This window comes from Spirosoma litoris (assembly GCF_054776755.1).
Genome location: NZ_BAAHBI010000033.1, coordinates 1 through 54,922 on the forward strand (window position 1 = coordinate 1; position 54,922 = coordinate 54,922).

Genomic DNA, 54,922 nt, shown 5'->3' on the forward strand with positions numbered 1-54,922 from the left:
CAAATCAATCAGATTTGTGGTCACAAACTACAACCTATCATTACAAGTTTAGAACTACCCTGGATAAATGGCATCACGCGAAGATGCTTCCTGCGTCAGCATGACAAAAAATCACAGTCAACTTCCAAATAGATTCGTATCCAGAAACGCATTCCGGAATTTCCCCTGCGGATCGTACTCCTTCATGAGCTGCTTGAACTCTGGCAACTTTTCATAACGCGACTGTAATTGCACAGGTGCCAACGTAAACAATTTCCCCCAGTGTGGGCGAGCTTTAAATGGCGCTAACTCTTTCTCAATCATTGGCAGCACTTTTTTGACCGAAGCCCAGTCCTGTTTCCAGGTAAAGTGAATGGCTAAGCTCGGTTGCTTGTAGCAAGGGCTCATCCAGAAATTATCAGCATCGATAGTGCGCAACTCCGTAATCATGAGGTGCGGACTGATATGGGCGTTTAGCTTCTCAACCGCCATGATGGCCTCAACCGCATTCTTACGCGGAACGAAATACTCCGATTGCAATTCCTTACCACTGCTGGGCGTGAATCCCATTCGGAAGTGCGGTAAGCGTTCGTACCAGGGGCCGGGGACGCCCATTTGCTCCGTACAATTAACGGCCGATAATTCGGCAATAGGGTGTAAGTTCTTTGTAGCCCGTTTGGCGCCGTAAAACTCTGGCTTGGCATCAAATGTCTTCCCTTTCTCAATGCGGCTTTTTATCCAGACTTCGTTAATTCGTTTTTTTTGCCAATCGGTAAACAGGCTCACGCTGTAGCCAGCCGATACAATGGCCTCGAAATGCTGTTGAAGCTGCGCCAGCGGCAAGTTTTCATAAACATCCTGCCGCATCATAAACGTCGGTTGAATGTCGAGCGTGACTTTTGTAACAACGCCCAGAGCACCCAGGTGAACAACAGCTGCGCGGAACGTTTCGCCATCTTTGGCCCGCGATACTGTGCGAACCTCGCCTTTAGCCGTCACGATTTCCATAGCGGCAACGGCCGTCGAGAGGTTACCATTTTTCACGCCCGAACCGTGCGTTGCGGTGGCACAGGCACCTGCAATGGAGATGTGGGGCAATGAAGCCAAGTTATGTAAAGCAAACCCTTTTTTATCGAGATAGGGGGCCAATTGGCCATATTTCATGGTGGCATCGACCGTTACAGTATGCGCTTTAGTATCCAGCGAAATAACGTCGTCCATATCTCCCAGCGAAATAAGGTTATCCTTACTGTCGGCAATACCATTGAAACAGTGGCGCGTGCCGAGTACCTTCAGCTTAGGGTATTTTTTCACCAATTCCTGAACCTGTGGAATCGACTTGGCTTTATATAGTTTATCGGTACTATACTGGTAATTACCTGCCCAGTTTTTGAGTTTATCATCTGCTGCCCAACTCGTTAGTGGAGCCAGTATAGGAGTTGCCATTAATGCGGAGGATAATTTCAGAAAGGTCCTTTTTTTCATTGGTATAGGGTTTTTCGCTAAACTAATTGGATAATTTGACAATATTACGTTCCAAAACGAATATCCCTAAATACCTTATGCCTACCTACGTAGCCGCTATTGACCAGGGAACAACCAGTACCCGCTGTATCGTATTCGACCGACAGGGTCAGATTGTTTCTGTGGCGCAGAAAGAACATAAACAAATTTATCCACAACCGGGCTGGGTTGAGCATGATCCTGAAGAAATATGGCGAAATACGCTTGAGGTCGTTGCCTTGGCCCGCATCAAAGGCAAACTCTCCGTGCAGGACATTGTCGCCATTGGTATCACTAACCAACGCGAAACTACGGTTGTCTGGAATCGAAAAACAGGTAAACCTTACTACAATGCGATTGTCTGGCAAGACATGCGAACAGCTGATTTAGTCGCTCAATTCTCAACGACCGGAGGCCAGGATCGTTTTCGGGCGCAAACGGGCTTGCCACTGGCAACCTATTTTAGTGGACTAAAACTCAAATGGCTGTTAGACAACGTGCCGGGGCTTCGAGCTGATGCCGAACGGGGTGATGCGCTATTTGGCAATATGGACACCTTTGTCGTCTGGAATCTGACCGGGGGGCCACACGGAGGGCTGCATCTAACCGACGTAACGAACGCTAGCCGGACTCAATTAATGAATCTCAAAACCCTCGATTGGGACGATTCACTACTCACTGACTTTACCGTGCCACGCGCCATGCTTCCACAAATTCGGCCTAGTAGTGAGGTATATGGCAATGTGACTTCAGAGGTGTTACCGGGCGTTCCGATTGCGGGTATTCTTGGTGATCAGCAGGCGGCTTTGGTTGGACAAACCTGCTTTGAGCCAGGACAAGCCAAAAATACCTACGGCACCGGTTGCTTCCTCCTCATGAACACGGGCGCCGAACTCCGTGAATCAACTTACGGCTTGCTGACCACCGTGGCCTATCAGTTCCAGAACGAGCCTGTTCGGTATGCGCTTGAAGGCAGTGTTGCCATTACAGGGGCACTGGTGCAGTGGCTTCGGGACAATCTGGGTATTATCAAGAAGAGCACAGATATTGAAACACTAGCACGTTCAGTGGATGATAACGGAGGTGCCTATTTTGTGCCTGCTTTTTCGGGTCTATATGCGCCCCACTGGAAAGCCGATGCTCGTGGTGTTATTGCCGGATTGACGCGCTTCGTCAATAAGGGCCATCTGGCCCGTGCCGTTTTAGAAGCTACTGCTTATCAAACGGTTGATGTAGTCCGGGCGATGGAGCAGGACGCAGGTGTTTCGCTTAAATCGCTTCGTGTGGATGGTGGTATGGTGGTCAACTCGCTCCTGATGCAGTTTCAGTCCGATGTTCTGAATGGTCCCGTCGTTTGTCCGCAAATGACCGAAACCACTGCACTCGGTGCCGCTTATGCCGCTGGACTAGCTGTAGGATACTGGCAAAATCTGGACGACTTACGTCAGAACTGGGGCATCGCCAAAACCTATGAACCCGACATGGACGAAACCCAACGGGCAAAACTCATGCGGGGTTGGCAAAAAGCCATCGAGCGATCGTTTGGTTGGGAAGAAAACAATTAATGTATGAAGTAGGATATAGGATGTATGATGTGGCCGACGCGAAAGCAATATATCATACATCCTATATCATACATCTTTCTTCAGTTCCTCGGCTAATACCAAGCGTGTTTGTGGTAGGCTTTGTGGGTATTCATCCCGAATGAATGCGATTAGCTGTTCGCGCATATGGCAGCGTAGGTCAAAAGCCGATGGTGCATCTGGCGCTGATACTAATATGCGTATCTGAATACAAGTTGGCGTGGTATCGGTCACCTGCACGGCAAACGCATCGCCCGTCCAGAGTGGATCGTTTTCGGCAATCTTTCGAGCTTGTGCCCGAATTCTATCGACAGGAACGTTATAATCCAGATAGAGAAAAACTGATCCAACAATAGACGCGTCGGAACGAGTCCAGTTCTCAAACGGAGTTTCGACAAAATAAGTAATTGGCAAAATCAATCGACGACGGTCCCAAAGTCGGACAATCACGCTCGTCATGTTAATTTCTTCGATACGTCCCCATTCTTTTTCGACAACCACGGCGTCATCTAACCGAATTTGTTGATTAAAGGCAATCTGAATACCGGCCAGCAAATTGGCGAGTGTTTTCTGTGCGGCAAAGCCAATAACGACCGATACAACACCTGCCGATGTCAGTACACTCAGCCCTACTTTTCGGCTTCCCTGAAACGAGATAAGCAGCAGCGAAGTCCCCAGGATGATCACAACAATCGCAATCATCCGGCGAAAGAACCGAACCTGCGTAACAAACTTCCGCTGCGAAAGATTGACATCTTTCGTGGTATCATATTCATTGATCAGCCGCAATTCACCAACCTTCAGAAGCTGAATAACCAGCCAGGTAGTGGCAATCAGAAACAGCATTTCGGCTGTTTTATCGGCAACGGGATGCCGACGCAGAAAACGCTCCGATTGTAGATTGGTTGCCAGTAAAAAAAATAAGGAAGGCACAAATACCCAGAATGCCCAGCGTGCATAAATCTTGAGCAGCCCTAAGGTTCGGAATGGCCGACGACGCACAATAAATCGGATAATTTGCGTCACCACAAGGTCGACTGCTAATCCCAAGACAACGGCGGTTATTAATAAAATCCATCCCGACAAATCACGATTGGGAATGTAGCCAAACCAACGGACCACCGCCCGTATCCATAGATCTAATTGCTGCTGCATAGACAATTCTAAATTACTTATAGTCTAAACGGCTTTAGGCTGTTGAGTGTCTTCATTCTGATTAAGTTTTGTGGTTTACTGCCACACCCAAAGCGGCTTAAAACTATTGTCGGGCGATTCTCCGATCAGGATTCGCCCGCTTTTCTCGACCCACGCGTGAGCTTCAAAAGTATGCTTTTTCTGAACCCCCACAATTAGCTCAATCCCTTTATCTTTCCTTAAGAAATAAGCCAATGCCAACGCCTGAGGCAAACAAACAGCCGACAACGTGCCGCTTACTTTCTGTATAGCCCAAACCCGTTGGTCAATCAATTTATCAGATGTACTGGAAGATTTCTTTACCGCTAGGAGCTTCCCATATAGCGTTCTGAACTGTTGAAACGATAGCAATTTTAGCCCTAGTCGCACTAAAGTCAAAACCATAGCCGTGTGTATGAGCAGTAACTTATCGGTAAGGGTTAAGTTAGAAAACTCTCGCAACCGTTTCCACCAGTTTTTCATACATCAAGCAGACTAGCCATTCCTCAGTAAGCTCTATTGTTATTTCTCCACCACTCTATCTAAGCACGTAGTTTACGACGCCTAAAATTAATGGGGAAGAAGCTATTCTCGTCAAATCTCAACTACATTCACTACAACAGGATCGAAAAGATTTGGTGGTAAAGCCAATGTTCTCTTAGTCCTTTTTGGGCAACATACATCTAAAGGGTGCTCTTATTTGATTGATTAGTTGGCTGTTATATACATTCGAATGTTTAATTTCTTTATAACCTATATAAAAAATTCATATACAATTTTATTATAAATTTTCAATTTAAATTATGTACTTATCAATGAACATAAATAAATAATACAAAAACGTATCGTTTTCCAACATTGTGCTTTTAATTTATAGACTAAATGTTCACCAATACACTTCAAACTTTATCATCTGTCTTTCATTGACCCATTTTTATTATGTTCAGAAAACTACTCTTCGTTCTATCTTTTCTTTTGGTAACGCATGCGTTACGAGCCCAGACACAGACACCTGTATCTTTAACAGGTACGGCCTATACCGAAACATTTGATGGCATTAGCTCAGGACTTCCCTCGGGGTGGGCCACAACTACTGGAGCATCTACAACTGCACTTGGCACGTCGGCCACTCCTGTATCAACAACCACAGCCTGGAACACTCTCACTGGTAACTTCAGGAATGTAGCTTCAGCCGATGGATTAACAGCCACTAGCACTACCGGTAGTCAAGGCAGTTCGACAGACAGAGCTATTGCCGTTCGGCAAACAGGTTCTTTTGGCGACCCAGGCGCGGCTTTCAGCTTAAGATTAACAAACACTACTGGTTTACAAGATTTTAAACTTTCATTAAAGCTTCAATCACTTGACCAATCTTCTCCAAGAACAACAACCTGGGCCATCCAATACGGTTTGGGAAATTCGCCAACCAGTTTCACAACAGTAGCTACGCAGGCAATTGGTGGTTCTACATTTTCCAATAATACGGTAAATTATGAATTCGGTTTCGCGCTCGACAATATTGGGCAGAATGTCTGGATCAGAGTTGTTGCGTTAACGGCTAGTACTGGAAGTGGTAACCGGCCAACTACGGGTCTTGATGACTTTTCATTAACCTATTCAGCGCTGAGTAATAACCCAAGAATTGCGGTTTCGGCTACGTCATTGCCAGCAATGGTCTATACAGTTGGTCAAACACCAACGTCAACTACGTTCACAACGGCAGGCAAAAATCTTAATCCAGCAACGCCAATCGTTGTTACGCCACCAGCGAACTATGAAGTTTCGACAGATGCCAACTCTGGTTATACAACAAGCCCTCTCGCCCTTACTCCTGCTGGCGATGGTTCTGTAAATCAGACTATTTATACTCGCTTAGCGTCTGGCCTTTCTTCCGGTGCTTACTCAGGAACCGTTACAGTAGCCACTACAGAGGTAGCTGGCGCAAAATCAATTGCGGTTAGTGGAAACGTATACCCTAGTAGCGGCAGTGGTCCTTGCGGCATTTCTACCGCCATTAGTGCTGTCCGTGGCGCTGCCGATAACGTAACCTTCACCGTTACAGGTCGCGTTACGTCCAACATTGGCACCAACATGTACATCCAGGATGCAACGGGCGGGCTATTACTTTATACGGGTAGTGGTACTACGATAGAAATACCGGAAGTAAGTATTGGCGATGAAGTACAGGTAACGGGTGTAATAACGACCTATCGTACAGATAGAGAGTTACAACAATTTACGGGTTGTTTCGTAAAGACAACCTCTAGCAATGTTACACCAACGTCGACTACCGTTACGCCAACCACAGTTTGTGATCATAAAGGTGAGTTAGTCACACTGCCAAGTGTAACCATTAGTGCGCCCGCTGGAACTGCTTTTACAGGTGGGGCAAACTATACACTCGTTGGTACCAGCACTGTTTTACGAATTCAGAACGGAACAGACCTAGTTAACGCAACCCGCCCTTCTGGCAGCTTCGATCTTACAGGGGTTGTTAGCCTGTTTGATAATGTTTGTCAAATATTACCTCGTTCAACAGCTGATGTCCCAGGCTCAACTCCAACTGCAGCTTCCTGCCCAGAAGTAGGAACAGGCGGATCGGGCACTGCCGTTACAGCTACCCTGGATGTTGCCTGGTGGAACGTTGAGTGGTTGGGTAATACGGGCTTTGGTCCTACCAATGAAGCACAACAACAAAGCAATGTTGCTGCACAACTTCAGACTATGAACAAGGATATTTACTGTCTGGAAGAGATTTGTGATCTTACAAAACTGGACGCTATCGTTGCTACGTTAAATGCAGGCACCGGTAAATCGTACACCTATACATGCGGTGCTGACCCAAGTCGTCCTTCTCCAAGACCTGCTATTTATTATTCCCACTGGTTTGATTCTCCTGAAGTACCGGGCGATGCAACTACCTATGCTCAAAAAGTATGTTTTGTGTATGATCAGGCTATAGTTACTAACGTATCGGCTACGCAAATTGTGCCAGCTAGTTTAACAGACGCAGGATCGAGCGACTGGGCATCCAACCGTTTTCCTGTGTTAATGAATTGCGATGTGACCATAAATGGCATCAAGAAAAACCTTAAGCTAGTTGGTGTTCACGCCAAGTCGGGCTCCGATAACTCGTCGTATAGCCGTCGTATAGCTGATTTCAATTCCTTAAGGACTTATCTTGACACAAACTATCCGAACGATAATATCATGATTATGGGCGACTATAATGATGATGTAGATCAATCAATTTACATTGATGCTGCTACCAGCGCAACGAATGTTACGTCATTCAGCGCTCTATCAACTTCGGCAAATTATACTGTGGTCACCAAGCAACTAAGCAATTGTAATGTTCCCAGTACGGCTTCTTATCCTGACATCATTGACCATTTGACTGTGTCGAATGAGATTAGCACGAACGGAACATTTACAGCAAGTGGTATCCAATATATAACGAATTCTGTCAATAATGTTCGCCCTGTTACAGGAGGTACCACTACATCCGATCACTATCCGGTAACAGCCCGGTTCCTATTGGCTGCTCCCGATTTAACACCTACGCTCGATCTGCCACAGGCGAATTTTAACACGAGTACTACCAATAACTTTGCAGCCTATATTACTGAAGTAGGTGGCAATCTGCCAACCGCAGGAAATACAGTAATTACGATTACGGCACCTACGGGCTATACAATTGGCTTCGACAATACAATTACCAGCATCAATGTAACAGACGGCACTACGAACCTTCCGGTTGATAACACCAAATGGAGCGTTACAAATAATGTCTCTAACATCCAGCTAACCCTGACGCTCCCAGCCGGACAGCCTATTGGTGTAAGTGGCAAATCGACGCTTGGCTTCAGTCTCACACGTACGACGGCTAGCCCAGGTAGCATTTCAAGCGTTACGGTTAACGTTAGCAATGATGCTACACAGGCGTACGATAGTAACATAACCAATAACGTATATTCCCGCATTATCAGCGGCCTGTAGGTTCAGGCGTTATTTCTCATACAAAATAAGTAGGCCGATCGTCTTAGAGATGATCGGCCTATTTGCTTTGTATGATACCTCTTTTATAAATGCTCTCTTTACCTATAATTTTTGCCTGATTTTCATTAGAGCACAAATTTCCTAACCTTAAAATGTATCTATAATTCTCAATAAATGTATCTATTTTTGTAAACTACGTACATAGATAGGTATATGAAAAAATTACTACTGATCCTGTTATATCTATATTCATTGACAAGTTTTGCTCAGGTGGCAACCTACACCTTCACAAGCGCTGATCCTGGCAACCAAACTTCCAAAGCTGTCACGTCTAACGATGCGAACATTACAGCTTCCGATATTACACGAGGAACAGGAATTACCGCTGTTGCAGCCGCAAGCAGTATTAATTCCTCTGGCTGGACTGGTTCGGCGCAAGATGCAACTGATTATTATGAATTTACCCTAACCCCAAATACGGGTTATCAAATGAATTTGACGGGTTTAAATCTGACTGAGCGCAGATCAAACACTGGTCCAACGACTTACCTAATCGCTTACAGCATTGCAGGAGGCAGTGAAACCACGGTATCTACAGGACCATTGTCCGGTACTGTTGATGCTACACTTAACATCAGTTTGAGCATACAAACGGCGCAGTCGATTCGATTCCGAATCTATGCCTGGGGAGCGACTAGCAACTCAGGAACCTTACGACTAAACCAGACATTAACCGTTACTGGAGCTGCCCCACTTCCAGTCAAACTTATTACATTCTCTGGTCAATCCATTGATAATGCTGCTGTCTTAAACTGGTCGACAGGTTGGGAGGTAAGAAATGCAGGGTTTGATATTCTACGAAGCAGCACAATCAATAACTTCGAAAAAATAGGATTTGTAGATGGAAATGCGACGACACAGGAGATATCCGTTTATTCATTTACCGATCTAAATGTTCAAAATGGACAAGTGTATTATTATCGACTCAGACAAAACAATGAAGACGGCAGCTCAGAACTATCGAATATTATTGCTGTACGTATACGATCTGATATGAGTCTGTCAACTGCAATTCCAATTGTTTACCCTAACCCAAATCAAGGCAGTTTTTCACTTTCAACACAGGGGCTTGATATCACTAAGATTAGCCTTTATAACGCTAGCGGAGTTGAAATCCCAATCACAGTCAACAACACAAAAGACTCTAGCACGCTCGCTATTGAGGTTACTAGACCAATAGCGAGTGGTTTATATATTCTGCGGTTCCAGACAGCCGACGGCGCGCATCAAGCAGCTAGTAAAGTCCTGATTAATTAATTTTTGGGGAAATATCGAAAGAGCATTAAGCCAACAATGGTTTTACTACATTGCCATGTACATCGGTTAGGCGATAACGCCGTCCCTGGCTTTTGAAAGTAAGTTTTTCGTGATCAACGCCGAGCAGATGCAGGATAGTTGCCTGGAAGTCATGCACGTGAACAGGCTCCTTAACTACGTTATAACCAAAGTCGTCCGTTTCACCATAAACCATGCCTTTCTTGACGCCAGCCCCAGCCATCCAGACCGAAAACGCACGTGGATGGTGATCACGCCCGTAGTTATCGCGCGTGAGCTTTCCCTGTGAATAAGCGCCACGGCCAAATTCGCCACCCCAGATTACAAGCGTGTCATCGAGCAAACCGCGCTGTTTCAAATCTTGAATAAGGGCCGCCGAAGGTTGATCAACGCTCTTCGCCTGGATTTTAATATCGTTGGGCAAGTTGCCGTGCTGATCCCATCCCTGATGGTACAACTGCACGAATTTCACATCCTTTTCAACGAGCTTTCTGGCCAGCACACAGTTAGCTGCAAACGTCCCCGGCTTCCGACTGTCGGGGCCATACATATCGAAAATATAATCGGGCTCTTTCGAAATGTCGAGGGTTTCCGGAACGGATGTTTGCATTCGATAGGCCATTTCGTACTGTGCCATCCGACTATTGATTTCGGGGTCCAATACGTGTTTAAATTGCTCTTGATGCAGTTTCCCCAGATAATCGAGCATTCGCCGACGACTGGACTTATCAATACCAGGCGGATTGTTGAGGTAATAAACTGGATCCGGTCCCGAACGAAATACAACTCCCTGATGCACAGAGGGCAAAAATCCATTACTCCAGAGCTTGGCATAGAGCGGCTGATCGCCATCACGACCTTTGGAAAGAAGTACTACAAACGAAGGCAAATTCTGATTATCCGAGCCTAATCCATAACTAACCCAGGACCCCAACGAAGGTCGCCCGGCTTGTTGGCTACCCGTCTGAAAGAACGTTACAGCAGGGTCGTGGTTAATGGCTTCGGTATGTAACGAACGAACAAAAGTCAGATCATTGGCGATACGAGCCGTGTGGGGTAGCAATTCACTAATCCACATCTGGCTGGGACCATACTGAGCGAATTTATATTTCGATGCGGCCAGTGGAAACCGACTCTGGCCCGCACTCATGCCCGTCAGCCGTTGCCCGTTCCGCACCGATGCAGGCAAATCCTGCCCCCACATGGCTTCGAGCTTCGGTTTGTAATCGAATAACTCTAATTGGGAAGGCGCCCCACTCTGGAACAAATAAATGACTCGCTTTACTTTCGGCGGGAAATGGGGTTTCCCGACGGCAGGATTTTCACCCGGCGTGGACTCGCCGGGGCCAGCACCGCCAAATAGATTCGTTGGATTCAATAACGAAGCCAGGGCAATTGTGCCTAAGCCTGCACTCGCCTGACCCAGAAAATTCCGACGGCTTAACTGGTCATGAAGTTGGTCCTGAATATCCATAGCCCTTTACCGTTTTATGATCGCTTCGTCAAAGTTCATTATTGTACTGGTTACTACTGTCCAGGCAGCTAATTCGACTGGATTGAGCTTTTGGTCAACCGGGTACTCCCCTACTGATAGCAGCTCCGTTGCTCGTTTCGGATTCTGTTTAAAATCGGCCAGTTCGTCCGCATAAAGCTGCTCCATCAGCGCTAGTTCTTCGGGTCGGGCTGGCCGACTGATCACGGATTTAAAAATCTCGTTGATCGTTTGCTTCCCCTGTTTCCACGCCCCTTTTCCTCCTTCTTTTTGGGCCAATACGCGGGCAGCTTCTACAAACTGCGGGTCATTTAGCGTAACAAGTGCCTGCAAAGGCGTACTTGTTTTCTGGCGCTTCACAATACACGTATGTCGTTCAGCCGCATCGAAATTGAGCATCATGGGGGCAGGCGACGACCGTTTCCAGATCGTATACATCGACCGACGGTATAAACTATCGCCGTGATCCTGTTCGTATTTAACCGCATTCCGAGTCGCAAGGGCTTCCCAGATGCCCGACGGCTGATAAGGCAGAACACTCGGCCCGCCAATCCGTTGCGTCAGGAGACCACTTGCCATTAAGGCATTGTCACGAACTTGTTCGGCCGACATTCGGTAACTAGGCCCACGCGTAAGGAACATATTTTCGGGGTCGGTTTCCCGCGCTTTTTCGGGCACTGCGGATGCCTGCCGATACGTGGCCGACATGACAATGAGCTTGTGCATTGCCTTTGCATTCCAGGCATCGGGCGTGCCTTCTTCACCACGGAATTTAACGGCCAGATAGTCCAGCAATTCTGGATGACTCGGCAAGGCACCCTGGTTACCAAAATCATCGCTGTTTTTAGCTAAGCCCTGGCCAAAATACTGCTGCCACATCCGGTTCACCATAACCCGGCTAAACAATGGATTTTTGTCAGACAGAAGCCATTTCGCCAGACCAAGCCGATTCTTTGGCGTTTCGTCATCCATTGGATTGAGGCTATGCAAAACGGCGGGCGTCACTACTTCGGCGGGGGCATCGTAAGCACCCCGTTTCAACAAATGTGTTTCGCGTGGCACCGATCGTTCCTGCATAATCATGAGCTGATCGGAATTGGTGTATAGCATAAGCTGTTCACCCCGTAGCTTCATGGCTTTGGCATAATCGGCCCGGTAAACAGGGTCCTGATTTGTCACATAGTATGTATACAACCCCGTTCGCTGAGCGGGTGTCCGGTTGGCAACAGGCGTTTTGAGAGCTATAGCCAAGGCATCCGCCTGTCCCGCTAGGGCGGGCACTTCGAGCGGGGTCAGGCAACGTTTGTAGATACGAAGTTCATCTACAGCAAAATCCTTGTAGAAATTATCGTGCATCCGACCCACATAAAAATTATGCTGAGCCCAATGAGTCAGATTTCGGCCGTAGACCATGCTGTGAATCAGGTTGTCTGCAATTACGTTGGTCCGAACGGGGCGACCATTGATGTACATCGTAATGCCTTTTGCCTGTCCCGTTCCATCGTAGGCAAACGCAATCTGAAACCACTGATGTACAGGCACTTTATCAATCGTTTCAATGTCGATGGCATTGGCAGGCCAAACGTGGCTAAACGCTAGTTTTAGTCGACCATCGGCCAACAGGTCAAGCTGATACCCACGCTGACCATCCATTGGGCCAGTGGTCCGGCCTAACAAGGTAAGCGCCATGCCTGGTTTTGCCAGATTGAACCAGCTACTGATGGTGAACGGCTCATTTTGCTCAAAAGCACCGAATTTGCTGGGCAACTCGATATAGCTATCACCACCCAGATAACGGGCCTTGCCGAAACGCCCCGGCACCTGATAAGCCACCTTGTCGGGATCACCACCTAGGCGGGCGGGCAGGGTATCATTTACCGAATTGGCAAACGCGTTACGAGGGTCTTTCCAAAGCTCTTCTTTTGTTTTAGGCTTTGGCGCTTCTTTCTTCTCAGCTACCTTGACTTCTGGCTTTTTGAGTTTCGCCCGCGCTTCCTCTTCTTTCTTTTTCTGAGCCTCCTCCTGCTTTCGCTTCTCGTTCTGGGCTTTCACAAATGCACTGATATCCGCCCGATCTGCTTCATCGAATGTATAATGTGCCAACAAGCCCGAATCAATGGTGGATATTGAATGAGTCTTGGCTAGCCACTGCCCAAAGCGTTGCTGATAGTCGGGCCGATTCGGATTTAGTTTTTGCTCAAGGGGCGTAAGCTGCTCACGGATAAATTTCAACTTGGCATCGGTTTCAGGCTTTGTCAACGTGATCGTTGGAGCCGCTTCGCCATTGTACGGGATTTGTCCCCGCTCATTGTTGCTATTGAAAAAGGCAAACAGCGAATAGTAATCTTTCTGGCTGATTGGATCGTATTTATGGTCATGGCAACGAGCGCACTCCACCGTTAGCCCAAGCATGGCTTTACCGAATGTATTCGTTCGGTCGGCGACATACTCTACCCGGTATTCTTCATCGACAATACCGCCTTCCTGACTTTGCTGGTGATTTCGGTTGAAGGCCGTTGCAATCAGTTTTTCTTTCCAGTCGGCCGATGCTTTCAAATTGGGCAATAGATCGCCTGCCAACTGCCAGGTAATGAACCGATCAAATGACAGGTTATGGTTATACGCCCGAATGACCCAATCGCGATAAGGCCAAATGGTTCGTAAGCCATCGTCCTGATAACCGTCTGTATCGGCATAGCGAGCCACATCGAGCCATTCAACCGCCTGACGCTCCCCATAATGAGGACTTCTTAGCAAGCGATTGACGACCTTTTCGTAGGCATTTGGGGATTTATCGGCTAGAAATGCATCGACTTCAGCGGGCGTTGGTGGAAGACCCGTCAGGTCAAGCGTCACACGGCGAAGTAAGGGCGTCTTATCGGCTTCAGGGGCGTGCGACAAGCCTTTCGCTTCCTGTTTAGCCAGAACAAATCGGTCGATGTCATTTTTCACCCACTGCTCATCCTTCACTTTCGGAATCTCCGGCAAGGTTGGGGCAATGAGCGACCAATGTTCTTTATATTCCGCCCCCTGCTCAACCCAGCGAATAAGGATCGCTTTTTCTTCTGTGGTTAGTGTCAGATTGGATTTTGGCGTTGGCATCATCACATCAGGATCGGTGCTAATGATGCGATTAACAAGTTCGCTCTTGGCTAAATTACCCGGCACAATAGCCGTATGACCACTTTTCGCCAAGGCTTCATAGGCGCCCTCGGGCGTATCTAAACGCAAACCTGCCTGTTGTTTCGCTTTGTCGGGACCATGACAGGCAAAACAACGATCTGATAAAATTGGCTTAACATGCAGATTGTAATCAACTTTTTCAGGCAGACTTGCCTCAACAGCAACAATCTCTGCTGGTTTTTCAACGGAACTATGACAGGCCGTCAACCAGACAGACGCGCCGAATAGGCCAGCCGTTACGCCAAGGATAGTATATCGAAACCGTATATCAGACCAGACAAACATAGAATGAACCGCCAAAACGGAGGAACGGATTGACAATGAAATGATTTTACAAAAATAACGCCGAAACGCCCATAAAAATCATACTATATTTTCGCGTTGTCAGGCTATTTTGCTCTTTAACAATACTGGTATTAGGTATTGAAAATACAGAGGCTGTTTAAACTTTTCTTTCAATGGCTTTTTTGTCATCCCGACGCAGGAGGGATCTTCGGGGACAGATTAGCCAATAGACTCACCCGAAGATCCCTCCTGCGTCGGGATGACAAAAAAGCCATTGAAAGAAAAGTTTAAACAGGTTCATAGTCTCCTATCTAACGGCACCTATACCTGCGTTTTAAAAACAAGCATCAACTAACCTTACTTCTTCGACTCATTCTGTTTCGCTTCAACAGCGGTTGCTTTAGCCAATTCGGCAGCCTCTTTTTCACTGATTCCTCCAATAACCTCAAGGTTCGGCATGGCTTTTTTCAGGTTGGCGATACCTTGTTCTGTAACTTTGGTTTGCCAGAGATAAACAGTTTTCAGGTTTTTCAAACTCGCTAAATCGGCTAATCCAGCATCGGTTACAGCTGTTCCGTATAGGTTCAGGTATTCAAGGTATTCCAGTCCTTTGAGTTGTTTCAGTCCCGCATCGGTCACCTTCGTCTGCTCCAGATGTAGCTTCTGGAGATTTTTGAGCTTGGCTACCTGCACCAGGGTTGCATCTGTAATTTCGGTATCGCCTAATTTTAACCAGACAATCTGGCTACTCAACTTGGGCAGTAACTGCGCCTGTGTATCATTGAACGTGCGGGCATTAACCGCACTCACTTCCAATTGATTTTGCTCTTTCGAGAGGGGAAGCACCAACAGCCCAGCTTTCTTTAACTCATCAATGAGCTTCGGATCGGCCGCAGCCATCTTCATTGTTAGAACAGGGGATTCGGGAGCCGGTCCCGTTGTAACATTCGCCTTGCCCGTTTCAAGTGGGCCACCACCGCCTAATGAAGCTAATACCGGACGAATGGCGTCGTTGACTTTTACGTCCGACACTTTCTTGTCGAAGGGTGCACCCTGATCAATCCACCAGGTCAACAAGGCAATCTGTCCTTCCTCCAGTTGCGTTTTGCCTTTAGGAGGCATATGATGGTCATCGTCTTCAGGAAGCAGGCAGACCTTTATCAGATCACTGGCACTGCTTTTTCCGGCCACGAATACCGGTCCATCTTCCGACCCTTTCTTAATCATATCGGGTGTATCCAGTCGCAAGCCCGCTTTCGATTTGTCGGCGTTATGGCATTGTACGCAACGACTGTGTAGAATCGGATTGACTATTTGCTGGAAAACCATTGCCTGATTCACATCCGTGATTGGCTCCACTTTCAGCGCTGGCGTTTTAGCCGGAACACCAGCCAGTGTCCGAATTGGCCCTGGCATGTATTGCGTCAGGTAATCAGAGCCGTGTGTCAGGTTTCCACCAAGATGGCCAGTTGACAGTAGCAAAATCAGCGCGATACCTAAAGCAGGCAGGTACAGAAGTTGCGAAAATGATAGAATGCGTCCGAGATTCCCTGATTTGACACCCCATGCCACCCAGGCAAAAACAGCCACGCCAATGCCCTGCCACATGTGCGAGTCCAGCGTTTCGCCGTCGTAGCCCCCACCTAACGATAGCATATAGCCAAGCAAACAAGCCATCGTAGCGCTTACCGCCGACCAGAACAAGATCAGGGTAATGGTATGCTGACTTACCGAGTTACGTCGGGTCAATCGGTCCAATTCAAGAAGCCCGGCAATTAACAGGAAACCAATAGGTAAGTGAACAATGAGTGGATGAAAATGGCCCCAAAACAACACCCAATCGGATGGTTGTGCTGTGGCCTGCACTAAAATCAGGTTAGTCATAATCGGGCTACACTTAGGCTACTCGCTCTAATTTAATAGGATATGTTTTTTTAGATGCCCACTGAGCCACATAAATGCTGTCGTCGCCGTCGATTAGTACATCGTGCGGATGCAGGAATGCGTTCAGATTTCGGTCTTTCCGCTGCTCTACCAGTTTGTCATTTTGATAAACTGGCTCCGTTCCGCCTGGCGTTGAAATGACCCGATCATTTTTATCCAAAATTGTGATATAACCCGAATCTGGATACGCATCGGACGTACTCCGAAACACAGCTCCGTAGATATTTTCGCCGTGTATAACCGGGCGGCAAATGTATGAACCAGGCAACGCAATCGTCGACAGGTATTTCCCATCCAGTGTAAAGCGTTTCAGCGCATTATGCCGCCGATCCGTAACCAGAAGTGTTGGATTAGACGCTACCCGCCGATCGACCGTAATGCCGTGGCAGCAGTCGAAGGTTTCGTTAGTATCTCCTTTGCCCCCCCAATAGCGAATGAGTTTACCCGATTTATCAAACTGGGTCACGTAGTTAAGCCCGTAGCCGTCTACAACATAGATGTCGCCGTTAGCTGGGTTAACAGCCGTTTCGGTTGGTTTAAATTGAGTTGGGTAGTCATACTTCCCGGTTTCTTTCGGGTAGTCGATCTTCATCAGTTCACGCCCTTTCAAGTCGGTTTTAATAACCTGATGGCGATCCGTATCCGTAATAAGCAGGTATTGATCGTTGCCCTCGCCCCCAAGCGTCAGACCATGACCACCGGGATAGTCGTGCCCCCAGGTTTCGAGTAACTTTCCGGACTTATCGTAGATAAGAATATTATTTTTCGTCTCGTTAGTCAGCAGAATGATTCGTCCTTTGGCATCCAGAGCCATCTCGTGGCAGTCATTCACTGGATTTTTTCCTGCATCCAACACGCCCCAACCCGGTACAACCCGGTAGCGGAAGCTATTATGGCCAAGAATAGCTGGTTCGGCAGCTTGTCCAAACGACTTAGCAGATAAACCGGCCGGAATCGCAAGTCCAGCCGCTGTAATCAATGAGGTTTGCCGCACAAACGACCGGCGCGATAAGAAAGAAGCCATAGAGTAGTAGAGCGTTTCGTAAAAAAGGGAAGAGTACGTAAACTTTACTGCAATTAGGTCTACTCTATACCAATAGAAAGGTACTATCCAGATAATGTGTTGAGGCAACAAAAATCGGAAGCCTGCCAGTCAACTTATCGTTCAACTAGCAGGCTTCCGATTTTACAACTTAGTCGATCAACTTATTTCTGATCGTTATCGTCTGTTGAGCCACCGTTACCACGGCCTCGCCCCATATGACCTTTCATCGACTCAAATTTTGTAAACTGATCAGGTGTCAGAACGCCCTGTAGCTTGCTTTTAAAGTCATCTGCATTCGCCTTCAAGGCCTGATTCTTGGTTTTATTATCGTCGGTGCCTTTTTGAATGGCATCTATTTTCTGAGCCCTTGCCAACGACAAATCATACACTTTTTTAGACGTCGCTTCATCTAACCCCAACTGTTTCGTCATCCGGTCAGTCATTCGCTGAGCCCGGGTAGCCGGATCAGCAGCCTGATATGGCTGCATTCCCCGACCTTTTCCCATACGCGAACCCGCTTGAGCGGGAGCTGCGGGTGTAGCGGTTTGCTGTGCCAGCAATGGTAATGAGGACAGGGCGAGCAATAAACCGCTCAATGCAATTAATTTCTTAAACATGATCGTACCTGGTTAAATCCGATCATAAGACGGACAAATCCATCAACGGTTTAAGCATCGCTCTCAATTTAATTACATCTTAATTGAAGATACCTACAGGCCAGGCCGCGTTCAGCTTCAGCCCGTCGATACTATTAGAAATTAGTAATCAGCCTGGCAATTTGCTCAAGCCCTTTGACATCAACTTCACTGAAATCAGCAAGCTGATCACTGTCGACGTCCAACACCATCGACACATTTCCGTCCAGATCGAACACAGGCACAACGACTTCTGACTTTGATGCCGAACTACAGGCAATGTGTCCGGGAAACTGCTCAACATCGGGAACTAATATGGTTTCCTGGCGAGTGTAAGCAGCCCCACAAACGCCTTTACCAAACGCAATACGCGTGCAGGCAATTGGTCCCTGAAATGGCCCTAGAACTAACTGGTTATCTTTTTTGAGATAGAAGCCTACCCAGAAAAATCCAAACGCTTCTTTTAACGCTGCGGCAATGTTGGCCAGATTGGCAACGAGATCAGGCTCGCCTTCAACAAGCGCAGCTATTTGTGGAATCAGGCTCTCATAAATAGACTGACGATTTGTAGTTTGAGGAATATGAAGTGTTTCGGCCATGTATGGATTTACGAATTACGAGGTTCGATTGACGATTTAAGATATGTACTGATTTATAAAACGTAAACCGTAATTCGTACATCGTAATTCCCTTAGTTTCTCGTAAAAAACTGAATGAGTACAATACTTACCGTAGTGAAGAGCGTACTGGCAATGACCCGAATAAGCGTTGGGATAATAAGCGTTAAGCTGCTGGCTTCGATGAAGAACAACGCCGTATGGTGAATTAGGGCAAGAACGAGTACGTACCGAAAAAAGGCGCCTGTGCCTAGTTCTTTGAGCGAAAAAGCAATCCGCGATTCAAGTCCTGGCACATCGATTTGCGCTCGTACAACCAGCGGGCGACAGTAGGCCATCAGCACTGTAGCAGCCGCATGCATACCCAGTGTATTATAAAATGTATCGACAGTTATGCCCGTTATAAACGCGATAATCAGCAACCACGTTAAACTGGTTTCATTGGGCAGCAGTAGAATACAGGCGATATAAACAAAGCAGAACGCGTAATCGAACAATACCAGATTGCGGACCAGCAGAATTTGCAGAACCAGATACAAAAGGAAAAGTAAGATAGCGGATACGATTTCGCGAAAAGTCATTTTTAATTTGTCGATTGTCGATGGTCACCTGTCATCAGAAGTATATACTCGTTGCTGATAACGCCCAACTTATGACTTATTTTTCGGTTTCAACCTGTTTCTCTAACTGATCCTGTTCGGCCTGCAACCGATTTTCAACGACATACACGAACGATAAACTACTGAAATTCGTGGCCAAATCGAGGGTAAGATCGTGAAATACCCGATTCGGTTGTACGCCAATCGTTCGGACACGGCCCACCAAAATGCCCGGCGGAAATGTGGAGTTGCGATCAGAGGTCACCACAGAATCGCCTTTGCTGACGGGCTTTGTCAGCGAAATATCATTCAGTTTAATTAAGTGCGGGTCAACGCCATCCCACTTGGCTGTCCCGATTTCTCTGGCTTTTACCAATTGCGAAGAAACCAGATATTCTGAATGCAGAATGGATGTAATAACCGAAAAGCGCCGGTTGCAAATTTTCACTTTACCAACAACGCCCGTCGGCGAAATCACACCCATACCCGGCCGAATGCCATCGTCGGTGCCTTTATCAATCGTGATGTAGTTGTTCGCAAATTGGGTGGTGTTATTAACCACCTTCGCAACAACAAACTTAAAGCGATCGGCAAAGGCCGAATCGGCCTGATATTCGGCGGGAGCCGCCGGCTTGCTTTGAAGCAATTGGGTCAAGCGGGCATTGAGTCGTTGGTTTTCCAGCGCCAGATCAGCATTAACCTGTCGTAAGTTAGCGTATTGATTCGCTGCGTTCGACCAGGCCAGTACTTGAGCCGCGTACCGATTTGAAGTATTGAAGTAGGTAGCTCCCCAATAATTGCTGGTGTTGATGATGAAGTAAAAACAAAGTACTTCCAGCAACACAAACAAAATGAAGTTCCGACTTCGAATAAAAAAATCAACTAACTCTCCCATATAAATAAGTAACGCGGGTGGAAACCCGCGCCTTGTCAAAATGCTTTACTAGCAAGACAAAGCGCGGGTTTCCACCCGCGTTACAAGCTTAACTAATCAGTACAGACCGGTACATCTCCAGATTCTTGATCACTTCACCCGTTCCTTTTACAACGGCTTTGAGCGGATCATCGGCCACGTGAATTGGCAACTTGGTTTTAGCACCCAGGCGTTTATCGAGGCCATGCAACAACGCACCACCACCTGTCAGGTGAATACCATTGGTATAAATATCAGCCGATAATTCCGGTGGCGAAATTTCAAGGGCCTTCATGGTAGCCTCTTCAATTTTCGAGATGGATTTATCGAGCGCATAAGCGATTTCGCTGTAGGTAACCTTAATTTCTTTCGGAATACCCGTCATCAAATCACGCCCCCGTATTTCGTAATCGGCTGGTGGATTGTCAAGCTCAGGCAATGCCGAACCAACTTCCATTTTGATTTGCTCAGCCGAACGTTCGCCAATCAGCAGGTTATGCTCCCGGCGCATGTAATCCACGATGTCTCGGGTAAACACATCCCCTGCAATACGAATCGACTGTTCACAGACGATGCCAGAGAGAGCAATTACCGCAATTTCGGTTGTTCCCCCACCGATATCCACGATCATGGTTCCGTTAGGCTGGGTAATGTCAATACCAATACCGATAGCGGCTGCGATCGGCTCGTGCACCATATATACCTCTTTGGCTCCGGCATGCTCGGCAGAATCTTTAACGGCCCGTTTTTCCACCTCGGTGATACCTGATGGAATACAAATAACCATCCGGTGCGAAGGTGAAAATAGTTTGCTGCCGGTATCAATCATTTTAATCATCCCCCGAATCATCAATTCGGCGGCCGTAAAGTCGGCAATTACGCCATCCTTCAATGGGCGAATGGTCTTGATATTTTCATTGGTCTTTTCGTGCATTTGCATGGCCTTATGACCAATGGCCAGCACCTTACCGCTGACTTTATCCATTGCAATAATCGAAGGCTCATCCACCACAATCCGATCCTTGTGAATAATCAAGGTATTCGCCGTGCCCAGGTCGATAGCAATGTCGCTAGTTAAAAAATTGAAAAGTCCCATTATAGGTTGACGCAGAACGCCTTATTACAGATACTGTTTTATTGAAAAGTGTGCAAAAATAGAGATTATTAATCAGAATGATGAATGATAAATGATGAATGATTTTAGAAAGTTCTTAGAAGTTCATAACGCATCATTTATCACCGCGCGGGCGGCACCGTCATCATTCATCATTCAAATAAGCATTACTTTTGCATCATTATGGGAATTCGTTCAATTGTTAGTAAGCCGTTGGCCAGGTGGGTTGTCGAGCGTCAGCAAAACTGGATGTATCAGCCTGCCCAGACTCAGCAGCGTTGGTTTCGCCAGTTGATCGACGGGGGACGTAACACTATTTTTGGCCGGGATCACAAATTCAAAGATATTCAAACAATCGACGAATTCAGGCAGGCTGTACCTGTTCGTGACTACGAAGATCTGAAACCCTATATCGAGCAGGTTTTGCACGGAGACAGCGACGTACTCTGGAAAGGAAAACCTCTCTATTTTGCGAAAACGTCCGGTACAACTTCCGGCGTCAAATACATTCCGATCTCTCAGGAGTCTATTCCTAACCACATAAACTCGGCCCGCGACGCGCTGCTGAACTACATTAACGAAACGGGAAACAGTGCCTTTCTGGACAAGAAGCTTATTTTTCTGTCTGGCAGCCCTGAACTTACTCAAAAAGCAGGCATAAACATTGGGCGCTTGTCGGGGATCGTCAATCATCACGTTCCGGCCTATTTGCGCACCAATCAGCTACCCAGTTACGAGACCAACGTTATTGACGATTGGGAAACCAAACTGGAAAAAGTTATCGACGAGACGATTACCCAACCAATGTCCCTCATTTCGGGGATTCCGCCCTGGGTACAGATGTATTTCGACCGTATTCAGGAGCGGACCGGGAAATTGATCAAAGACGTTTTCCCCGATTTCTCGCTGTTTGTCTATGGGGGCGTAAACTTCGAACCCTATCGCGCTAAGTTATTCGAAAGCATAGGCAAGCGTATCGATTCGATTGAGACCTACCCAGCCTCCGAAGGCTTCATTGCGTTTCAGGACAGCCAGACCGAAGAAGGTTTGTTGATGCTTTTAGACAGTGGTATCGTTTTCGAATTTATTGCTGCCGACGACTATTTCAGCGAAAACCCGCGCCGACTAACCATCGACGAAGTGGAGTTAGGCAAAAACTACGCGGTCATTATCAACAACAACGCTGGCTTATGGGGGTACTCACTTGGCGACACCGTTAAGTTTGTATCGCGAGAGCCGTACCGATTGTTAGTAACGGGCCGGATTAAGCATTTCATTTCGGCTTTTGGCGAACATGTGATAGGTGAGGAAGTGGAGAAAGCCCTGAAAGATGCAATGGAAAAACACCCTGAAGTTGAAGTTGTCGAGTTCACCGTGGCACCAATGGTTAGCCCGAAAGAAGGGCTTCCCTATCATGAATGGCTGGTTGAGTTTGCCACGCCCCCCGACGATCCAGTCGCCTTTGCCCAGGACGTAGACAACCGCCTGACGAAACTAAACGTATATTACGACGACTTAATTACGGGTTCCATCCTACAACCGCTAAAATTGACAAGTTTGCCACGTGGGGCTTTCCAACGGTACATGAAATCGCAGGGAAAATTAGGCGGGCAGAACAAAGTGCCGCGTTTGGCAAATGATCGGAAGATTGCCGATGGGTTATTGGAGGTAATGCACACTGTGTAATGGAAAGGTAGAATGAAAATAACCGGTATCGAAATTGGGGAGTACCGCCAGTTTAAAAATATAAAGTTTGATTTTACTTATCCGAAAGGACATTCCAAAGAAGGGCAGCCTTTGGATAAAGTGTGTTTTATTGGGCAGAGTGGGACGGGGAAGACGACGTTGTTGAATGTAATTTGGGATTTATTGCAAGAACTTAATCAAGTATCACGAGTCTCAATAACATTAAATAAAGATTATTCATTAGACAATTATATGCCAGATTCCATTTTTGGCATTAAATACCTTATTGACATAAAAGGTGCACTTTTACTATTTAATCGAAATTCCGAAGTAGAGAAATCTGATAAAGAATTTTTGGACAATTGGTTCACAAAAAAGCTCACAAAAAGCCAACAATATGATTTAATTGACACAAATAAATTATGTCTCTTTATAAAAGATTCTATAGCACAAGATGCAGATGCATTCTTAGTTGACCAAGAAAAAGCTCCTCAGTCCTTTTCTGATTTCATAAAGACAGATACTGAAATTGAACAAGAAATAGAGAAGAGAAAAAATAGAATCAAGGTAGCTGGCCTTAACCGAGTCGTAAGTTTAGGCGAACGTAAATCAATGGATATATGGCGATATATCTTAAAAGAAATCTTTGAGTATGACGAAACTGGTAAAAGTTTTGCTAGAAGCATCGTTCACGAAGCGGACTCCTCATCTATAAACAGTGTGATTGATAAACTAATACACTGGAAAAAACATACTACAAACCCTCGAACTGATTTAGCTAATGCTTGTTTAAACCCGCTCCTAAAACACTTTTTTCTTGAGATAGATACTGAAGGTGATAAAGTACCTATAGTAATTAAAACAAACCAAGGAATTCACATTGAAAACTCTTATCTCAGTGCAGGGACCCGCCAACTTCTGGCGACAGCCATTCCTATTTATAAATTTGACACAACTGGAACAGTCATTCTATTTGACGAACCCGAACGTTCCTTGTTTCCAGACATTCAGCGAATTTTAATCAACTACTATACTTCCCTAGCACCAGAAGCCCAATTTTTCTTCGCTACTCACTCACCTATCATCGCATCAGCCTTTGAGCCTTGTGAACGGTTTATTTTATATTTCAACGAAAATGGTGAAGTGAATTTTCATAACGGTGTTGCCCCCGAAGGTGACGACCCTAATGATATTTTAAGTGAGGATTTTGGAATGGAAGAATTGATGTTGCAACCCGGTTTGGATGCTTATGAGCGGTACAGAAATTTATTTGTGGAAATAAAAAATGAAAAAGATCCTGTGCGGCAGAAAGAATTAATAGTCGAACAGGCTAGGCTTGGTGATCAGTATAAATTTTAATCAGCATGCGACGTATTATTAAATCGGCTGATTCGAAAATTATTGAACGCCAATTAACTTACAAAGACGGGAACAACGATGAGTTAAGACAACTTCTGGCAAAAGAGCAATATAATATCTGCGCCTATACTGAAACACATTTCGAAGTTTCAAATGACGCTCATATTGAGCATTTCAATCCGACGCTTAAAAATACAGATCGTGACGGCTATACGAATTGGTTTCTTGTTAAAAGTCTGTGGAACGTCAGAAAATCAAATAGATGGATTGAACCTATACTTCATCCAACCGCAGAGGATTTAGAAAAGCGAATCTTATATTTTGATGGTAATTATGCTGCGGCTGATCCAGAGGACATAGAAGCTCAAAACCTCATACGTTTATTAGATTTAGATAATGCCAAATTATCTGATCAACGTAAACGTTATATTAAATCGAAAAAGCAACAGATTGATAACCTAAATCAGTCTGCACAGCAATATATTGACAATCTGATTATTGACTACCCAGAAGGTGTCTATTTTATCCGCGCCCTCGAAGAAGAACTAGCAGTGAAAGTCAATTTTGGCTTACTAAAAACTACATGACTGAATCTAAAAAACGCCACATCGCCATCCTCGGCTCGACTGGCTCCATTGGAACCCAGGCCGTCGATGTGATAAAGGCCCACCCCGACCAGTTTCAGGTTGAGGTACTGACCACGAACAACAACGCCGAATTGCTTATTCAACAAGCTATCGACCTAAAACCCAATGTCGTTGTGATCTGTAACGAAGACCGCTACGATCAGGTTTTCTCGGCTCTTGATCCCCTTGACATTAAAGTTTACGCTGGCGCAAAGTCCGTTGCTTCTGTTGTTCAGATGGATACCATCGATATGGTGCTGACTGCTATGGTTGGTTATGCGGGATTATTGCCCACTATTAAAGCCATTGAAGCAGGCAAGTCCATCGCCTTGGCTAACAAAGAAACGTTGGTTGTAGCCGGAGAACTGATTACCCAACTGGCTGCCCAGAAAGGGGTGAATATATACCCTGTCGATTCAGAACACTCCGCTATTTTTCAATGCTTAGTCGGTGAATTTCATAACCCAATCGAGAAAATTATCCTGACGGCATCGGGTGGACCATTCCGGGGAAAATCGCGGGGGTTTTTATCGACGGTCACGAAAGCGCAGGCGCTCAAACATCCGAACTGGACAATGGGAGCCAAAATCACCATCGACTCGGCCACACTCATGAACAAAGGGCTTGAGGTTATCGAAGCCAAATGGCTGTTTGGCCTTCGCTCCAATCAAATTGATGTAGTCGTTCATCCGCAAAGCATCATTCATTCTCTTGTGCAGTTCGAGGATGGAAGCCTGAAAGCGCAAATGGGTTTGCCCGATATGCGACTCCCAATCCAGTTTGCGTTAGGCTACCCCAATCGGTTAAAATCAGATTTTCCCCGGTTCAACTTCCTGGATTATCCGTCCCTCACATTTGAGCAGCCCGACCGGGAAACGTTTCGTAATTTACAACTCGCTTTCGATGCGCTCGACAAAGGCGGCAACGCAGCCTGCATTATCAACGCAGCCAATGAAGTAGCAGTAGAGGCTTTCCTGAACGATCAGATTGGTTTTCTGGAAATCTCTGAATTGATTGAAAGCTGTTTAGCGAAAGCGACTTTCATTCAAAGCCCCACTTACGATGACTACGTAAGTACAGATGAGGAAACCCGTCGGCTGGCTACAGAACGAATTAAAAGTTTGGTTTAGCTGTTTGTATTATATCAGCTATTCACAACGTTTTTATCGTCATAGTGCCCTAAATATAGTTTTATGTTCGTGTGCGGTTGAGAATGTAAGCGTTGAGCGAACTAAACAGTGGTTGTTAAATAATATTAAAATTTGACTTTATCTCGGTTCTGAATACATGGAAATTTTAGTAATGGGAGGACAGCTCATTTTGGGTCTGTCAATTTTAGTTGGATTACACGAGTTAGGGCACCTTTTGGCGGCCAAAGCCTTTGGGATGCGCGTTGAGCAGTATTTTATTGGGTTTCCTCCTAAAGTCTGGAGTATTAAAAAGGGCGAAACCGAATACGGTATCGGAGCGATCCCACTAGGTGGTTTTGTGAAAATTTCGGGGATGATCGACGAATCGCTCGATACAGCCCATACCGATACCGAACCTCAACCGTACGAATTTCGCTCGAAACCAGCCTGGCAACGCCTGATTGTGATGCTCGGTGGTATTATCGTGAACGTCATTGTCGGTATTATGATTTTCGTCATTCTGGCCTATAAAAACGGCAATACGTATCTGGCGGCCAAGGATGCTAAGTATGGTATAGTCGCCTACGATTTAGCGAAAAGTATTGGCTTACAAACCGGTGATAAGATTATCAAAGTCAACGGGAAAGAAATTACCGATTTCAACGAAATCCGTAGCTCCGATGTGTTTTTAGGCAATAACAGCTCCTATACGATCGAGCGCAATGGCAAACAGATGGACATCTACATCCCGAATAATTTCGTGGATAAATTAGCCGATAAAAAAGCCGCTGGACAATTTATTGAGCCAATCGAGCCGTTCAAAGTTGCTGAATTGGTGCCTGGTCAACCCGCCACGAAAGCAGGTTTAAAAGCAGGTGATATTATTACCAGTGCGAACGGAAAACCGATTCAGTTCTATCATGAATTTACGGAAGTTGTAAAACCGCTGAAAGAAAAGCCTTTGACACTCACCATCAATCGGAATGGGAAGTCTGAAACACTCACGATGACGACAACCCCTGATGGTACTATCGGATTTTACCCTGAGTTGCTTCTGCCTATGACCACCCAGGAGTATACATTTGGCGAAGCCTTATCGGTCGGTACGCAACGGGCTTTTCAGGTAGTTTTCGATAACATTAAAGGGTTCGGAAAGATTTTCCGGGGTGAAGTATCGGCCTCTAAAGCATTGAGCGGCCCTATTGGTATTGCGCAAAATCTCTTTGGAGGTATCTGGCGTTGGGATCGTTTCTGGACCGTTACAGGCTTGCTCTCGATGGCACTCGCATTCATGAACGCACTACCTATTCCTGCGCTTGATGGTGGCCATGCAACGATTCTTAGCTATGAGATTATTTCAGGTCGTAAACCATCCGATCGCTTCCTGGAAGGTGCCCAAAAAGTAGGCATGGTTCTCTTGCTTGGTTTAATGGCCTTCGCCATTTTCAACGACGTATTTAAGGCCGTTTTTTAACTAATTTAAGCGCTGGGAATCTAGGATGCTTCCTTCGGGAGTAGGGTATCCCAGGTTCCCAGCGTTATCTTTTGTAGTCCCTGTGATTCAAAAATTATTCATCTGCCTTTCGCTCATTAGCCTGACTGCCAATCGTCCGGCCCACGATTTTCATGCCAGTGTTACGCAGATGGAGTACAACGCGAAAGAGAGAACTTTCGAGATCAGTATTCGAATCTTTACCGACGATTTTGAAAAGGCGCTTTCGGCTGCTTCATCCAGTAAAATTAATTTGAGTGGATCGGGTGAAAAAAATGATCCATTGATCGAGAAATATATACAGGCCCACTTTTCGTATGTAAATCCGCAGAAGCAAACTAAATCGTTCAAATACGTTGGACACGAAGTTGAAGCCGAAGCGAACTGGATTTACCTGGAAATGCCTCATAGTGAACCATTTAAGGGTGGCCTATTGAAGCAAAACGCCTTAATGGAGCTATTTGACGACCAGGTTAATATGGTCAATATTCGCTATCAAAACCAGAAAAAAACGTTTGTTTTTCGAAAAAATCAGCCCGTTCAGGACATTTCGTTCGATTAATAAATTTCTAAGCCATTAAGCTGCCTAATTAGTTAGTTTTGTGTTAGTAACAATTGGGGTGTCAATTCGTCATAAGCATATGATTGGCATGACGCTTGCAACTACCTCATTTCCCTTGCCTTTCCTAATCTAGTAGGCACCAACCCATTATTGAATGCTGCCAGACTGGCAGTGTACGTATGATTTCAGAAAAAGAACTTGCGACCCGTTTGATGTTGGCCGATTTTGATTCGGATAATTTAGAGATTGTACCCCTCGGTTCGCCCGAGGGTTTAGATGAAGACTATGAGTTACCGGCAAACCTTCCCATTTTGCCGGTTCGTAATACCGTTTTGTTCCCTGGCATGGTCATTCCTGTTACCGTGGGACGAGCTAAATCAATCAGACTGGTAAAAAAAGCATATAAGGGTAATCGAATTATTGGCGTAGCTGCACAGCTAAATCAACAGAAAGATGAACCGACCGCCGATGATCTCTATCGATTCGGAACGGTGGCCTATATTATCAAAATGATTACGCTTCCTGATGGTAATATTACGATTATCATTCAAGGGAAGAAACGTTTTGAAATTCAGGAAATCACTCAGGAAGAGCCGTTTATAACCGCAAAGGTCCGTCAGATTGACGATATTTTCCCCAGCGCGAATACCAATAAAAAAGAAGGGAAAGCCATGCTGCAATCGTTGAAAGATGCAGCCTATAAAACCCTTCGGCTTAACCCCGAGATTCCTCAGGAGGCTCGTATTGCGCTCGACAATATCGAGAGTCCTACGTTTTTACTGCACTTTTTATCTTCGAACTTAAATGCTGATGTTGCTGATAAACAACGGCTGTTAGAACTGACAGACGGAAATCAGCAGGCAAGTCTGCTACTCGAATACATGCTTCGAGAAGTTCAGTTGCTGGAATTAAAGCGTGAAATTCAGTCTAAAGCTTCGTCAGATCTCGATCAACAGCAGCGCGATTATTACCTGCGGCAGCAGATGAAAGTGCTTCAGGATGAATTGGGAATGGACAATCCCGACCGCGAAATTGATGAGCTGCGCATGAAAGCCGACCGCAAAAAATGGTCGACAGAGGTGCGGGGCCATTTTGATAAAGAACTCAACAAACTCCAGCGTATTAACCCAATGGCTCCGGAATACCCGGTGACAATGAATTACGTGGAGTTGATGGTCGACCTCCCCTGGAACGAATACACCAAAGACAACTTCGACCTGAAGCGTGCCCAGAAAATTCTGGACAGTGACCATTTCGGGCTCGAGAAAGTAAAAGAACGGATCATTGAATACCTCGCCGTTCTGAAACTTAAGAACGACATGAAGGCGCCGATTCTTTGCCTTTATGGCCCTCCGGGTGTGGGTAAAACTTCACTAGGGAAGTCCGTGGCCAAGGCATTAGGTCGGAAATATAGCCGGATGGCATTGGGTGGCGTTCACGACGAAGCCGAAATTCGGGGACACCGTAAAACCTACATTGGCGCCATGCCCGGTAAGATTATCCAGAACATTCGGAAGTGCGGCACCGCCAATCCGGTCTTTATTCTGGATGAGATCGATAAAGTAAGTTCTGATTTCCGGGGCGATCCATCGTCAGCCCTGCTTGAAGTACTGGACCCAGAACAGAACTCGACGTTCATGGACAATTACCTCGAAACGGAGTTCGATCTCTCTCGGGTGTTGTTCATCGCTACAGCCAACTCGCTCGATACAATCCACCCTGCTCTGCGCGACCGGATGGAGATTATCGACATTGCCGGGTATACCGTTGAGGAGAAAGTTCAGATTGCGAAAAAGTACCTGATTCCGAAGCAACGGAAAGATCATGGTCTGAAACCCAAAGACCTGGTAATTGAAGATAAAGCCATTCTGCGCATCATTGAAGGCTACACTCGCGAGTCGGGTGTGCGGAATCTGGAGCAGAAAATTGGTGCCCTGGTACGGAAAATCGCCAAATCCATTGCGATGGAGGAGGAGTATAACCATACTGTTAAGGCTACAGATATTTCGAAAATGCTCGGTGCGGAGATTTTCGATAAGGAACTCTATGCCGACGACGATATTGCGGGTATTGTAACCGGTTTGGCCTGGACGCAGGTTGGGGGTGAAATTCTGCTTATTGAGTCTAGCTTGAGTCGGGGTAAAGGAATCCTTACATTATCAGGCCAGTTGGGCGACGTCATGAAAGAATCGGCCGTTACAGCTCTATCCTATCTGAAGGCGCATGCCGATGATTTGGGTATCGATTACCGAGTCTTCAACCATTACGATCTGCACATTCATATTCCAGCCGGAGCCGTGCCCAAAGATGGCCCGTCGGCAGGGATAACTATGCTGACCTCTATGACGTCAATTTATACCCAGCGTAAGGTTAAGCCTTATCTGGCAATGACGGGCGAGGTAACGCTTCGGGGTAAGGTATTGCCCGTGGGCGGTATCAAAGAAAAGATTCTGGCGGCCAACCGGGCAGGTATTAAAGAAATTATTCTCTGCTCGAAAAACCGGAAAGACATTGAGGAAATCAATCAGTCTTACATTAAAGACCTGACCTTCCACTATGCCGATACCGTAGATCAGGTACTCAATATTGCGCTATTACCCGATCAGGTTGGAAAACCCATGAAATTCGTGTTGCCAGAAGAGAAAGAGCACCGCGAAGTAGAGAAAGTATATTGATTTACGAATTACGGGGTACGAATTACGATGTATTTTCGCGTCACCTTAACTCGTAAATCGTACCCCGTAATTCGTAAATCCCTTTGCTTGACTTTCAAAAACTCTCCGCTACCTATCAACAGGCGCTGCTACGGCAGGTTGTACCCTTCTGGCTTAAACATAGCCGGGATGACCAATGCGGTGGATATTTTGATCTACTATCAGCAACGGGCGAGATAATTGAGGGGGATAAATTCGTTAGTCAGCAAGCTCAACAGGTCTGGGCTTTTGCCTGGCTTTATAATACGCTCGACGGCCAACCCACCTGGCTCGAACACGCCCGGCACGGTGCCACCTTCTTAAGTCAGTTTTCCCATACAGACACGCTTTCCTGCTACGACCAACTCGACCGACTGGGCCGACCGGTAGCTCCTTCTACAGACCTTATTCCTGATTGCTCTGTCGTGATGGCTTACGCACAACTCCATCGGGCAACAGGCGATGACGAATGGGGCATGCTGACCAAACAGACATTTGTCGATCTATTGGAACGGCACGATGAAGTTCGAACGGCACAAGCGGCAACCCTTGGCGGCTTTCGGCAAATGCGACACCTGAGCGAACCAATAGCCGTCCTTAAAACGCTTCAGGAAATTCAGCCTCTTCTGGACGAGGAAACCTGGAAAAACGCTACGGATAGTATCGTACAAGAATTGCTGACTGAGTTTGTCGACCGCCGGATTGATGTATTGCGGGAATATGTTTTACCCGAAGGTTCATTTGTGAACACACCCGAAGGACGACGAATCAACGTAGGACTAACATTCCGGGCGGCCAGTTATCTGCTTGACTTTTCAGCCGAAAGTAGTCAACCCAGAACAAGTCCATTTAGTAACACGAATCGCAAGCTGGCTGCTCAGGCTACGGGCTGGTGCCTACGCTTGTGCGAGCAAGCGTGGGAAGAAGCTGGGGGAGGATTAAACCAATATGTAGACATCAAGCAGCAGCCGATTCTTTTCCCCGATTGGCAACAAAAATGGGCCTGGGTTCATGTCGAAGCATTAACTGCTTTGCTAAAAAGCTATTTCTATACCCGTCAGCCCGACTGCCTCAAGTGGTTCAAACGCATCCACGATTATACGTTTCATAATTTCCCCGATGCTAAACAGAGCGGCTGGCATTTAGTCGTCGATCAACACAGCCAACCCGTATTATCAGTCAAGTCCACTACCACAGTTGGTTGTTTTTCGCTTATCCGCTGCTTAGCTGAAACAGCACAGCTATTAACAAAATGTGAGCAGGTAAAAACAAAACCGACGGGTACGCGAACGCTTAATTAAAGCGGCAAAACAGTCAGCTCAAGGCTATCAACTTCTGCTACCAAAAAATTAATAGTTGACGTCAGATCAAGGAAAGCTTCGATTGGGAATGTATGATTTCCGGCCTTAACAAACTCCGAAACGAGCGTTTTTTGTAGGGTGGTATGAATGGCATCGAGTTGATACAGATCTATTGTCAGTTGACAATCAATAGCCACAGAAACATTAATTTGTAATGGACTGGTCTTATCGTAGCTAAAATTCGTGATTACTTTTTTGCTAGTAGAATGGGGTGCTACGGCAAGTTTGATCTGCTTTACCAACAGCGAAATAACCGGCGCTAACCCATCAACAAACAGAGCCGTTGGATTCTGCTCCAGGAAACTAGCTCTAAGAGCTGCATTTGTAGCAACATCAATACCACGACCAAAAGCGACTACATCGAAATCAGCCGCATTGAAATCCTGACTAGCCTGTTCAATAGCGCTTGTCGTTTTAACAACGAAGCCGTCATCCCTTAAAGCTAAAGCCAGGTTGGCCAACACGTTTGGGTTACGACCGATAAGTAGTACCTTTTTGTTCGTCATCTTTCTGCAAGTTTTTTTGTCATTTCGACGTCAGGAGAAATCTCAAAGCCACTCATTAGTCAAGCTTAAGATTTCTCCTGACGTCGAAATGACAAAAAATACGTCAATCTATTATTTCCGAAAGAAGATGCAACAGACTATCCAATCACTCCATCCCAACTCATTCCTTAGCCTGAGCGAAGCCCTCAATAGCACCGCGAACATTTCCGAACTTCGCGAGTAAGGCTTCGGCTTCTTGCCGACCAACGCCAATCTCACTCATCACCATTTTAGCCGCCCGATCCTGAAGCTTTATATTGGTCAGTTGCATATCGACCATTTTATTCCCTTTCACCCGGCCTAACTGAATCATAACCGAGGTAGAGACCATGTTCAGAACCAATTTCTGTGCGGTTCCGGCTTTCATACGTGTACTACCCGTTACGAATTCGGGGCCTGTCACAACTTCTACCGGATATTCAGCCGCCTGCGCTACCGCCGAGCCTTCGTTGCAGACAATACAACCGGTCAGCAGACCAGCCTTACGGGCTTCCTGTAAACCGCCAATAACATAAGGCGTTCGGCCAGAGGCTGCAATACCGATAACCGTATCCAATTCGTCGGGCTGATAGGGCGCAATGTCTTTCCAGGCTTGTTCTGCATCGTCTTCGGCAAATTCAACGGCTTTGCGAATAGCGCCATCGCCACCTGCCATCAGGCCAATTACTAAATCGTGTGGGACGCCGTAGGTTGGCGGACATTCGGAGGCATCGACAACCCCAAGCCGACCGCTGGTTCCGGCACCGATATATATGAGTCGACCACCTTGTTTCATCCGTTTTACAATTTCCGTTACCAGCGCTTCAATCTGCGGAATTGCCTTCTCAACGGCAAGGGGTACGGTCTTATCTTCCTTATTAATATTAGTCAGCAAGTCGTGAACCGACATTTGCTCCAGATGATCGTAATGCGAAGCTGTTTCTGTTGTCATACCTCAAAAGTAATAAGTACCCATTTTAACTAACAAATAATCCGATTTTTCTTGCCTTTCATAAAAACATAACTTTTCTTTACAGCGTTATTACACCATCAGCGAAATTTCGCTAATTGTTAATTATGATTGCCGAACAACCTACTACCGAATTAAACCGCTTCAGTCGTACTCTAACCCAAGAAGTCAGTAACCCAGCCGCCAAAGCTATGCTTTACGGAGTAGGGCTAACTGAAGACGACATGCAGAAGCCCCAGATTGGCATTGCCAGTACGGGCTACGAAGGAAACACCTGCAACATGCACCTGAACGGGCTTTCTGTCTATGTAAAGCAGGGGATTCAGGCAAATGGATTGGTCGGGTTAATTTTCAACACAATTGGGGTATCGGATGGGATGACGAACGGGAACGACGGCATGCGCTATTCGCTACCCAGCCGCGACCTGATTGCCGACTCGATTGAATCGGTTGTCTCGGCACAATGGTACGATGGTGTGGTAACGGTTGTGGGTTGCGATAAGAACATGCCGGGTGCGCTAATGGCGATGGCTCGTCTGGATCGTCCAGGTATCATGGTGTACGGTGGTACGATTCGTTCGGGACATTACAAAGGACAGAAATTAGACATCGTTTCGGCGTTTGAAGCGCTGGGAAAAAAATACGCAAATAACATCTCCGACGAAGATTACGAGGGTGTTATCAAAAACGCAATTCCAGGAGCTGGCGCCTGCGGAGGTATGTATACGGCTAACACAATGGCCAGTAGTATCGAAGCGATGGGATTGAGTCTGCCTTTCAGCAGTACGTATCCGGCTACGCACGAAGGCAAGCAGGAAGAGTGCAAAAAAATTGGTGCGGCCATGAAATTGTTGCTTGAGCGCAACATCACACCAGCCGATATCATTAGCCGTAAATCACTCGAAAATGCCCTGACTCTTGTTATGGCGCTTGGCGGATCAACCAATGCGGTGTTGCATTACCTGGCCATTGCACGGGCGGCTGGCATTCAGCTTACGCTCGACGAAATTCAGGCAATCAGTGACCGGACTCCCCTACTCGCCGACCTGAAACCAAGTGGTAAATACTACATGGAGGATATGCTTGCCATCGGGGGTGTTCCAGCCGTTATGAAGTATTTATACCAGAATGGTTTCATTCATGGCGATTGCATGACTGTAACGGGTAAAACGGTTGCCGAGAATCTGGAAGAAGCCTCTGATTTAAACTTCGAAACGCAGAAGATCGTATTTCCGTTGAGCCAGCCTATTAAGGCTACTGGCCACATTCAGATTCTGCGTGGTAATTTATCGCCAACCGGGGCTGTCGCTAAAATTACGGGCAAAGAAGGCTTAAAATTCGAAGGGGTTGCCAAAGTATTCGAACACGAAGGCGACATTATCGAAGCGCTCTCGAAAGGCGAAATCCTGGCGGGTCAGGTACTTGTGATTCGAAATGCTGGCCCTAAAGGTGGCCCTGGCATGAGCGAAATGCTGAAGCCAACTTCAGCCATCATGGGTGCAGGCCTTGGCGATAAAGTTGCTTTAATTACTGATGGGCGCTTCTCTGGTGGTACGCACGGTTTCGTTGTAGGCCACGTTACACCCGAAGCCTTCGAAGGAGGTCCTATCGCGCTGGTTAAAGATGGCGACGGTATCACAATCGACGCCACAACCCGCGAACTGATTTTACACGTTTCGGACGACGAATTAGCCCAACGGAAAAGCGAATGGAAACAGCCCGCCCCTTTATTTACCAAAGGTGTTCTGGGCAAATACATCCGGAACGTGAAGTCAGCCAGCGAAGGTTGCGTAACGGACGAAGCCTAGGTGAATTTATAAAGTACAGTATACCAACAAGCTGAATACGACCTTAAACCGAACACACGTCATGGAAGCAATTGCCAGCGTTATGCCGGAGACCATCGAAAAACAAGAGGCTCCTGCCTACATCAACGGTTCACATGCCTTGATGAAAGCCCTGTTAGCCGAAGGCGTAGATACCATTTTCGGCTACCCAGGTGGAGCCATTATGCCTGTCTACGACGCCCTTTATGACTATCAGGATCAACTTAACCACATTCTGGTCCGTCATGAACAGGGGGCTGGTCATGCTGCCGAAGGCTATGCTCGCGTGTCGGGTCGGGCTGGCGTTTGTTTGGTCACATCGGGTCCAGGCGCAACGAATCTGGTTACGGCTATTGCCGATGCCCTGATCGACTCTACGCCGATGGTTTGCATTGTGGGTCAGGTAGCTAAAAAACTGCTCGGAACCGATGCTTTTCAGGAAGCGGATGTAATGGGCGTTACCATGCCGATTACCAAGTGGAATTATCAGATTACGGACGCCAACGAAGTTCCTGACGTTATTTCGAAAGCGTTTTATATTGCGCAATCGGGTCGTCCAGGTCCAGTTTTGATTGATATTACCAAAAGTGCGCAGTTAGAGTTGATGACCAAGCCCTTCGTGTACGAAAAGTGTCAAACGCTCATCAGCTATCGCCCACGCACAGTTCCCAAACAGGAACAAGTTGAAGCGGCTGCTCAATTAATTAACGCAGCTAAACGACCTTATATACTGGTTGGTCACGGCGTTCAAATTGCCAAAGCCGAAGAGGAACTTAAAGCATTTGCCGAAAAAACAGGCATTCCTGTAGCCACTACGCTACTAGGTCAATCCACAATCCCTACCAATCACCCCCTCTACGTGGGCTGGTTAGGCATGCATGGCAACTACGGCCCGAACGTAATGACAGATCATGCCGATGTGATTATTGCTATCGGTATGCGCTTCGATGACCGCGTCACAGGCGACGCCAGCAAATACGTTAAACAGGCGAAGGTTGTTCATATCGAAATTGACCCGGCCGAAATTGACAAGATCATCCGGGCCGATGCCCCCGTGGTTGGCGATGCGAAAGCCGCATTAAACGCACTACTTCCGCTTGTAAAACCAAACGACCATACAGTTTGGCGGAATGAATTCCGGAAATACGATGCTGTTGAAAACGAAACCATCACGGTTCCTGAACTAACCAGCACCGACGGAAAAATCAGGATGGCCGAAGTAATTGATATGCTTTCGACCAAAACCAAAGGCGAATCGATTCTGGTAACCGATGTGGGGCAACACCAGATGATGGCATCGCGCTATTACCAATTCCGTCGCCCCAACAGCTTAGTAACGTCGGGCGGTATGGGCACCATGGGATTTGCGCTTCCAGCCGCTTTTGGCGCACAGGTCGGTGCTCCCGATCGTCAGGTAGTGGCCATCATAGGCGATGGTTGTTTCCAGATGACCTTGCAGGAACTCGGCACAATTGTTCAGAACAAGCAACCGGTTAAAGCGATCATCCTGAACAATAACTTCCTGGGCATGGTGCGCCAGTGGCAACAGTTGTTCCATGAGCGTCGGTATTCATTCGTGGAATTACAAAACCCTGATTTCATCACGATTGCCAAAGGTTTCGGCATGAGCGGTCAAACCTGTACCGAGCGCGATAACTTATCCGATGCACTCGATACGATGCTTAATCACGACGGGCCTTTCTTACTAGAAGTGATCGTTGAAAAAGAAGAGAACGTATTCCCAATGGTACCAGCTGGTGCTAGTGTAGCGCAAATCAGATTGAAATAAACGTGGTGTCGGGTTCTCAAACCCGACACACTTAAAACCGTGTCGGGTTTGAGAACCCGACACCACGCAACATGACTACATACACTATTTGCATATTCACGGAAAACACCATCGGGTTGCTCAATCGCATCACGATCATTTTTACGCGACGACGCATTAATATCGAGAGCTTAACCGTGTCGGAAACCGAGCGGAAAGGCATATCGCGTTTTACGATTGTAATCAAACACGAATCACGGGAAGAAGTCGAAAAGCTTGTCCGGCAGATTCGGAAAATCGTTGAAGTACTGGCGGTATTCGGCTACCTCAACGATGAGATTGTCTATAATGAAATCGCCCTGTTCAAGATCTCAACGTCGCTCGGCACGAAATCGCTGGATGTTGAAACAATCAACAAGCAGTATAAAGCCTGGGTGGTTTACTGGGGCCTGGACTATGTAGTGATTGAAAAGACAGGGAATGACACAGAGATTTTCGAGGTTTTCGCTTACCTCAAACAATACGAGATTCTTGAATTTGTCCGCTCTGGGCGCGTAGCTGTCGGCAAGACCGAAAAGGGTCTGGTCGAGTACCTGCCCGAGGCCGAATGGGAGTCTTATCTGTAGTTTTATTAATGGGGAAGTTTGAAAAGCTACTTATCAAATTGTTACGTGGCACAGCCGATAACAACTTCAGTTTTGAAGAACTACGAAATCTGCTGATAAAGCTTGGCTTTCAAGAGAGAATAAAAGCAAGCCATCACATTTATTCTAAAGATGGTATTGACGAGATTATTAACCTTCAACCTAAACAAGGGAAAGCAAAAGCATACCAAGTGAAGCAAGTACGAAACTTAATTGTAAGCTATAAACTTGACGTCGAAGAAGATGGAAGCGAGTCCTAAATATGAGATTATCATTTATTGGAGCAATGAGGATAATTCCTTTATCGCTGAAGTACCAGAGCTACCTGGTTGCATGGCTGACGGTGAAACTTACCAAGCGGCATTAGCCAATACAGAAGTAGTGATTCAGGAATGGCTAGAGACAGCACAGTCGCTCCAACGGGAGATTCCTAAACCCAAAGGACGACTATTATTTGCATAACCAGTTAATAACCCCAAAATCAGAGTACAAAAATCAATTAAACATGGCAACGATTAATTTCGGAGGAGTAGAAGAGCAAGTTGTAACGCGGGACGAGTTTCCGTTAGAAAAAGCACGTGAAGTACTGGCGAATGAAGTGATCGCCGTAATCGGTTATGGTGTTCAAGGCCCTGGTCAGTCGCTGAACATGCGCGACAATGGTTTCAACGTTATCGTTGGCCAACGCAAAGGCAAAACCTACGACAAAGCCGTTGCTGACGGCTGGGTTCCCGGCGAAACCTTGTTCGAAATCGAAGAAGCCCTCGAAAAAGGTACCATCATCTGCTTCCTGCTCTCCGATGCTGCTCAGATTGAACTCTGGCCAACTGTAAAAGCAGCCCTCAAACCTGGCAAATCGCTGTATTTCTCACACGGATTCGGCGTAACCTATAAAGAAAAAACCGGTATCGTTCCGCCTGCCGATGTTGACGTATTCCTCGTAGCTCCTAAAGGTTCGGGTACTTCGCTACGTCGTCTGTTCGTAGAAGGTAAAGGGCTGAACTCGTCTTTCGCTGTTTATCAGGATGCTAGCGGCAACGCACGCACGAAAGCGATTGCTATGGGTATCGGTGTTGGTTCGGGCTACCTATTCGAAACTGATTTCTATAAAGAAGTAACGTCTGACTTAACGGGCGAACGCGGTACACTGATGGGTGCTATCCAAGGTATTTTCGCAGCTCAATATGAAGTTTTGCGTGAAAATGGCCACAGCCCATCCGAAGCTTTCAACGAAACGGTTGAAGAATTAACCCAATCGCTGATGCCACTGGTTGCTGAAAACGGTATGGACTGGATGTACGCCAACTGTTCAACAACCGCTCAACGTGGTGCGCTGGATTGGTGGAAGCCTTTCCACGATGCGACCAAGCCTGTGTTCCAGCAGTTGTACAACTCGGTAAAATCGCAGGAGCAAGCTGAAATCAGCATCACCCGTAACTCACAGCCCGACTATCGCGAAAAACTCGAAGTTGAATTGGCGGAATTACGTGATTCTGAGATGTGGCAGGCTGGTAAAGCTGTTCGGTCGTTGCGCCCAGAACGGAGCTAGTCAATATCAAGATTATCTCACCTATCGGGTAGAGAGCAGCCATCAGGCCAGCTACTACCCGATAGTGCGTTTAGGGTCAATATCTACACCACTGGCCTATCTCTCCACCCATCACCCGTTGACTTTTTGTATGTTTGCGTAAACACTTCCGTTAGCCGTGGTCGATTCCGAAAAAATAGGTTTTACACCTGATCTTGACAATATATATGTAGCTGCCGAGCGGCTTCAGGGCGTTGCAGCGCATACGCCGTTACAGGAAAATCTCAACCTGTCGGACCGGTACGGGGCTAACATTTTTCTGAAACGTGAGGATTTGCAGGTCGTCCGTTCCTACAAGATTCGGGGAGCTTATAATAAAATGGCCAGTCTATCGGCCGAAGCGTTGGCCAAAGGAGTTGTGTGCGCTAGTGCTGGAAACCACGCCCAGGGCCTAGCGTATGCCTGTCGAAAAATGGCAGTGCATGGCACCATTTTCATGCCAACAACCACACCGAACCAAAAGGTGAAACAGGTACGCATGTTTGGCAAGGAGTTCGTTGATGTTCAGTTAATGGGCGACACGTATGATGATGCTTACAATGCGGCAATGGATTACGTGAACACCCACGACAGTACGTTTGTGCATCCTTTCGATGATGTACTGGTGATGGAAGGGCAAGGTACCGTTGGCCTGGAGATTCTTCGGGACGCTACGGGCAAAATAGATTACCTGCTCATGGCCATTGGCGGAGGTGGATTAGCGTCTGGCGTGTCAACGGTATTTAAACAACTAAGTCCGAAAACCAAACTGATCGGTGTAGAACCACTGGGCTCGCCTTCCATGAAGGTTTCTATCGACGAAGGGCACGTGATAGCACTCGATAAAATTGACAAGTTTGTCGATGGAGCTGCCGTAAAACGTCCCGGCGATATGACGTTCGAAATCTGCCGCAAAAACCTTGATCGCGTGCTGTTAGTACCCGAAGGGAAAGTCTGCACAACAATTTTAAAGCTGTATGACGAAGACGCGATTGTAGCCGAACCAGCGGGTGCCTTAACGATTGCCGCGCTGGACATGATGAAGGACGAAATCAAAGGCAAAAACGTCGTCTGTCTGGTTAGTGGTGGCAATAACGACATTACCCGCACGGAAGAAATCAAAGAGCGGTCGTTGCTCTACGAAGGGTTAAAACACTACTTCATTATTCGGTTCCCACAGCGTGCCGGTGCCTTCCGCGACTTCCTCAACGTCCTTGGCCCCAATGACGATATCAGTCGTTTCGAGTATGCCAAGAAAACAAACCGGGAGACCGGCCCCGCCGTCGTAGGAATCGAGTTAAAACATCGCGAAGACTTCGAGCCACTCATCCAGCGAATGCAGGCACAAAATATTGTATTTGAGTACTTGAACGACCAGCCCGATTTGTTTCAGTTTTTGGTGTAACTTATCATACATATGCCTGAGATTAGCCGCTTTTATGGGATTATTATCCGAATGTTTTATAATGACCACAACCCACCACATTTTCATGCTATTTATGGTAATGATGAAGCGTTAATTAATATTCAAACGTTAGAATACATAGAAGGTAAGCTTCCTAAACGTGCCAGAGCGTTAGTAACCGAATGGGCAATTGAGCATCGGGAAGAATTAGTAAATAACTGGGAGAAAGCACGTAAACCCGAAGACTTATTGCCAATTGATCCTTTAAACTGATCGAAGACTATGGCAGAAATTGAAAACTTTGAAGTACTAGAAAACTACTGTATTCGTTTTCGCTTCACCGATGGCCTAGAAAAGTTAATTGATTTTAAGCCATATATTAAAGATAACCCGCTTACAAAGCCCCTAGCTGACCTTGACTACTTCAAACAAGTTCATTTATACGAGCGGGGAAGCGGTATCTATTGGCCTAATGGCTATGATTTTGACCCAACGTATTTGAGAGATTACGTTGAAGGTGAGATTTTGGCGAAAGCTTAATCAATAATCCTTCATGCTCCGCGTTCCTTCCTCCATCCAGGCCAATCAGTTTGAATCGCTGAATATTCGGCGCCCCGACGCTTCCGAAATGAAGTTTGTCGCGTATCGCAGCGACGTATATCCAGAGCGGAATGAGGTCTTTTTTGAGGAGCATGCCGTCATTGTGGTACTTGAGGGCGAGAAGAAATTCAGTTCACCCACGCAGGAGTTGCACGTTCGCAAAGGCGACATTCTGTTTTTTCAGCGGGGGTGCTACTCCATGAACGAATCAATCGACAACAGCTACCGAAGTCTGGTGTTTTTTGTGAATGAGAAAATGCTGAAAGAGTTTGTCAATCAACATTTATCGCTGTTTCAATCAGCCTCTACCTCCCTCCCGACGGACCTGATTTTATCATTCTCCTCATCGCCTACGTTTGCCACGTTTATTGATTCGCTACTGCCTTATTTTGGCTCCAAAACACCATTTCTGAATGATCTCTTACGACTCAAGTTTCAGGAATTATTGCTTCATCTTCTCGAACTCGATACATTAGGGCGACTGCGGGCTATTTTGTGGCACATTTATCAGGGTCAGAAAATCGACCTCGATTATTTGATGAATGCCTATTCGCTTAAACCACTATCGATGAGCGAATTGGCCAGATTATCAGGCCGTAGTCTCTCCGGATTTAAACGCGAATTTGAAGAACACTTTCATACGTCGCCCGGTCATTGGATACGACTGAAGCGGCTTGAACACGCTCACTTTCTACTCCGAAACACGGATAAAAACGTATCGGAAGTAAGTATGGAAATCGGGTATGAAAGCGTATCACATTTTATTAAAGCGTACAAGGCCCAATACGGTTTTACACCCAAACGACGTAATTAATCCTATACCTATATGTTACACTGTACCCCCTTTCTTCTATTCGACGGAAATTGCGCTGAAGCAATGACCTTTTACCAAACGTGTCTTGGTGGAGACTTGACGCTGATCAAGCTCGGCGATACGCCCATGAAAGACCAGTTCCCTCCCGAAAAACATGACCGGATTATCAACGCCCAACTGAAAAGTGGTGCTATCGATTTTTCGGCTACCGACTGGATGGCTTCTCCTAAACTCGAGCCAAAACCGGGAAACACGTTCAGCATATATGTCGTCGGCGAAACATATGATGACGTAAAAACAGTGTTCGACAAACTGGCAGACGGAGCAGATAAGGATACCAGAACATTCATTGAGCTGAATAATATGCCATTTGGGAGCTATGGCCAACTCACCGATAAATACGGCGTTTCCTGGATTTTCAAAGGCGGTAAGAAAGACTAACTGTCCTTGTCTATCTAGCCAGTAACGTTTAAACACTTCATCAACTATGATTGCACGAATTACCTTCCTTACACTCCTGATAAGCAGCGCAGTTGCCTCAGCTCAACAAACGAGTTCACCAATCCGGAAAACAGTCGAGACCTCGAAACGCTCGATTCGGCTTGATGTTCCGATGACAAACTCCATCCAAAACGCATTCAAGGCCGGCACACGTGATTTCTCTGGCAAACCGGGACCTAATTACTGGCAATTAGAGGCCGACTATACCATAAAGGCAAGCCTTGATCCGGCAACGCAGACAATTACTGGGTCAGAAAAAATTAGCATGCATAACAATAGCCAGTACGACCTGAAAACGATTGTTCTGCGCCTTGATCATAACCTGTTTCGGCCAGAAGCCCAGCGCGGAGCATCTGTACCAGCCGAAGCAACGGACGGTATGGTTTTAACGAGCCTGAAAGTAGCTGGTCAGCCAGTGGATCTTACAGCCGTAGCTCCCACTCCGTCGCCATTTGGTCGGAGTACAGCACCCACTACAAAAATGACAGTATCCGGGCTTACGCAAACGATAGCGACGATCAATCTGGTTGATCCGGTTAAAGCAGGCACAACGGTTGAGCTGGAAATTGACTGGCACACCAAGCTTCCCGGTGGTCCAAACGGACGAGGGCACCGCATGACGCAACGATTTGACAGCAAACTTTTTCAGCCCACCCAATGGTACCCACGCCTTGGGAAATACGATGATCTGCGCGGCTGGGAAACAAGCCCTTATCTTGGCCCTTCGGAGTTCTATAATAACTTCGGCAAATTCGATGTATCCATCACTGTACCCGGCGGATGGATTGTCAGCGGTACAGGCATCCTACAGAATCCAAACGAAGTGTTAACCGCAACGGCACGGCAGCGACTTTCCACCGTTCTTAACTCCAACGATGAAGTAACCATTGTAGGCGAAACCGAAAAAGGCCCTGGTCAAGCAACGGCACCGGGCGACAAACTTACCTGGCATTTTGTGGCCGACAAGGTCAATGATTTTGCCTGGGCAACCGCCGAAAACTTTGTCTGGAAAGCAACCCGTGCCACCATTCCCGGCAAAGGCGCTATTCCGATTCATATGGTTTACCTCCCCGAGCGTGCTAAATTCTTCGAAAAAGCGGGGCTACTTTCGCGCCATGCACTTGAGTTTTATTCGGCGCTTTGGGCACCTTATCCCTTTCCTCAATTGACCTTACAGGATGGCCCAAGCGCGGGCATGGAATACCCAATGGTCATTAACTCCAATCAGGGGGCGGCTGACCATGAAACCGGGCACCAGTGGTGGCCCATGATGCTGGGCACGAATGAGACCCGTTACGGCTGGATGGATGAAGGCTTCAACCAGTACATGAATATTCTCTCGGCCGCCGACCGAGACGGGAAACCCTATAACCTAGATGGTTTGGGACAAAGCTATGGCCGCATGAGTGGCGACGAAAACGAAGCGCCCATGATGTGGAGCGCCAACGATGCTGGTAGTGGCTATCGGTTTCAAACCTACGGCAAAACTCCGCTGATGCTCTCTATGCTGGGTGGCATTGTAGGCGATCAGGCCGTGATAAACGCCATGAAAAAATATACAGCCACGTGGGCGTTCAAGCATCCGTCCCCCTGGGATTATATCTTCTTCATGAACAATGAATTAGGCCAGAATCTCGAATGGTTCTGGTATTACTGGCTATGGGAAACCGACACAGTCGAAGGGTCGATTCAGGGCGTGAAAACAGCCAACGGCCAGACTACGGTAACCGTTCATGAGGCAGGCCAGATGCCATCGCCAGTGGTGCTGAAGGTTGAGTTCGATCCAACAGGTCCTGCCATTAAAACGATGCCTAATGCCAAAATGATCGATGCCACCACGGCCGAAGTTACCTGGCCTGCGTCCGTTTGGTTTGATGGAAACCGCACGTTTAACGCAGTCTTGAATTTTGGCGAACGCAAGATCAAAAAGCTAACGTTTGATCCGCATGGCCGTTTCCCGGATGCTAATACCACCGATAACATCTGGCCACGGGAGTGATCGCTATTCCCCATTACCTAGTCGATCAATGGCAAGCATTTTACCAGCAACCTTCAAAAGTATAAGACAAACCTTTAAATATATAAGCCGCCCGCTGGCCAGATATTGAGCTTTGCACAACAAAACAAAAATCAAAAAATGGCTAAGACAATCCTAGTTACAGGGGCATCATCGGGCATCGGAAAAGAAACAGCCAAACTGTTTCAACAAAAAGGCTGGAACGTAATTGCCACCATGCGTTCGCCAGAAAAAGAGCAAGAGTTAACGCAATTGGACAATGTACTGGTTACAGCGTTAGATGTACAGGACACCGAATCAATCCCAAAAGCGGTTAAAGAAGGTGCAGACAAATTCGGTACCATCGACGCGTTGGTCAACAACGCAGGTTACGGATTGATGGGCGTTTTTGAGGCCGCAAAAACGGAACAGATCAGAAGGCAATACGACGTAAACGTGTTTGGTTTAATGGATGTAACCCAGGCCGTTTTGCCCTACCTAAGAGCCAATGGCGGTGGGGCAATCATCAACATTTCTTCATTTGGTGGTGTAGTAGCCTTACCATTCGGCAGTTTGTACAACAGTACAAAATTTGCGGTCGAAGGTCTTTCTGAAGGCTTATCCCACGAATTGGCTCCATTAAATATTGCCGTTAAAGTAATAGAACCCGGTTCCATTACTACAAATTTCCGGAACACAAGAGAAACCGTTACGAGCGATCTACCGGCTTACAGCAACGACGTTTTTGGTAAATTCTTTGGGCGTTTTACCGAGATGACGGGCCACCTACCCAAAGCAAGTGCCGCCGATGTTGCCCATACAATTTACGAAGCCGTAACCGATGGTAAAATCAAATTGCGTTATGTAGTTGGCGAAGACGCACAGTTTTTCATCGACCTGAAAGCGAAAAATAAGGATGAAGATTTCATCCTGAAAATGCGAAACCAGCTCATCAATTAGTGCTAACTACTACAGACTATGCAAACCAAATACGTAGATATTCAGTCAATAAGCGATTTGCATACGCTGTATGGGTGGTCGAAGCCCAGGCACCCGTTGGTTTCGTTGATAGACCTGAAAGAAGCAAACAGAAGTAATATCCAGCCCGATACATTTTACCGTCTGGGCTTTTATGGCATCCATTTTAAAAAGATGACCGGTGTTTTAAACTATGGCATGTCGCACTACGACTTTACGGAAGGCACCTTGATGTTCGTGGCCCCCAATCAGGTTATTTCATCAGACCCCGACCTTCACATAGAAGAGGCCTGGGGTCTGGTATTTCATCCTGATCTGTTGAATAATTCGCCTTTAGGTACCAAAATGAATTCGTACTCTTTTTTTCATTATGATATAAATGAAGCCCTGCATATTTCAGAGGATGAAAAGTTAATTGTAAAAGATTGTGTAGAGCGTATCAGAAAAGAGTATTCCCAGAATATTGATAAGCACACCCAGGTACTCATTCAAGCGAATATTGAGTTATTGCTAAACTACTGCGACAGGTTTTACGATAGGCAGTTTCTTACCAGGTCGAAAGTCAATAATGACATTGCACAGCGTTTTGAGCGGATGCTTAAAGACTATTTCAACAATGAAACCCTGATAGACATGGGCTTACCCGACGTGCACTACTTTGCATCAGCCCTTAATTTATCGGCCAATTATTTATCCGATCTTTTAAAAAGATACACCGGAAAATCCACGCAAGAACATATCCATCTGCAATTGACAGAAAAAGCTAAAACGCTTTTATGGGGTTCCGCCAAACCGATTAGTGACATTGCATTTGAACTCGGATTTGAACATCCATCCCATTTCACAAAAATATTTAAGACGAAAACAGGCAAATCGCCAACTGAATACCGACACCTCAACTAGGAACGGCCTGTACCCTAGATTTTGCTATAGACTAACTCTTACGCTAGCCAGACGCGTCAAAAGCTGGTACTCCTTCATTTAGCTCATAGAAAACACGGTAATCTTTCTCTTGGCCACAAATACGGTTTTACACCCAATTTAACCCCCTGAACTAAAATCGCTATTTACTGGACGAATGACGGGATACGGGATTGAATAAGATTCTGCAACTTTGTAATCACGTTTCTCCGCTTTTTGTCATTCCGACGTTAGGAGGAATCTTAAAGTTTCGTATTAGTCAAGCTTAAGATTCCTCCTAACGTCGGAATGACAAAAAGGTATTTAACAGTTACCTACTAACCACTATGAGTACCCCAAAAACCCTGTTCGATAAAGTATGGGATGCGCACGTCATCCGGCAGGTAAAAGATGGTCCCGATGTATTGTTCATCGACCGTCATTTTATTCACGAAGTAACCAGCCCAGTGGCTTTTCTGGGCCTCGAAGGACGTAATGCACCTGTCCTGTTTCCTGAACGGACATTCGCAACCGCCGATCACAACACGCCAACCATAAACCAGCATTTGCCTGTTGCTGATCCTATGTCGGCCAATCAATTAGCAGCTTTGGAGCGGAATGCGGCTAAATATGGCATTTCACACTGGGGGCTGGGCCACATTAAAAATGGTATTGTACACGTAGTAGGTCCCGAAAACGGCATCACACTACCTGGCATGACCATCGTTTGTGGCGACTCGCACACCTCAACACATGGAGCTTTTGGCGCCATTGCCTTCGGTATTGGTACCTCAGAAGTTGAGATGGTGCTGGCAACGCAGTGTATCATGCAGCCGAAGCCGAAGAAAATGCGGATTACGGTCAATGGTAAAACGGGCAAAGGCGTATTACCCAAAGACGTAATTCTGTACATCATCTCGCAAACGTCGGCCAGCGGTGCTACCGGTTATTTTGTCGAATACGCGGGTGAAGTATTCGAGAACATGACCATGGAAGGCCGGATGACGGTTTGTAACATGACCATCGAAATGGGTGCTCGGGGAGGCATGATTGCCCCCGACCAAACCACGCTCGATTACCTAAAAGGTCGTGAATTGTCGCCCAAAGGCGAACAATGGGACAAACTGGTTCCTTACTGGGAAACGCTCAAAACCGACGAAGGCGCTACGTTCGATGTAGATCTTACGTTCGACGCAGCCGATATCGAGCCGCAAATCACCTACGGCACAAACCCTGGTTTAGGAACGGGCGTAACGCACCAGATTCCAGTAGCCGAAGCCGTAAAAGATGGTTCTGCCAGCTACAAAAAATCGCTTCAGTACATGGGCTTCGCCGAAAACGAATCCATGATTGGCAAACCCGTTGATTTTGTATTCCTCGGCAGTTGCACCAATGGTCGGATTGAAGATTTCCGGGCGTTTGCTTCTATCGTGAAGGGCCGTCAGAAAGCGGATAACATCACGGCCTGGTTGGTACCCGGATCACACGTGGTGGAGAAACAAATCAAAGACGAAGGTATTCTGGATATTCTGACCCAAGCTGGTTTCGAACTACGGCAGCCCGGTTGTTCGGCTTGTCTGGCCATGAACGAGGACAAAGTTCCTGCTGGTAAATACGCCGTATCAACATCAAACCGCAACTTCGAAGGTCGTCAGGGCCCCGGTGCACGCACCTTGCTGGCAAGCCCACTCGTTGCTGCTGCGGCTGCCGTAACTGGTGTTGTTACTGATCCAAGACAGTTTATATAGTTTATAGTTTACGGTATTTGGTTTACTGTTGGCTAAAGCGAAAGCAACTGTGCATCAGCCAACAGTAAACCAAATACCGTAAACCGAAAACCTAATTTCCTATGGCTTACGACAAATTCACTATACTCCGGAGCAGTGCCGTTCCCATGCCCATTGAGAACGTTGATACTGACCAAATTATCCCTGCCCGTTTCCTGAAAGCGACTGAACGCAAAGGATTCGGCGACAACCTTTTCCGCGATTGGCGCTACAACAACGACAATACGCCTAAGGCCGATTTCGTCCTGAACAATCCAACCTATTCAGGCAAAATCCTGGTCGGTGGTAAAAACTTTGGTAGCGGATCGAGCCGCGAGCACGCAGCCTGGGCCATTTATGACTATGGTTTCCGTTGTGTGGTATCGAGCTTCTTCGCCGATATTTTCCGGAACAACTCAATCAACGTCGGCATTTTACCCGTTCAGGTTAGCCCTGAGTTTCTGGAAAAAATCTTTGCAGCCATCGAAGCCGATGCAAAGACCGAACTGGAAGTAAATCTTCCGGCGCAGACCATTACGATACTGGCTACGGGCGAGATCGAAAGCTTTGCCATCAACGAGTACAAAAAGCATAACCTCACCAACGGCTACGACGACATCGATTATCTCCTGTCGATGAAAAGCGAAATCGAAGCCTTCGCCGACGCGAGACCCTTCTAAAGAGTGAAAGAGTGAATGAGCGAAAGTGGGGCTTGCGCGTAAACAATTTCGCCATTGAAGCCCCACTTTCGCTCATTCACTCATTCACTCTTTCACTCCTTAAAAATGAAACGTCGTTATATTGAAATCATGGACACGACGCTTCGCGATGGTGAACAAACCAGCGGAGTGTCGTTTTCTGCGTCCGAAAAATTAGCACTAGCCCAATTACTGCTTACCGAAGTTAAAGTCGACCGCGTAGAAGTGGCTTCGGCACGCGTATCGGCAGGAGAATTGGAGGCTGTGCAGCAGATTACGGCATGGGCTTCCAAAGCTGGCCTGCTCGATAAAATTGAGGTACTAACCTTTGTCGACGGCCAAGCCTCGCTCGACTGGATGCGTGCGTCGGGGGCCAAGGTAATGAACTTGTTGACGAAAGGCTCGCTCAATCACCTGACTCACCAGCTTAAGAAAACTCCAGAGGAACATTTTGCCGATATCCAGCAGGTTATTACCCAGGCGCAACAATCGGGTTTACAAGTCAATGTGTATCTGGAAGACTGGAGTAATGGTATGCGTAACTCGCCTGAGTACGTGCTTCAATATCTGGACTTCTTACAAACGCAACCTATTCGCCGGGTACTACTGCCCGATACGCTTGGGGTGATGACTCCATCTGAGTCGTATTCGTTTATTAGTCAGGTAGTCAATCGCTACCCCAACCTGCATTTCGATTTCCACGCACACAACGACTACGACCTTAGTATCGCTAACGTAATGGAGGCAATTCGGGCGGGCGCGCATGGCCTACACCTGACGGTTAACGGGCTAGGCGAACGGGCTGGAAATGCGCCAATGGCCAGCGCCATAGCTGTCTTGCGCGATTTCCAGCCTGAGGTTAAAATGGGCGTTGTTGAAAAATCTCTGTATCAGGTCAGCAAGATTGTTGAAACATTTTCGGGGCTTCGCATTCCAGATAACAAACCTGTTGTTGGCGATAACGTATTCACACAGACAGCAGGTATTCATGCCGACGGCGACAAGAAAAACAACCTGTATTTCAACGCCTTACTCCCTGAACGATTTGGCCGAAAACGCAGCTATGCACTCGGGAAAATGTCAGGAAAAGCGAACATTGAGAACAACCTGCGCGAACTTGGCATCCAATTATCAGAGGTCGATCTCAAAAAAGTAACGCAACGAGTTATCGAATTAGGCGATCAGAAAGAGGTCGTGACGCGGGAAGATTTGCCGTATATCATTTCTGACGTATTGAACACAAGTGCCATCGCTTCGCGGGTGGAGGTACTTAATTACGTGCTGACTCACTCAAAGGATCTAAAACCGTCTGCCACGTTAAGAATACGTATCGATGAAGAGTTATTCGAAGAAAACGCGCAGGGTGATGGTCAGTACGATGCGTTTATGAATGCATTGAAGAAAATCTACAGTAAAAAGAAGCTAACGCTACCGGTATTGACCGATTATGCGGTTCGGATACCAACCGGACCGACCGGTGGGCGAACCGATGCTCTTTGCGAAACGACAATCACCTGGAAGCACAAAAAGCAGGAATTTAAAACGCGGGGCCTTGATTCTGACCAAACTGTATCCGCCATTAAAGCCACTCAAAAAATGCTGAATACGCTAGATTAAAAATGACGATTCGTTTAATAACTTCGTGTTCTAGTTAACAAAGCCTAAAACGAGATCAGATTTAATTTGTCCTTTATGAGCCAGGCAAAACAAACGGCGGAAAAAGTAGAGTATAACGGATCAGACAATTTGGCTATTATGAGCCACGCTGTTAACTACAACAGCGGCCTGTATAAGTGGGTATCTCGTGATATCCGTCCTGGCGAAGCCGTGTTGGATTTTGGGGCTGGTAATGGGGAGTATGCCAATCGATTTCCACTAGGCAGCGTCGATGCGGCCGAAATCGATCCTGATCTTTTGCCGTTAATTAAACAGCCGGTTTTTACCGACATTAGCCAGCTCACCAAGAAGTATGATTTAATTTATACAATCAACGTACTGGAGCACATCGAGCACCATGGCGAAATCGTAAAAGAGCTATTTAGCAAGCTCAAGCCGGGCGGTCGCATTAAGGTGTTTGTACCTGCTCGCCAGGAGATTTTCAGCAATATGGACGAGCACGTTGGCCATTATCGTCGCTACGATAAAAAACTGGTTCGTCAGATTCTGGAAGATGCAGGCTTTCGGGTCACCGATTGCCGCTATTATGATTTCGCAGGTTACTTTATCTCGTTACTCTATAAGTGGTTAGGAAAAGACGGTCGGATTACTAAAGAATCCGTTATTCTTTACGACCGGGCCATCTTTCCCGTAAGTCGTGTATTTGATATATTGACCGTAGGCCAGGTTATTGGCAAAAATGTCATTGCCGAAGCCGTTCGCCCTCAGTAGGTTATAATTCTTTTGTTTAATTCCATCTAGCTATAAGTTCCCTAAAGAAAGATTGAGCGTCGATTCGCTTTTTCTTTCAGTTGAAAAAATGAAAAAACACATTCTAGTGGTGCCAGGCGATGGCATTGGAGCCGAAGTGACCGCCGTTGGCAAACAGGTTTTAGAAGTTATTGCTCAGAAATTCGGGCATGAGTTTTCATACGATGAAGCACTCATTGGCCACGTTGCCATCGAAGCCACAGGTTCTCCCCTACCAGCCGAAACTTTAGCTAAAATGAAGGAGGCCGATGCCATTTTATTTGGCGCTGTAGGTCATCCCAAATACGATAACGATCCATCGGCTAAAGTCCGTCCTGAACAGGGGTTGTTACAAATGCGTAAGGAGCTTGGCTTGTACGCTAACCTTCGCCCAATCAAACTCTTCGACGAACTCCTCGACGCATCGAGTATCAAGCCTGAGATTCTTCGTGGCGCTGATATTCTGTTCTTCCGGGAATTGACGGGTGATGTTTACTTCGGTAAACGTGAACGTATTGACGAAGGCAATACGGCTTACGACACCATGATCTACAGCAAATATGAAGTAGAGCGTATTGTTCGGAAGGCATTCGAAGCCGCTCGTACACGCAGTAAAAAACTGTGTTCGGTTGATAAAGCAAACGTACTCGAAAGCAGCCGCTTGTGGAGAGAAGTCGTTCAATCCCTGGCACCTGAGTATCCAGACGTTACCGTTGAGCATCAGTTTGTGGATGCGATGGCCATGTTATTGATCAAAGATCCTAAGCGGTATGACGTCGTCGTGACCGGTAACCTTTTTGGCGATATCCTAACCGATGAAGCCAGTCAGATTGCGGGTTCAATGGGTATGTTGGCTTCGGCTTCGGTTGGCGACAGCACAGGGGTTTATGAACCCATTCATGGCTCGGCACACGATATTACAGGTAAAGGCGTAGCCAATCCATTAGCATCAGTTTTGTGCGTAGCGCTCTTATTGGATATTTCCTTTGGCCTTAAGGCAGAAGCGCAGACGGTTATCGACGCTGTAGATGCGATATTAAAAGCAGGTTTCCGCACGCGCGACATTGCCAATAGCACTACGCCAGTCGATAAAATTCTTGGCACCGATGCGATGGGCGAGCAAATTCTGCAACGTCTGAATGCATAATTACCTACCGATCATCAGTTGAAAAAATTTGTGTATTCCCTTGCACTCTTTTTCAAAATGGTTATTTTTGTAGCGTATTTACGCGACCAGCGAAATTTCGCAAATCAAATTATGCCTATTTCCCTTACTAACCGACTGCAAAACCTAAACGTTTTATAGAACGGAGAGAAGGATATGCCATACGAAAAGGCCCTTTCTCAACAGGAAAGGGCCTTTTTTATAGACCAATAAATTTTTACGTTTTCAATATATATCGGACCATGAGCCAACGAGTTTATATTTTCGATACCACTTTGCGCGATGGCGAACAAGTGCCAGGCTGCCAGTTGACCACCGAAGAAAAAATTGTGGTTGCCAAAGAACTGGAACTATTAGGTGTCGATATTATTGAAGCAGGCTTCCCTATCTCAAGTCCCGGTGATTTCCGTTCCGTTGTCGAAATCTCGAAAGCTGTTTCAGAGCCTACGATCTGTGCACTTAGCCGGGCTGTAAAAGGCGATATCGATGCAGCAGGTGAAGCGCTCAAGTGGGCTAAACGAGGTCGTATTCACACCGGAATTGGCTCATCGGATATTCACATTCGGAATAAATTCGGTAGCACACGGGAGAAAATTCTGGAGCAAGCTATTGCCGCTGTTAAGCATGCAAAAACCTACGTTGAAGATGTAGAGTTTTATGCCGAAGATGCTGGCCGTGCCGATCTGGCATTCCTGGCCCAATTAACAGAAGCCGTTATTAATGCTGGAGCCACGGTTGTTAATATTCCAGACACAACCGGCTATTGCCTGCCAGACGAGTATGGTCGAAAAATTGCGTATATATACGAACACGTGTCTAATGTTCATAAGGCTACGATTTCAATTCACTGCCATAACGATCTGGGTCTGGCGACAGCAAATACGCTCGCAGGCGTTATGAACGGCGCACGTCAGGTAGAAGTAACCATGAACGGCATTGGTGAGCGGGCAGGTAATACATCGCTTGAAGAAGTCGTAATGGCCATTAAGGTGAAGAAGGAATTAGGCCTATACACAAATGTCGATTCGACACGCTTGTTCCCGCTAAGCAACTTAGTGTCTCAAATGATGCGTATGCCTGTTCAGGCAAACAAAGCCATTGTGGGTCGAAATGCGTTTGCTCACTCGTCAGGTATTCACCAGGATGGTTTTTTAAAGCATTCTGAGAACTACGAGATCATGAATCCGCATGATGTTGGTGTTCCAAAATCTTCGATCGTTCTGACCGCTCGTAGTGGCCGCCACGCCTTAAAACACCGGCTCGAATTGTTAGGCTTCCGTTATGACAAGCCAACCCTCGATGGTATTTACACGCGCTTCCTGGATATGGCTGATATTCGGAAAGAAGTAAATGATAAAGACTTAATGGAATTAGTCCGCTAGTCTAAGCCCGTCTCACGAGACGGGCTTTTTAGTTTTTAGCCGAACAAATTAATAAAACGGTCTGTTTCGCCAATAAATCCTTCACGGTTATGGCACGTCCAACTCCCGAATTAATCAATGCGCTCCGTAAAACAGCTCAAAGCTTAAAAAATGGCTCTCCATACCAATGGGGTCATATGGGCGGCTGTAATTGTGGTAATTTGGCTCAGGCACTAACAAAACTCAATAAAGACCAGATTCACCGTCACGCTATGCAACGCCACGGTGATTGGAATGAACAGGCCGAAGACTACTGCTCAACTAGCCAAATGCCTATCGATCTTCTTATCAATGAAATGCTACGTGCCGGGCTAATGCTTGAAGATTTAAAGCATCTTGAGCGATTGGACGATCGGCAAGTCTTAGCCCGTTTTCCCATCGAAAAACGCTACCTAAAGCACAACCTGCGTGAAGATGTTATCGCCTATATGAACGCTTGGGCTGATCTTTTAGAAGAACAGCTTTTGGTTAAAATAACCTTAGCCTCTTTACAGGAAGTTGAATTTGCTTAGATACTGGTTTCTTTTAGTAGCGATAGGCGCCTTTGATGTTCTTATGGCCACCAACAAAAAAGCCTGTCTTCTGGACAGGCTCTCTTTTTTAATTTCATTCAGGTGGCACCTTCCTACTCTCCCGCTTGTGACAGCAGTACCATCGGCAGTACG

General features: G+C 46.6%; 46 protein-coding genes. 32 read left to right on the forward strand and 14 right to left on the reverse strand.

What is annotated here, in order from left to right:
* Positions 1 to 117: 117 nt before the first annotated feature.
* Entirely contained in the window at positions 118 to 1,464 is a 1,347-nt protein-coding gene (locus ACYVGR_RS18820) for a D-arabinono-1,4-lactone oxidase (RefSeq protein ID WP_460959465.1), read from the reverse strand.
* Positions 1,465 to 1,541: 77 nt separating this feature from the next.
* On the opposite strand from ACYVGR_RS18820, the gene glpK reads away from it, so the two are divergent.
* A complete protein-coding gene (gene glpK, locus ACYVGR_RS18825; protein ID WP_460959467.1) occupies positions 1,542 to 3,047 on the forward strand; it encodes a glycerol kinase GlpK in 1,506 nt (501 codons plus the stop codon).
* Between the two features lie 66 nt (positions 3,048 to 3,113).
* Here glpK and ACYVGR_RS18830 read toward each other — a convergent pair whose 3' ends face one another.
* Both ACYVGR_RS18830 and ACYVGR_RS18835 read right to left on the reverse strand, forming a co-directional pair.
* On the reverse strand, positions 3,114 to 4,220 hold the full coding sequence (locus ACYVGR_RS18830; protein ID WP_460959469.1) for a mechanosensitive ion channel family protein: 1,107 nt from the start codon (positions 4,218 to 4,220) through the stop codon (positions 3,114 to 3,116).
* Between the two features lie 75 nt (positions 4,221 to 4,295).
* Complete coding sequence (locus ACYVGR_RS18835) at positions 4,296 to 4,721, reverse strand: lasso peptide biosynthesis B2 protein (protein ID WP_460959471.1); 426 nt, start codon at positions 4,719 to 4,721, stop codon at positions 4,296 to 4,298.
* Positions 4,722 to 5,177: 456 nt separating this feature from the next.
* On the opposite strand from ACYVGR_RS18835, the gene ACYVGR_RS18840 reads away from it, so the two are divergent.
* Both ACYVGR_RS18840 and ACYVGR_RS18845 read left to right on the forward strand, forming a co-directional pair.
* Positions 5,178 to 8,237, forward strand: coding sequence for a DUF5689 domain-containing protein (locus tag ACYVGR_RS18840; protein WP_460959473.1), 3,060 nt, complete (start codon positions 5,178 to 5,180; stop codon positions 8,235 to 8,237).
* A gap of 213 nt (positions 8,238 to 8,450) precedes the next feature.
* Positions 8,451 to 9,554 carry a T9SS type A sorting domain-containing protein gene (locus ACYVGR_RS18845; RefSeq protein ID WP_460959475.1) on the forward strand — a complete coding sequence of 368 codons (1,104 nt, stop codon included), beginning with the start codon at positions 8,451 to 8,453 and terminating at the stop codon, positions 9,552 to 9,554.
* A 25-nt stretch (positions 9,555 to 9,579) separates the two neighbouring features.
* Here the strand turns inward: ACYVGR_RS18845 and ACYVGR_RS18850 are convergent, their stop codons facing one another.
* The 9 genes from ACYVGR_RS18850 to ACYVGR_RS18890 all read right to left on the reverse strand — a co-directional run bounded on the left by ACYVGR_RS18850 (position 9,580) and on the right by ACYVGR_RS18890 (position 21,381).
* Entirely contained in the window at positions 9,580 to 11,046 is a 1,467-nt protein-coding gene (locus tag ACYVGR_RS18850; RefSeq protein WP_460959477.1) for a DUF1501 domain-containing protein, read from the reverse strand.
* A gap of 6 nt (positions 11,047 to 11,052) precedes the next feature.
* Positions 11,053 to 14,532, reverse strand: coding sequence for a DUF1553 domain-containing protein (locus ACYVGR_RS18855; RefSeq protein ID WP_460959479.1), 3,480 nt, complete (start codon positions 14,530 to 14,532; stop codon positions 11,053 to 11,055).
* A 357-nt stretch (positions 14,533 to 14,889) separates the two neighbouring features.
* Complete coding sequence (locus ACYVGR_RS18860) at positions 14,890 to 16,416, reverse strand: c-type cytochrome domain-containing protein (protein ID WP_460959481.1); 1,527 nt, start codon at positions 16,414 to 16,416, stop codon at positions 14,890 to 14,892.
* Positions 16,417 to 16,429: 13 nt separating this feature from the next.
* Positions 16,430 to 17,500 (reverse strand): NHL repeat-containing protein, encoded by a 1,071-nt coding sequence (locus ACYVGR_RS18865; RefSeq protein ID WP_460959483.1) that lies wholly within the window; start codon positions 17,498 to 17,500, stop codon positions 16,430 to 16,432.
* A gap of 182 nt (positions 17,501 to 17,682) precedes the next feature.
* A complete protein-coding gene (locus tag ACYVGR_RS18870; protein ID WP_460959485.1) occupies positions 17,683 to 18,138 on the reverse strand; it encodes a DUF4890 domain-containing protein in 456 nt (151 codons plus the stop codon).
* Between the two features lie 134 nt (positions 18,139 to 18,272).
* On the reverse strand, positions 18,273 to 18,755 hold the full coding sequence (locus ACYVGR_RS18875; RefSeq protein WP_460959487.1) for a GAF domain-containing protein: 483 nt from the start codon (positions 18,753 to 18,755) through the stop codon (positions 18,273 to 18,275).
* Positions 18,756 to 18,847: 92 nt separating this feature from the next.
* Positions 18,848 to 19,354 carry a hypothetical protein gene (locus ACYVGR_RS18880; protein ID WP_182460053.1) on the reverse strand — a complete coding sequence of 169 codons (507 nt, stop codon included), beginning with the start codon at positions 19,352 to 19,354 and terminating at the stop codon, positions 18,848 to 18,850.
* Positions 19,355 to 19,430: 76 nt separating this feature from the next.
* Positions 19,431 to 20,267, reverse strand: coding sequence for a rod shape-determining protein MreC (mreC, locus tag ACYVGR_RS18885; protein WP_460959489.1), 837 nt, complete (start codon positions 20,265 to 20,267; stop codon positions 19,431 to 19,433).
* Between the two features lie 88 nt (positions 20,268 to 20,355).
* Complete coding sequence (locus tag ACYVGR_RS18890) at positions 20,356 to 21,381, reverse strand: rod shape-determining protein (RefSeq protein WP_018619308.1); 1,026 nt, start codon at positions 21,379 to 21,381, stop codon at positions 20,356 to 20,358.
* A gap of 201 nt (positions 21,382 to 21,582) precedes the next feature.
* On the opposite strand from ACYVGR_RS18890, the gene ACYVGR_RS18895 reads away from it, so the two are divergent.
* The 8 genes from ACYVGR_RS18895 to ACYVGR_RS18930 all read left to right on the forward strand — a co-directional run bounded on the left by ACYVGR_RS18895 (position 21,583) and on the right by ACYVGR_RS18930 (position 32,248).
* Positions 21,583 to 23,085, forward strand: coding sequence for a GH3 auxin-responsive promoter family protein (locus tag ACYVGR_RS18895; protein WP_460959491.1), 1,503 nt, complete (start codon positions 21,583 to 21,585; stop codon positions 23,083 to 23,085).
* 12 nt (positions 23,086 to 23,097) lie between these two features.
* Entirely contained in the window at positions 23,098 to 24,444 is a 1,347-nt protein-coding gene (locus ACYVGR_RS18900; protein WP_460959493.1) for an AAA family ATPase, read from the forward strand.
* Between the two features lie 5 nt (positions 24,445 to 24,449).
* Positions 24,450 to 25,031 (forward strand): HNH endonuclease family protein, encoded by a 582-nt coding sequence (locus tag ACYVGR_RS18905; protein WP_460959495.1) that lies wholly within the window; start codon positions 24,450 to 24,452, stop codon positions 25,029 to 25,031.
* Positions 25,028 to 26,200 (forward strand): 1-deoxy-D-xylulose-5-phosphate reductoisomerase, encoded by a 1,173-nt coding sequence (locus ACYVGR_RS18910; protein WP_460959496.1) that lies wholly within the window; start codon positions 25,028 to 25,030, stop codon positions 26,198 to 26,200. The genes ACYVGR_RS18905 and ACYVGR_RS18910 overlap by 4 nt, the downstream gene beginning before the upstream one ends.
* Positions 26,201 to 26,357: 157 nt before the next feature.
* Positions 26,358 to 27,674: an RIP metalloprotease RseP gene (gene rseP / locus ACYVGR_RS18915; RefSeq protein WP_460959499.1), complete on the forward strand. Its 1,317-nt coding sequence runs from the start codon at positions 26,358 to 26,360 to the stop codon at positions 27,672 to 27,674.
* Positions 27,675 to 27,756: 82 nt separating this feature from the next.
* Positions 27,757 to 28,254 (forward strand): DUF6702 family protein, encoded by a 498-nt coding sequence (locus ACYVGR_RS18920; RefSeq protein WP_460959501.1) that lies wholly within the window; start codon positions 27,757 to 27,759, stop codon positions 28,252 to 28,254.
* Between the two features lie 179 nt (positions 28,255 to 28,433).
* A complete protein-coding gene (gene lon, locus ACYVGR_RS18925; protein WP_460959503.1) occupies positions 28,434 to 30,929 on the forward strand; it encodes an endopeptidase La in 2,496 nt (831 codons plus the stop codon).
* An 83-nt stretch (positions 30,930 to 31,012) separates the two neighbouring features.
* Positions 31,013 to 32,248: an AGE family epimerase/isomerase gene (locus ACYVGR_RS18930; RefSeq protein WP_460959505.1), complete on the forward strand. Its 1,236-nt coding sequence runs from the start codon at positions 31,013 to 31,015 to the stop codon at positions 32,246 to 32,248.
* On the opposite strand, the gene ACYVGR_RS18935 is transcribed toward ACYVGR_RS18930, so the two are convergent.
* Together ACYVGR_RS18935 and murQ are read right to left on the reverse strand one after the other, a co-directional pair.
* Positions 32,245 to 32,814 carry a hypothetical protein gene (locus tag ACYVGR_RS18935; protein ID WP_460959506.1) on the reverse strand — a complete coding sequence of 190 codons (570 nt, stop codon included), beginning with the start codon at positions 32,812 to 32,814 and terminating at the stop codon, positions 32,245 to 32,247. The genes ACYVGR_RS18930 and ACYVGR_RS18935 overlap by 4 nt on opposite strands.
* 160 nt (positions 32,815 to 32,974) lie before the next feature.
* Positions 32,975 to 33,784 (reverse strand): N-acetylmuramic acid 6-phosphate etherase, encoded by an 810-nt coding sequence (gene murQ, locus ACYVGR_RS18940; protein ID WP_460959508.1) that lies wholly within the window; start codon positions 33,782 to 33,784, stop codon positions 32,975 to 32,977.
* 125 nt (positions 33,785 to 33,909) lie between these two features.
* Here murQ and ilvD point away from each other — a divergent pair, with 125 nt between their 5' ends.
* The 21 genes from ilvD (at position 33,910) to ACYVGR_RS19045 (ending at position 54,769) form a co-directional block, all read left to right on the forward strand.
* Positions 33,910 to 35,610 (forward strand): dihydroxy-acid dehydratase, encoded by a 1,701-nt coding sequence (ilvD, locus tag ACYVGR_RS18945; protein WP_460959510.1) that lies wholly within the window; start codon positions 33,910 to 33,912, stop codon positions 35,608 to 35,610.
* Between the two features lie 61 nt (positions 35,611 to 35,671).
* Positions 35,672 to 37,417 (forward strand): biosynthetic-type acetolactate synthase large subunit, encoded by a 1,746-nt coding sequence (gene ilvB, locus ACYVGR_RS18950; RefSeq protein WP_460959512.1) that lies wholly within the window; start codon positions 35,672 to 35,674, stop codon positions 37,415 to 37,417.
* 71 nt (positions 37,418 to 37,488) lie between these two features.
* Positions 37,489 to 38,022: an acetolactate synthase small subunit gene (ilvN, locus tag ACYVGR_RS18955; protein WP_460959514.1), complete on the forward strand. Its 534-nt coding sequence runs from the start codon at positions 37,489 to 37,491 to the stop codon at positions 38,020 to 38,022.
* Complete coding sequence (locus ACYVGR_RS18960) at positions 38,004 to 38,300, forward strand: type II toxin-antitoxin system HicA family toxin (RefSeq protein ID WP_460959516.1); 297 nt, start codon at positions 38,004 to 38,006, stop codon at positions 38,298 to 38,300. The genes ilvN and ACYVGR_RS18960 overlap by 19 nt, the downstream gene beginning before the upstream one ends.
* Positions 38,284 to 38,502 (forward strand): type II toxin-antitoxin system HicB family antitoxin, encoded by a 219-nt coding sequence (locus ACYVGR_RS18965; protein ID WP_460959518.1) that lies wholly within the window; start codon positions 38,284 to 38,286, stop codon positions 38,500 to 38,502. The genes ACYVGR_RS18960 and ACYVGR_RS18965 overlap by 17 nt, the downstream gene beginning before the upstream one ends.
* A 43-nt stretch (positions 38,503 to 38,545) precedes the next feature.
* Positions 38,546 to 39,589 (forward strand): ketol-acid reductoisomerase, encoded by a 1,044-nt coding sequence (ilvC, locus tag ACYVGR_RS18970; RefSeq protein WP_460959520.1) that lies wholly within the window; start codon positions 38,546 to 38,548, stop codon positions 39,587 to 39,589.
* 157 nt (positions 39,590 to 39,746) lie between these two features.
* A complete protein-coding gene (ilvA, locus tag ACYVGR_RS18975; protein WP_460959522.1) occupies positions 39,747 to 41,012 on the forward strand; it encodes a threonine ammonia-lyase in 1,266 nt (421 codons plus the stop codon).
* Between the two features lie 12 nt (positions 41,013 to 41,024).
* Positions 41,025 to 41,285, forward strand: a complete 261-nt coding sequence (locus ACYVGR_RS18980; RefSeq protein WP_182460033.1) for a DUF4160 domain-containing protein — start codon at positions 41,025 to 41,027, stop codon at positions 41,283 to 41,285.
* A gap of 9 nt (positions 41,286 to 41,294) precedes the next feature.
* Positions 41,295 to 41,552: a DUF2442 domain-containing protein gene (locus ACYVGR_RS18985; RefSeq protein WP_460959524.1), complete on the forward strand. Its 258-nt coding sequence runs from the start codon at positions 41,295 to 41,297 to the stop codon at positions 41,550 to 41,552.
* 13 nt (positions 41,553 to 41,565) lie between these two features.
* A complete protein-coding gene (locus ACYVGR_RS18990) occupies positions 41,566 to 42,426 on the forward strand; it encodes a helix-turn-helix transcriptional regulator (protein WP_460959526.1) in 861 nt (286 codons plus the stop codon).
* Positions 42,427 to 42,438: 12 nt separating this feature from the next.
* Positions 42,439 to 42,867 carry a VOC family protein gene (locus ACYVGR_RS18995; RefSeq protein WP_460959528.1) on the forward strand — a complete coding sequence of 143 codons (429 nt, stop codon included), beginning with the start codon at positions 42,439 to 42,441 and terminating at the stop codon, positions 42,865 to 42,867.
* A 46-nt stretch (positions 42,868 to 42,913) separates the two neighbouring features.
* A complete protein-coding gene (locus ACYVGR_RS19000) occupies positions 42,914 to 44,926 on the forward strand; it encodes a M1 family metallopeptidase (RefSeq protein WP_460959530.1) in 2,013 nt (670 codons plus the stop codon).
* 138 nt (positions 44,927 to 45,064) lie between these two features.
* Positions 45,065 to 45,883 (forward strand): SDR family oxidoreductase, encoded by an 819-nt coding sequence (locus ACYVGR_RS19005; protein ID WP_460959532.1) that lies wholly within the window; start codon positions 45,065 to 45,067, stop codon positions 45,881 to 45,883.
* An 18-nt stretch (positions 45,884 to 45,901) separates the two neighbouring features.
* On the forward strand, positions 45,902 to 46,804 hold the full coding sequence (locus tag ACYVGR_RS19010) for a helix-turn-helix domain-containing protein (protein ID WP_460959534.1): 903 nt from the start codon (positions 45,902 to 45,904) through the stop codon (positions 46,802 to 46,804).
* Between the two features lie 344 nt (positions 46,805 to 47,148).
* Entirely contained in the window at positions 47,149 to 48,549 is a 1,401-nt protein-coding gene (leuC, locus tag ACYVGR_RS19015) for a 3-isopropylmalate dehydratase large subunit (RefSeq protein ID WP_460959536.1), read from the forward strand.
* Between the two features lie 101 nt (positions 48,550 to 48,650).
* On the forward strand, positions 48,651 to 49,247 hold the full coding sequence (gene leuD / locus ACYVGR_RS19020; RefSeq protein ID WP_460959538.1) for a 3-isopropylmalate dehydratase small subunit: 597 nt from the start codon (positions 48,651 to 48,653) through the stop codon (positions 49,245 to 49,247).
* 105 nt (positions 49,248 to 49,352) lie between these two features.
* On the forward strand, positions 49,353 to 50,882 hold the full coding sequence (locus ACYVGR_RS19025; protein WP_460959540.1) for an alpha-isopropylmalate synthase regulatory domain-containing protein: 1,530 nt from the start codon (positions 49,353 to 49,355) through the stop codon (positions 50,880 to 50,882).
* A 75-nt stretch (positions 50,883 to 50,957) separates the two neighbouring features.
* Positions 50,958 to 51,653 (forward strand): class I SAM-dependent methyltransferase, encoded by a 696-nt coding sequence (locus ACYVGR_RS19030; protein ID WP_460959542.1) that lies wholly within the window; start codon positions 50,958 to 50,960, stop codon positions 51,651 to 51,653.
* An 88-nt stretch (positions 51,654 to 51,741) separates the two neighbouring features.
* Positions 51,742 to 52,818, forward strand: coding sequence for a 3-isopropylmalate dehydrogenase (gene leuB / locus ACYVGR_RS19035; protein WP_460959544.1), 1,077 nt, complete (start codon positions 51,742 to 51,744; stop codon positions 52,816 to 52,818).
* Between the two features lie 260 nt (positions 52,819 to 53,078).
* Positions 53,079 to 54,218 (forward strand): 2-isopropylmalate synthase, encoded by a 1,140-nt coding sequence (locus tag ACYVGR_RS19040; protein WP_460959546.1) that lies wholly within the window; start codon positions 53,079 to 53,081, stop codon positions 54,216 to 54,218.
* A gap of 89 nt (positions 54,219 to 54,307) precedes the next feature.
* Positions 54,308 to 54,769 carry a hypothetical protein gene (locus ACYVGR_RS19045; protein WP_460959548.1) on the forward strand — a complete coding sequence of 154 codons (462 nt, stop codon included), beginning with the start codon at positions 54,308 to 54,310 and terminating at the stop codon, positions 54,767 to 54,769.
* Positions 54,770 to 54,922 lie beyond the last annotated feature (153 nt).

Excerpts from the sequence above, each read along its gene's own strand:
- ACYVGR_RS18820 (WP_460959465.1), bottom strand. The coding sequence starts at position 1,464 with ATGAAAAAAAGGACCTTTCTGAAATTATCCTCCGCATTAATGGCAACT.
- glpK (WP_460959467.1), top strand. The coding sequence starts at position 1,542 with ATGCCTACCTACGTAGCCGCTATTGACCAGGGAACAACCAGTACCCGC.
- ACYVGR_RS18830 (WP_460959469.1), bottom strand. The coding sequence starts at position 4,220 with ATGCAGCAGCAATTAGATCTATGGATACGGGCGGTGGTCCGTTGGTTT.
- ACYVGR_RS18835 (WP_460959471.1), bottom strand. The coding sequence starts at position 4,721 with ATGAAAAACTGGTGGAAACGGTTGCGAGAGTTTTCTAACTTAACCCTT.
- ACYVGR_RS18840 (WP_460959473.1), top strand. The coding sequence starts at position 5,178 with ATGTTCAGAAAACTACTCTTCGTTCTATCTTTTCTTTTGGTAACGCAT.
- ACYVGR_RS18845 (WP_460959475.1), top strand. The coding sequence starts at position 8,451 with ATGAAAAAATTACTACTGATCCTGTTATATCTATATTCATTGACAAGT.
- ACYVGR_RS18850 (WP_460959477.1), bottom strand. The coding sequence starts at position 11,046 with ATGGATATTCAGGACCAACTTCATGACCAGTTAAGCCGTCGGAATTTT.
- ACYVGR_RS18855 (WP_460959479.1), bottom strand. The coding sequence starts at position 14,532 with ATGTTTGTCTGGTCTGATATACGGTTTCGATATACTATCCTTGGCGTA.
- ACYVGR_RS18860 (WP_460959481.1), bottom strand. The coding sequence starts at position 16,416 with ATGACTAACCTGATTTTAGTGCAGGCCACAGCACAACCATCCGATTGG.
- ACYVGR_RS18865 (WP_460959483.1), bottom strand. The coding sequence starts at position 17,500 with ATGGCTTCTTTCTTATCGCGCCGGTCGTTTGTGCGGCAAACCTCATTG.
- ACYVGR_RS18870 (WP_460959485.1), bottom strand. The coding sequence starts at position 18,138 with ATGTTTAAGAAATTAATTGCATTGAGCGGTTTATTGCTCGCCCTGTCC.
- ACYVGR_RS18875 (WP_460959487.1), bottom strand. The coding sequence starts at position 18,755 with ATGGCCGAAACACTTCATATTCCTCAAACTACAAATCGTCAGTCTATT.
- ACYVGR_RS18880 (WP_182460053.1), bottom strand. The coding sequence starts at position 19,354 with ATGACTTTTCGCGAAATCGTATCCGCTATCTTACTTTTCCTTTTGTAT.
- mreC (WP_460959489.1), bottom strand. The coding sequence starts at position 20,267 with ATGGGAGAGTTAGTTGATTTTTTTATTCGAAGTCGGAACTTCATTTTG.
- ACYVGR_RS18890 (WP_018619308.1), bottom strand. The coding sequence starts at position 21,381 with ATGGGACTTTTCAATTTTTTAACTAGCGACATTGCTATCGACCTGGGC.
- ACYVGR_RS18895 (WP_460959491.1), top strand. The coding sequence starts at position 21,583 with ATGGGAATTCGTTCAATTGTTAGTAAGCCGTTGGCCAGGTGGGTTGTC.
- ACYVGR_RS18900 (WP_460959493.1), top strand. The coding sequence starts at position 23,098 with ATGAAAATAACCGGTATCGAAATTGGGGAGTACCGCCAGTTTAAAAAT.
- ACYVGR_RS18905 (WP_460959495.1), top strand. The coding sequence starts at position 24,450 with ATGCGACGTATTATTAAATCGGCTGATTCGAAAATTATTGAACGCCAA.
- ACYVGR_RS18910 (WP_460959496.1), top strand. The coding sequence starts at position 25,028 with ATGACTGAATCTAAAAAACGCCACATCGCCATCCTCGGCTCGACTGGC.
- rseP (WP_460959499.1), top strand. The coding sequence starts at position 26,358 with ATGGAAATTTTAGTAATGGGAGGACAGCTCATTTTGGGTCTGTCAATT.
- lon (WP_460959503.1), top strand. The coding sequence starts at position 28,434 with ATGATTTCAGAAAAAGAACTTGCGACCCGTTTGATGTTGGCCGATTTT.
- ACYVGR_RS18935 (WP_460959506.1), bottom strand. The coding sequence starts at position 32,814 with ATGACGAACAAAAAGGTACTACTTATCGGTCGTAACCCAAACGTGTTG.
- murQ (WP_460959508.1), bottom strand. The coding sequence starts at position 33,784 with ATGACAACAGAAACAGCTTCGCATTACGATCATCTGGAGCAAATGTCG.
- ilvD (WP_460959510.1), top strand. The coding sequence starts at position 33,910 with ATGATTGCCGAACAACCTACTACCGAATTAAACCGCTTCAGTCGTACT.
- ilvB (WP_460959512.1), top strand. The coding sequence starts at position 35,672 with ATGGAAGCAATTGCCAGCGTTATGCCGGAGACCATCGAAAAACAAGAG.
- ilvN (WP_460959514.1), top strand. The coding sequence starts at position 37,489 with ATGACTACATACACTATTTGCATATTCACGGAAAACACCATCGGGTTG.
- ACYVGR_RS18960 (WP_460959516.1), top strand. The coding sequence starts at position 38,004 with ATGGGAGTCTTATCTGTAGTTTTATTAATGGGGAAGTTTGAAAAGCTA.
- ACYVGR_RS18965 (WP_460959518.1), top strand. The coding sequence starts at position 38,284 with ATGGAAGCGAGTCCTAAATATGAGATTATCATTTATTGGAGCAATGAG.
- ilvC (WP_460959520.1), top strand. The coding sequence starts at position 38,546 with ATGGCAACGATTAATTTCGGAGGAGTAGAAGAGCAAGTTGTAACGCGG.
- ACYVGR_RS18980 (WP_182460033.1), top strand. The coding sequence starts at position 41,025 with ATGCCTGAGATTAGCCGCTTTTATGGGATTATTATCCGAATGTTTTAT.
- ACYVGR_RS18985 (WP_460959524.1), top strand. The coding sequence starts at position 41,295 with ATGGCAGAAATTGAAAACTTTGAAGTACTAGAAAACTACTGTATTCGT.
- ACYVGR_RS18990 (WP_460959526.1), top strand. The coding sequence starts at position 41,566 with ATGCTCCGCGTTCCTTCCTCCATCCAGGCCAATCAGTTTGAATCGCTG.
- ACYVGR_RS18995 (WP_460959528.1), top strand. The coding sequence starts at position 42,439 with ATGTTACACTGTACCCCCTTTCTTCTATTCGACGGAAATTGCGCTGAA.
- ACYVGR_RS19000 (WP_460959530.1), top strand. The coding sequence starts at position 42,914 with ATGATTGCACGAATTACCTTCCTTACACTCCTGATAAGCAGCGCAGTT.
- ACYVGR_RS19005 (WP_460959532.1), top strand. The coding sequence starts at position 45,065 with ATGGCTAAGACAATCCTAGTTACAGGGGCATCATCGGGCATCGGAAAA.
- ACYVGR_RS19010 (WP_460959534.1), top strand. The coding sequence starts at position 45,902 with ATGCAAACCAAATACGTAGATATTCAGTCAATAAGCGATTTGCATACG.
- leuC (WP_460959536.1), top strand. The coding sequence starts at position 47,149 with ATGAGTACCCCAAAAACCCTGTTCGATAAAGTATGGGATGCGCACGTC.
- leuD (WP_460959538.1), top strand. The coding sequence starts at position 48,651 with ATGGCTTACGACAAATTCACTATACTCCGGAGCAGTGCCGTTCCCATG.
- ACYVGR_RS19025 (WP_460959540.1), top strand. The coding sequence starts at position 49,353 with ATGAAACGTCGTTATATTGAAATCATGGACACGACGCTTCGCGATGGT.
- ACYVGR_RS19030 (WP_460959542.1), top strand. The coding sequence starts at position 50,958 with ATGAGCCAGGCAAAACAAACGGCGGAAAAAGTAGAGTATAACGGATCA.
- leuB (WP_460959544.1), top strand. The coding sequence starts at position 51,742 with ATGAAAAAACACATTCTAGTGGTGCCAGGCGATGGCATTGGAGCCGAA.
- ACYVGR_RS19040 (WP_460959546.1), top strand. The coding sequence starts at position 53,079 with ATGAGCCAACGAGTTTATATTTTCGATACCACTTTGCGCGATGGCGAA.
- ACYVGR_RS19045 (WP_460959548.1), top strand. The coding sequence starts at position 54,308 with ATGGCACGTCCAACTCCCGAATTAATCAATGCGCTCCGTAAAACAGCT.